At 58.1% G+C, this 57,671-nt stretch carries 52 protein-coding genes and 1 riboswitch (1 of these 53 running past the window's edge); of the genes, 28 read left to right on the forward strand and 24 right to left on the reverse strand.

What is annotated here, in order from left to right; translation table 11 throughout:
* Nucleotides 1-122 precede the first annotated feature (122 nt).
* Nucleotides 123-974 carry a glutamate racemase gene (gene murI, locus ABLX76_RS15265; protein WP_348874775.1) on the reverse strand — a complete coding sequence of 284 codons (852 nt, stop codon included), beginning with the start codon at nt 972-974 and terminating at the stop codon, nt 123-125.
* Entirely contained in the window at nt 919-2,757 is a 1,839-nt protein-coding gene (gene btuB / locus ABLX76_RS15270) for a TonB-dependent vitamin B12 receptor BtuB (protein ID WP_348874777.1), read from the reverse strand. Before btuB ends, murI begins: the two co-directional genes overlap by 56 nt.
* Before the next feature lie 64 nt (nt 2,758-2,821).
* A riboswitch (cobalamin riboswitch) is annotated at nt 2,822-3,009 on the reverse strand.
* A gap of 114 nt (nt 3,010-3,123) precedes the next feature.
* On the opposite strand from btuB, the gene trmA reads away from it, so the two are divergent.
* A complete protein-coding gene (gene trmA / locus ABLX76_RS15275) occupies nt 3,124-4,224 on the forward strand; it encodes a tRNA (uridine(54)-C5)-methyltransferase TrmA (RefSeq protein ID WP_004203692.1) in 1,101 nt (366 codons plus the stop codon).
* Nucleotides 4,225-4,274: 50 nt separating this feature from the next.
* On the opposite strand, the gene ABLX76_RS15280 is transcribed toward trmA, so the two are convergent.
* Together ABLX76_RS15280 and fabR are read right to left on the reverse strand one after the other, a co-directional pair.
* Complete coding sequence (locus tag ABLX76_RS15280; protein WP_004203691.1) at nt 4,275-4,634, reverse strand: YijD family membrane protein; 360 nt, start codon at nt 4,632-4,634, stop codon at nt 4,275-4,277.
* Nucleotides 4,635-4,649: 15 nt separating this feature from the next.
* Nucleotides 4,650-5,285: an HTH-type transcriptional repressor FabR gene (fabR, locus tag ABLX76_RS15285; protein ID WP_004151856.1), complete on the reverse strand. Its 636-nt coding sequence runs from the start codon at nt 5,283-5,285 to the stop codon at nt 4,650-4,652.
* 196 nt (nt 5,286-5,481) lie between these two features.
* Here fabR and sthA point away from each other — a divergent pair, with 196 nt between their 5' ends.
* Complete coding sequence (sthA, locus tag ABLX76_RS15290; protein ID WP_002883016.1) at nt 5,482-6,882, forward strand: Si-specific NAD(P)(+) transhydrogenase; 1,401 nt, start codon at nt 5,482-5,484, stop codon at nt 6,880-6,882.
* Here the strand turns inward: sthA and oxyR are convergent.
* From oxyR to argC, 4 genes are all read right to left on the reverse strand, one after another.
* The gene (oxyR, locus tag ABLX76_RS15295; RefSeq protein ID WP_002883015.1) at nt 6,865-7,782 is read right to left on the reverse strand and encodes a DNA-binding transcriptional regulator OxyR; all 918 of its coding nucleotides are present in this window, start codon (nt 7,780-7,782) and stop codon (nt 6,865-6,867) included. The genes sthA and oxyR overlap by 18 nt on opposite strands.
* A gap of 259 nt (nt 7,783-8,041) precedes the next feature.
* Nucleotides 8,042-9,415, reverse strand: coding sequence for an argininosuccinate lyase (gene argH / locus ABLX76_RS15300; protein ID WP_044520936.1), 1,374 nt, complete (start codon nt 9,413-9,415; stop codon nt 8,042-8,044).
* A 100-nt stretch (nt 9,416-9,515) separates the two neighbouring features.
* Nucleotides 9,516-10,292: an acetylglutamate kinase gene (gene argB, locus ABLX76_RS15305; RefSeq protein WP_348874780.1), complete on the reverse strand. Its 777-nt coding sequence runs from the start codon at nt 10,290-10,292 to the stop codon at nt 9,516-9,518.
* A 6-nt stretch (nt 10,293-10,298) separates the two neighbouring features.
* Nucleotides 10,299-11,303: an N-acetyl-gamma-glutamyl-phosphate reductase gene (argC, locus tag ABLX76_RS15310; protein WP_025710967.1), complete on the reverse strand. Its 1,005-nt coding sequence runs from the start codon at nt 11,301-11,303 to the stop codon at nt 10,299-10,301.
* A gap of 113 nt (nt 11,304-11,416) precedes the next feature.
* Here argC and argE point away from each other — a divergent pair, with 113 nt between their 5' ends.
* A complete protein-coding gene (gene argE, locus ABLX76_RS15315) occupies nt 11,417-12,568 on the forward strand; it encodes an acetylornithine deacetylase (protein WP_023291537.1) in 1,152 nt (383 codons plus the stop codon).
* A gap of 258 nt (nt 12,569-12,826) precedes the next feature.
* Nucleotides 12,827-15,478, forward strand: a complete 2,652-nt coding sequence (gene ppc / locus ABLX76_RS15320) for a phosphoenolpyruvate carboxylase (protein ID WP_023291536.1) — start codon at nt 12,827-12,829, stop codon at nt 15,476-15,478.
* Nucleotides 15,479-15,525: 47 nt separating this feature from the next.
* On the opposite strand, the gene zinT is transcribed toward ppc, so the two are convergent.
* Nucleotides 15,526-16,176, reverse strand: a complete 651-nt coding sequence (gene zinT, locus ABLX76_RS15325) for a metal-binding protein ZinT (protein WP_023291535.1) — start codon at nt 16,174-16,176, stop codon at nt 15,526-15,528.
* Nucleotides 16,177-16,245: 69 nt separating this feature from the next.
* Here zinT and ABLX76_RS15330 point away from each other — a divergent pair, with 69 nt between their 5' ends.
* The 3 genes from ABLX76_RS15330 to ABLX76_RS15340 all read left to right on the forward strand — a co-directional run bounded on the left by ABLX76_RS15330 (nt 16,246) and on the right by ABLX76_RS15340 (nt 19,213).
* Nucleotides 16,246-17,187 carry an AraC family transcriptional regulator gene (locus tag ABLX76_RS15330; protein WP_241515741.1) on the forward strand — a complete coding sequence of 314 codons (942 nt, stop codon included), beginning with the start codon at nt 16,246-16,248 and terminating at the stop codon, nt 17,185-17,187.
* A gap of 205 nt (nt 17,188-17,392) precedes the next feature.
* Nucleotides 17,393-18,055 carry a fructose-6-phosphate aldolase gene (gene fsa / locus ABLX76_RS15335; protein ID WP_032454484.1) on the forward strand — a complete coding sequence of 221 codons (663 nt, stop codon included), beginning with the start codon at nt 17,393-17,395 and terminating at the stop codon, nt 18,053-18,055.
* Between the two features lie 54 nt (nt 18,056-18,109).
* Complete coding sequence (locus ABLX76_RS15340) at nt 18,110-19,213, forward strand: glycerol dehydrogenase (RefSeq protein ID WP_032454483.1); 1,104 nt, start codon at nt 18,110-18,112, stop codon at nt 19,211-19,213.
* Nucleotides 19,214-19,307: 94 nt separating this feature from the next.
* On the opposite strand, the gene metF is transcribed toward ABLX76_RS15340, so the two are convergent.
* Nucleotides 19,308-20,195, reverse strand: coding sequence for a methylenetetrahydrofolate reductase (metF, locus tag ABLX76_RS15345; RefSeq protein WP_348874784.1), 888 nt, complete (start codon nt 20,193-20,195; stop codon nt 19,308-19,310).
* A gap of 194 nt (nt 20,196-20,389) precedes the next feature.
* Complete coding sequence (locus ABLX76_RS15350) at nt 20,390-21,331, reverse strand: LysR family transcriptional regulator (RefSeq protein WP_087849051.1); 942 nt, start codon at nt 21,329-21,331, stop codon at nt 20,390-20,392.
* 91 nt (nt 21,332-21,422) lie between these two features.
* Between ABLX76_RS15350 and ABLX76_RS15355 the strand changes: the two genes are divergently transcribed.
* On the forward strand, nt 21,423-21,794 hold the full coding sequence (locus ABLX76_RS15355) for a carboxymuconolactone decarboxylase family protein (protein WP_023291530.1): 372 nt from the start codon (nt 21,423-21,425) through the stop codon (nt 21,792-21,794).
* Between the two features lie 37 nt (nt 21,795-21,831).
* Here ABLX76_RS15355 and ABLX76_RS15360 read toward each other — a convergent pair whose 3' ends face one another.
* Nucleotides 21,832-24,264, reverse strand: a complete 2,433-nt coding sequence (locus ABLX76_RS15360) for a bifunctional aspartate kinase/homoserine dehydrogenase II (protein WP_023291529.1) — start codon at nt 24,262-24,264, stop codon at nt 21,832-21,834.
* A 2-nt stretch (nt 24,265-24,266) separates the two neighbouring features.
* Nucleotides 24,267-25,427: a cystathionine gamma-synthase gene (gene metB / locus ABLX76_RS15365; protein ID WP_004203678.1), complete on the reverse strand. Its 1,161-nt coding sequence runs from the start codon at nt 25,425-25,427 to the stop codon at nt 24,267-24,269.
* 267 nt (nt 25,428-25,694) lie between these two features.
* Between metB and metJ the strand changes: the two genes are divergently transcribed.
* Entirely contained in the window at nt 25,695-26,012 is a 318-nt protein-coding gene (metJ, locus tag ABLX76_RS15370; protein ID WP_002882924.1) for a met regulon transcriptional regulator MetJ, read from the forward strand.
* Nucleotides 26,013-26,113: 101 nt separating this feature from the next.
* Here the strand turns inward: metJ and rpmE are convergent, their stop codons facing one another.
* Nucleotides 26,114-26,326 (reverse strand): 50S ribosomal protein L31, encoded by a 213-nt coding sequence (gene rpmE, locus ABLX76_RS15375; RefSeq protein ID WP_002882922.1) that lies wholly within the window; start codon nt 26,324-26,326, stop codon nt 26,114-26,116.
* Nucleotides 26,327-26,578: 252 nt separating this feature from the next.
* Between rpmE and priA the strand changes: the two genes are divergently transcribed.
* The 7 genes from priA to rraA all read left to right on the forward strand — a co-directional run bounded on the left by priA (nt 26,579) and on the right by rraA (nt 34,546).
* Nucleotides 26,579-28,774, forward strand: a complete 2,196-nt coding sequence (gene priA / locus ABLX76_RS15380; RefSeq protein WP_348874789.1) for a primosomal protein N' — start codon at nt 26,579-26,581, stop codon at nt 28,772-28,774.
* A gap of 150 nt (nt 28,775-28,924) precedes the next feature.
* Nucleotides 28,925-29,953 (forward strand): DNA-binding transcriptional regulator CytR, encoded by a 1,029-nt coding sequence (gene cytR, locus ABLX76_RS15385; RefSeq protein WP_004203676.1) that lies wholly within the window; start codon nt 28,925-28,927, stop codon nt 29,951-29,953.
* A 93-nt stretch (nt 29,954-30,046) separates the two neighbouring features.
* The gene (ftsN, locus tag ABLX76_RS15390; protein WP_072072771.1) at nt 30,047-31,012 is read left to right on the forward strand and encodes a cell division protein FtsN; all 966 of its coding nucleotides are present in this window, start codon (nt 30,047-30,049) and stop codon (nt 31,010-31,012) included.
* Nucleotides 31,013-31,103: 91 nt separating this feature from the next.
* Entirely contained in the window at nt 31,104-31,634 is a 531-nt protein-coding gene (gene hslV, locus ABLX76_RS15395; protein ID WP_002882918.1) for an ATP-dependent protease subunit HslV, read from the forward strand.
* Between the two features lie 9 nt (nt 31,635-31,643).
* Nucleotides 31,644-32,978, forward strand: a complete 1,335-nt coding sequence (gene hslU, locus ABLX76_RS15400) for an HslU--HslV peptidase ATPase subunit (RefSeq protein WP_002882917.1) — start codon at nt 31,644-31,646, stop codon at nt 32,976-32,978.
* A gap of 69 nt (nt 32,979-33,047) precedes the next feature.
* Nucleotides 33,048-33,968, forward strand: coding sequence for a 1,4-dihydroxy-2-naphthoate polyprenyltransferase (gene menA / locus ABLX76_RS15405; protein WP_004203673.1), 921 nt, complete (start codon nt 33,048-33,050; stop codon nt 33,966-33,968).
* A gap of 92 nt (nt 33,969-34,060) precedes the next feature.
* The gene (gene rraA, locus ABLX76_RS15410; protein WP_002882913.1) at nt 34,061-34,546 is read left to right on the forward strand and encodes a ribonuclease E activity regulator RraA; all 486 of its coding nucleotides are present in this window, start codon (nt 34,061-34,063) and stop codon (nt 34,544-34,546) included.
* Nucleotides 34,547-34,607: 61 nt separating this feature from the next.
* Here the strand turns inward: rraA and pfkA are convergent, their stop codons facing one another.
* The 3 genes from pfkA to cpxP form a co-directional block, all read right to left on the reverse strand.
* The gene (pfkA, locus tag ABLX76_RS15415; protein ID WP_002882911.1) at nt 34,608-35,570 is read right to left on the reverse strand and encodes a 6-phosphofructokinase; all 963 of its coding nucleotides are present in this window, start codon (nt 35,568-35,570) and stop codon (nt 34,608-34,610) included.
* A 196-nt stretch (nt 35,571-35,766) separates the two neighbouring features.
* Nucleotides 35,767-36,669: a CDF family cation-efflux transporter FieF gene (fieF, locus tag ABLX76_RS15420; protein ID WP_008807873.1), complete on the reverse strand. Its 903-nt coding sequence runs from the start codon at nt 36,667-36,669 to the stop codon at nt 35,767-35,769.
* Between the two features lie 157 nt (nt 36,670-36,826).
* Nucleotides 36,827-37,330 carry a cell-envelope stress modulator CpxP gene (gene cpxP / locus ABLX76_RS15425; protein WP_023291526.1) on the reverse strand — a complete coding sequence of 168 codons (504 nt, stop codon included), beginning with the start codon at nt 37,328-37,330 and terminating at the stop codon, nt 36,827-36,829.
* 149 nt (nt 37,331-37,479) lie between these two features.
* On the opposite strand from cpxP, the gene cpxR reads away from it, so the two are divergent.
* Together cpxR and cpxA are read left to right on the forward strand one after the other, a co-directional pair.
* Nucleotides 37,480-38,178, forward strand: a complete 699-nt coding sequence (cpxR, locus tag ABLX76_RS15430) for an envelope stress response regulator transcription factor CpxR (RefSeq protein WP_004203671.1) — start codon at nt 37,480-37,482, stop codon at nt 38,176-38,178.
* On the forward strand, nt 38,175-39,548 hold the full coding sequence (gene cpxA, locus ABLX76_RS15435) for an envelope stress sensor histidine kinase CpxA (protein WP_008807874.1): 1,374 nt from the start codon (nt 38,175-38,177) through the stop codon (nt 39,546-39,548). Before cpxR ends, cpxA begins: the two co-directional genes overlap by 4 nt.
* A 113-nt stretch (nt 39,549-39,661) precedes the next feature.
* On the opposite strand, the gene yiiM is transcribed toward cpxA, so the two are convergent.
* On the reverse strand, nt 39,662-40,336 hold the full coding sequence (gene yiiM, locus ABLX76_RS15440) for a 6-hydroxyaminopurine reductase (protein WP_218810475.1): 675 nt from the start codon (nt 40,334-40,336) through the stop codon (nt 39,662-39,664).
* A 72-nt stretch (nt 40,337-40,408) separates the two neighbouring features.
* Complete coding sequence (sodA, locus tag ABLX76_RS15445) at nt 40,409-41,029, reverse strand: superoxide dismutase [Mn] (RefSeq protein WP_004203668.1); 621 nt, start codon at nt 41,027-41,029, stop codon at nt 40,409-40,411.
* Between the two features lie 289 nt (nt 41,030-41,318).
* Here sodA and rhaT point away from each other — a divergent pair, with 289 nt between their 5' ends.
* Entirely contained in the window at nt 41,319-42,353 is a 1,035-nt protein-coding gene (rhaT, locus tag ABLX76_RS15450) for an L-rhamnose/proton symporter RhaT (protein ID WP_023291524.1), read from the forward strand.
* Between the two features lie 32 nt (nt 42,354-42,385).
* Here the strand turns inward: rhaT and rhaR are convergent, their stop codons facing one another.
* Together rhaR and rhaS (ABLX76_RS15460) are read right to left on the reverse strand one after the other, a co-directional pair.
* Nucleotides 42,386-43,231 (reverse strand): HTH-type transcriptional activator RhaR, encoded by an 846-nt coding sequence (gene rhaR / locus ABLX76_RS15455; protein ID WP_004203666.1) that lies wholly within the window; start codon nt 43,229-43,231, stop codon nt 42,386-42,388.
* 73 nt (nt 43,232-43,304) lie between these two features.
* On the reverse strand, nt 43,305-44,141 hold the full coding sequence (gene rhaS, locus ABLX76_RS15460) for an HTH-type transcriptional activator RhaS (RefSeq protein WP_004203665.1): 837 nt from the start codon (nt 44,139-44,141) through the stop codon (nt 43,305-43,307).
* 310 nt (nt 44,142-44,451) lie between these two features.
* Here rhaS (ABLX76_RS15460) and rhaB point away from each other — a divergent pair, with 310 nt between their 5' ends.
* From rhaB to rhaM, 9 genes are all read left to right on the forward strand, one after another.
* On the forward strand, nt 44,452-45,918 hold the full coding sequence (gene rhaB / locus ABLX76_RS15465; RefSeq protein WP_065883465.1) for a rhamnulokinase: 1,467 nt from the start codon (nt 44,452-44,454) through the stop codon (nt 45,916-45,918).
* A complete protein-coding gene (locus ABLX76_RS15470) occupies nt 45,915-47,174 on the forward strand; it encodes an L-rhamnose isomerase (RefSeq protein ID WP_032454470.1) in 1,260 nt (419 codons plus the stop codon). The genes rhaB and ABLX76_RS15470 overlap by 4 nt, the downstream gene beginning before the upstream one ends.
* Nucleotides 47,175-47,323: 149 nt before the next feature.
* Entirely contained in the window at nt 47,324-48,154 is an 831-nt protein-coding gene (gene rhaD / locus ABLX76_RS15475; RefSeq protein ID WP_023291521.1) for a rhamnulose-1-phosphate aldolase, read from the forward strand.
* Between the two features lie 81 nt (nt 48,155-48,235).
* Nucleotides 48,236-49,222 (forward strand): rhamnose ABC transporter substrate-binding protein, encoded by a 987-nt coding sequence (gene rhaS / locus ABLX76_RS15480; RefSeq protein WP_023291520.1) that lies wholly within the window; start codon nt 48,236-48,238, stop codon nt 49,220-49,222.
* Between the two features lie 113 nt (nt 49,223-49,335).
* Entirely contained in the window at nt 49,336-50,847 is a 1,512-nt protein-coding gene (locus tag ABLX76_RS15485; RefSeq protein WP_048296391.1) for a sugar ABC transporter ATP-binding protein, read from the forward strand.
* Entirely contained in the window at nt 50,844-51,851 is a 1,008-nt protein-coding gene (locus tag ABLX76_RS15490) for an ABC transporter permease (protein ID WP_072096694.1), read from the forward strand. The genes ABLX76_RS15485 and ABLX76_RS15490 overlap by 4 nt, the downstream gene beginning before the upstream one ends.
* Entirely contained in the window at nt 51,848-52,852 is a 1,005-nt protein-coding gene (locus tag ABLX76_RS15495; protein WP_032454468.1) for an ABC transporter permease, read from the forward strand. Before ABLX76_RS15490 ends, ABLX76_RS15495 begins: the two co-directional genes overlap by 4 nt.
* 161 nt (nt 52,853-53,013) lie before the next feature.
* Nucleotides 53,014-54,162: a lactaldehyde reductase gene (gene fucO / locus ABLX76_RS15500; RefSeq protein WP_023291516.1), complete on the forward strand. Its 1,149-nt coding sequence runs from the start codon at nt 53,014-53,016 to the stop codon at nt 54,160-54,162.
* Nucleotides 54,159-54,473 carry an L-rhamnose mutarotase gene (gene rhaM, locus ABLX76_RS15505; protein WP_023291515.1) on the forward strand — a complete coding sequence of 105 codons (315 nt, stop codon included), beginning with the start codon at nt 54,159-54,161 and terminating at the stop codon, nt 54,471-54,473. Before fucO ends, rhaM begins: the two co-directional genes overlap by 4 nt.
* Nucleotides 54,474-54,520: 47 nt before the next feature.
* Here the strand turns inward: rhaM and ABLX76_RS15510 are convergent, their stop codons facing one another.
* The 3 genes from ABLX76_RS15510 to ABLX76_RS15520 all read right to left on the reverse strand — a co-directional run.
* The gene (locus tag ABLX76_RS15510; protein ID WP_032429039.1) at nt 54,521-55,900 is read right to left on the reverse strand and encodes a carbohydrate porin; all 1,380 of its coding nucleotides are present in this window, start codon (nt 55,898-55,900) and stop codon (nt 54,521-54,523) included.
* 157 nt (nt 55,901-56,057) lie between these two features.
* A complete protein-coding gene (locus ABLX76_RS15515) occupies nt 56,058-57,419 on the reverse strand; it encodes a NosD domain-containing protein (RefSeq protein WP_348874797.1) in 1,362 nt (453 codons plus the stop codon).
* Nucleotides 57,420-57,524: 105 nt separating this feature from the next.
* Nucleotides 57,525-57,671, reverse strand: the final stretch of a protein-coding gene (locus ABLX76_RS15520; RefSeq protein WP_050442669.1) for a glycoside-pentoside-hexuronide (GPH):cation symporter. Its footprint extends 1,242 nt past the window's final position; the window shows 147 of its 1,389 coding nt (coding positions 1,243-1,389); its start codon lies off the right edge, out of view; the stop codon is at nt 57,525-57,527.

The raw sequence follows: 57,671 nt of genomic DNA on the forward strand, positions 1-57,671 counted from the left end.
ACCCGGCGGCTTGCTTGCCGTTGTTCCGTGTCAGTGGAGGCGCATTATAGGGAGTTCTGAGACGTTGACAAGCCCTGTTTTCAAAAAATTATTCAACCGTCTCTTTTTTGTGCAAAACGCCGTTAAAGCGGTAATTTTTCCAGCGTCGAGAAGCCATAGCGATGCAAAACGGGTAAAAGTTGTTCCGTTTCTGCCGTCAACGCCATGCAGAATGCTTTATTCTCGTCGCTGGACTTCGCGTCCGGCGCTTCATGCTCTAACAGCCAGGCGGTGCGACGGGCAATCGCCGCGCCGGAATCGATCAGCCGCGTGCCCTCGGGCAGAACGCGCTGCAGCTCCTCCTGTAAAAGAGGAAAGTGGGTACAGCCCAGCACCACCGTATCCGGCGGCTCCTGCATCCGCAGCCACGGGCGCAGGATACGGCGCAGTTCTTCTAACGGCACAGGCTCGCCGTGCAGCTTCGCTTCCGCCAGCTCCACCAGCTCCGCCGACCCCAGCATTTCAATCCGACATTCATTGGCAAAGCGGTCGATCAGCTCACGGGTATAAGGACGCTTTACGGTGCCGCGCGTCGCCAGCAGGCCGACAATGCCGTTCGCCGTTAAGCGGGCGGCGGGCTTGATCGCCGGCACCACGCCGACAACGGGGAAGGCGAACTTTTCACGCAGAGCAGGCAGGGAGACGGTACTGGCGGTATTGCAGGCGATCACCGCCAGCGCCAGGGGATAACGCTGCTGGACAGCGGTGACGATTTCCACAACGCGCTCAACGATAAACGCCCCGCTCTTCTCGCCATAGGGGAAGGCAACGTTATCGAAAGCATAGATGTAATGCAGATTCGGCAGCAGCTGCCGAATCTCATTATAAACCGACAACCCACCGACGCCGGAATCAAACACCAGCACGGTGGGACGTGGATCAGAAGGTGTAGCTGCCAGACAAGGTGTATTCCCGTCCTGCAGATTGGTAGCCATAAACTGTCTCGTAATCTTTATCGAACAGGTTGGCTATTTTACCACGAACTGTCAGGTGTGAGGTGACGGGATACGATAAACCGACATCCCAGAGGCTCAACCCACCCATATTGACGGTACGCGAGTTGTCGTAATCATAATCGTAGCGCTTGCCGATGTAGTGATACGTCACATCCCACCCCAGATCGTAGACCTGGCCGTTCAGCTCGTATTTCACCTGCTGCTTCGCCCGGCGATAGAGGATCTTGTTAGTTTCATCATCGCGAGGGTCAACATACTGCAGCGTCAGATGGTGCTCCACCGGCCCTGTGGTGACATTCCCCGTCCACTCCAGCCCCTTGATTGTCGCAGACTTGACGTTGTAATAGGCGTTGTTGTCGTAATCGATGAGGTTTTGAATCTCATAGCGATACGCGGAGAGACGCCAGTCGACCGGCCCCGTCAACCCTTCGAGGCCCGCTTCCCACTGCTTCGACTCCTCTGGCTTCAGGTTCGGGTTAGAGGCGATGCCAAAACGTTCTGCGCCGTACTGCTGTCCGAGGGAGGGGGCGAGGAATCCTGTACCGTACGAGAGCGTTGTCCGATAACCCTCGATAAATTCCCAGCCTGCCGCCGTCTGCCAGGTACCGTGCCAGCCAAACTGCTCGTCATGATCCTCACGGCCGGAAGCTTCCAGCGTCACGCTGTCAATCTGCTGCTGGCCCGTCAGATAAAGACCGGTGGTATCGCGCTTATACACGTCGGTACTGGTCGTTCCGCTGGATTTCAGCTTCTCCTGTTTCCAGTCTACGCCACCGCTCACTGCGCCATGGCCCACCACAACATTATTTCCCCATTGGATATAGCGTTGTTCCATATCATCCAGGGTGGTGCCCGCGGCATAGCGGCCAGCGTCGCTGCTGTAGTTGTAATCTTTAATACGCTGATAGTTCGCAATCAGCTGGGAGGAGTAAATTCCGGAATGGTAGTGCAGACCGGTGTCCCAGGATTGGGTATAGGACTGATCTTCATCGTTTCCACCTGCGTAGCCCCAGTTACCCTGGTCATAGTCAGCATTGGCGGAATAACCATAGCCGCGGAAGAACCCCGAGAAGTTGTCATCGAACTGATGCTGTACCCCGCCCCATAGCATTTTATTGCGGTAGCCGTCGCGATCGCTGTCGCCGCTATAAGAGGAGTTCGGCTGGACGTTAAACCCTTTGGTGGTCTGATAGGCGCCGGCAGCGGTAACCAGCGTATCGCCAAACCGCTTGTTAAAGGCGCCATCGTAGGACTGATAGCCGTTCGTTCCCGCGCCGGCGTTGATCTGCGAACGCTCAGCATCGGTCATGGTGATGATGTTCACCACCCCGCCGATCGCCCCGGAGCCGTACATCGCGGAGCGCGGGCCGCGGATGTATTCCACCCGCTGGACCAGAGAGATAGGGATCTGACTGATATCCACGCCGTTGGAGATCCCCGGACGCGCCATCGGCACGCCGTCGATCAGCACCAGCACGTGGCGAGCCTCCGTCCCCCGAACATACAGCGAAGCGCTCTGCCCCATGCCGCCGTTGCGGGCAATATCGACCCCGGGAAGACGACGCATGACATCGTTTAATTCTTTGGACTGCCAGCGGTCGATGTCATCGCGCGTCACTATATCGGTCGGCGCCAGCACGGTATTGACCGGCTGTTGAAAACGGTTTGCTGTCACCACCAACGTGTCTGAATTGCTGTCCTGCGCCCAGCCGGAAAATGCCGTGACGGATAAGGCCGTCATCAGCGAAGCTTTTTTAATCATTGTAAAAGCATCCGAAACAGAAAAAGGATGCCGCAGGTTTTATCAGTTGCTCGCGACGATAAAACCCAGTGCGACGTATTCCGGCAGGTCTTCGGGCTTGGAGGCTGTTTCAAGAAATAATGACTTCCCACGGCTAACCGCAGTGTCTGCACCGAGTGCGCTCATTTCTCACCTTCCTTACCGCTGCGCGTCAGCCCCAGATTTCCACTGGGTTCCCTTTTAACTCACAGGACCGGTAGGCGAATGCTACAATCAGAAACATATAGATGTCCAGACTGCTAATTATATTTCCCGCGGCATTCGAGGCTGGACATCCCCGGCGCTTTCCCTACAATCCCCGCGTACTTATTTTATTCAGGATACATCATGACCCCCGAACACCTTCCTACCGAACAATACGAAGCGCAGCTGGCAGAAAAAGTCGTCCGTTTGCAAACCATGATGGCGCCTTTCGCCGCGCCGGTTCCGGAAGTGTTTCGTTCGCCGGTCAGCCACTACCGTATGCGCGCCGAGTTCCGTCTGTGGCACGATGGCGACGACCTGTACCATATTATTTTCGATCAGCAGACCCGGTCGCGGATTCGCGTTGACAGCTTCCCGGCCGCCAGCGCGCTCATCAATCAGCTGATGACCGCCATGCTGGAGGGCGTGCGCAACAATCCCGTGCTGCGCCATAAGCTGTTTCAGATTGACTATCTGACCACCCTCAGCAACCAGGCGGTCGTCTCGCTGCTGTATCATAAAAAGCTCGATGATGCCTGGCGTGAGCAAGCGGAGGCGCTGCGTGATGCCCTGCGAGCCCAGGGACTCAATGTGCATCTGATTGGTCGGGCGACCAAAACTAAAATCGAGCTCGATCAGGATTATATAGATGAACGCCTGCCGGTTGGCGGTCGGGAGATGATCTACCGTCAGGTGGAAAACAGCTTTACCCAACCGAACGCGGCCATGAACATTCAGATGCTGGAGTGGGCGCTGGATGTCACCAAAGGGGCGACCGGCGACCTGCTGGAATTGTACTGCGGCAACGGTAACTTCTCGCTGGCGCTGGCGCGTAATTTCGATCGCGTACTGGCCACCGAAATCGCCAAACCGTCGGTGGCGGCGGCGCAGTACAACATCGCCGCCAACCATATCGACAACGTGCAGATTATCCGCATGGCGGCTGAAGAGTTTACTCAGGCGATGAACGGCGTGCGTGAGTTCAACCGGCTGCAGGGTATCGATCTGCAAAGCTATCAGTGCGAGACTATTTTCGTCGATCCGCCGCGTAGCGGGCTGGACAGTGAAACGGAGAAAATGGTGCAGGCCTATCCGCGCATACTGTACATTTCGTGCAACCCGGAAACGCTGTGTCGTAATCTGGAAACGCTAAGCCAGACGCACAACGTTACCCGGCTGGCGCTGTTCGACCAGTTCCCGTATACCCATCACATGGAGTGCGGCGTTCTGCTGACCCGGAAATAGGCCAAAAAAAACCGGCAACGTCATATTGCCGGTTTTTTATCACTGGCGGATTATTCGGCGGCGGTATTTTTGCGGTTACGCATCTTGTAGCCGATCCAGAAGACCATCGCGACGGACAGAACGGCCGGGAAGAAGTTAGAGCCGATATCCGGGTACTCCGCACGCACGACGGTGCTGTACAACAGCACCCCGAGAATAAAAAAGGCGGCGGCCAGGCCCGGTAGCCCGACGGGCATACTGCGATTCTGATAGCGCTGATGCAGACAGTAGACCGTCAGCAGCAGGGATAAGATGGGGAAGACGGAAAACGGAACTATCGAACTGAACAGCGCCGCAAAGGCGCCATTAATAGATAACCCGGCAATCAGCGCCAGCAGCAGCGTACCTTTATCTTGAACTGAGTGTTTCATTGCTCGTCCTTCACGTTATTCGGAATGATGTGACATTTTTTCTTGTTCACGGCGATACCAGTAATACGCGCCTTTAGAGATCATTCTGAGCTGCAGTACCAACCGTTCTTCCAGCTGTCGGCGCTGTTCAGGGCCGACATCCAGCGCTTCCGCGCCAGCGCTAAAAACGATGGTGACCATAGCTTCAGCCTGCGCTTCGGTAAAGGCGCGCGGCATATGGTTTTCGAGTTCTAAATAGTCGGCGAGTTCCGCAATAAAATGCTGGATTTCGCGTGCGACGGCGGCGCGAAACGCCGCAGACGTTCCCGAGCGTTCGCGCAGCAGCAGGCGGAAAGCGTTCGGGTTATTACCGATAAACTCCATAAAGGTCGAGACCGAGGTGCGGATCACGCTGCCGCCTTTGGCAATCCGCTGGCGCGCCTGGCGCATCAGCTGGCGCAGCATCAGTCCGCTCTCATCGACCATCGTCAGGCCTAACTCATCGACATCGCGAAAATGACGATAAAAGGACGTCGGCGCGATCCCTGCTTCCCGCGCCACTTCACGCAAGCTCAGGCTGGCGAAACTCCGCTCAGCGCTAAGTTGGCTGAATGCCGCTTCCACCAGCGAACGGCGGGTTTTTTCTTTTTGTTGTGCTCTTACGCCCATCACGATGTATGAATCCTTCCAATAGCCCTGCTGGCACTATACCAGAGATTAAAACTAATCGGTTTGCCCTGGATTGTGAATGATTGTTTACGAGCCGTTTCTGCTTTTATGCCGCAAAAAAGCACAACGATAATTGGGTTAAAGCGCAGCGAATGTTATCATCGTGTTTATTTTATGTATAAAACAGGTGAGTAATGCCATGTCACACTCTTGGGATTATGATGCAATAGTGATTGGTTCCGGTCCTGGCGGCGAAGGCGCCGCCATGGGACTGGTGAAACAGGGAGCACGCGTTGCCGTCATCGAGCGCTACCATAATGTCGGCGGCGGTTGCACCCACTGGGGCACCATCCCGTCGAAAGCCCTCCGCCATGCCGTCAGCCGTATTATCGAGTTTAACCAAAACCCCCTCTACAGCGACCACTCCCGCCTTCTTCGCTCTTCTTTCGCCGACATCCTTAACCATGCCGACAGCGTCATCAACCAGCAGACTCATATGCGCCAGGGATTCTATGAGCGCAACCACTGTGAAATTCTGCAGGGCAATGCCCACTTCGTTGATGAGCATACTCTGGCGCTGGAGTGCCATGACGGCACGGTCGAGACGGTGACCGCGGAGAAATTCGTTATCGCCTGCGGATCTCGCCCCTATCATCCGGCGGATGTCGATTTCCACCACCCGCGCATCTATGACAGCGATTCGATTCTCAGCCTGCAGCATGAGCCGCGCCATGTGATCATTTACGGCGCCGGGGTAATCGGTTGTGAATATGCGTCGATCTTCCGCGGCATGGAGGTGAAGGTCGATCTGATCAACACCCGCGATCGTCTGCTGGCCTTCCTCGATCAGGAGATGTCAGATTCGCTCTCCTATCACTTCTGGAACAGCGGCGTGGTCATTCGCCACAACGAGGAGTACGAAAAGATTGAAGGCGTTGATGACGGCGTCATCATGCATCTGAAATCCGGGAAAAAGCTCAAAGCGGACTGCCTGCTCTACGCCAACGGCCGCACCGGCAATACCGACACTCTGGCGCTGGAAAACATCGGTCTGCAGACCGACAGTCGCGGCCAGCTGAAGGTCAACAGCATGTACCAGACCGCCCTTCCGCACATCTATGCGGTTGGGGATGTCATCGGCTATCCGAGCCTCGCCTCCGCGGCGTACGATCAAGGACGCATTGCCGCCCAGGCGCTGGTGAAAGGCGAAGCCTCAGCGCATCTGATTGAAGATATCCCGACCGGGATCTACACCATTCCGGAAATCAGCTCCGTCGGGAAAACCGAGCAGCAGCTGACGGCGATGAAAGTGCCGTATGAGGTGGGTCGCGCTCAGTTTAAACACCTGGCGCGGGCGCAAATCGTTGGCATGAGCGTGGGAACCCTGAAGATCCTGTTCCACCGGGAAACCAAGGAGATCCTCGGCATTCACTGCTTTGGCGAACGCGCAGCCGAAATCATTCACATCGGCCAGGCGATCATGGAGCAGAAAGGTGGTGGTAACACCATTGAATACTTCGTCAACACCACCTTTAACTACCCGACCATGGCAGAAGCGTACCGGGTTGCCGCGCTGAACGGCTTAAACCGCCTGTTTTAACGCCTTGTCGAAATGGCCATCCATCGTGCCGCGGATGGCCTCAGCCAGATGTTCATAGCGGCTGCGCAGCGGTGAGCCCGGACGGTAAACCAGACCGATGGTGCGTCTTGGCTCTGGCTTAATGCACGGCAGGTAGACCACGCCATCGCGTTTTCTTTCCTGCGGCACTGCCAGCGCAGGCAGCAGGGTAATACCGCTGCCTGCCGCCACCATATTGCGCAGCGTTTCCAGGCTGGTCGCGCGGAAGTGGGTATCCTCATCCGCCCCCGCTTCAAAGCAGAAGCCCATCGCCTGATCGCGCAGGCAGTGGCCATCCTCCAGCATCAGCAGCTTTTCACCGGCCAGATCCGACATCGGCACCCGGTCGCGGTTTGCCCACGGATGATCTTCATAGATAGCCAGCATCATCGGCTCATCGAACAGCGGCACCTCGATAAAGGCCTCGCTCTCTTTGACCAGCGCCAGGATGGCGCAGTCGAGCTTACCGCTGTCGAGCTGAGCCAGCAGCTGATGGGTCTGCGCTTCGTGCAGATACATTTCCAGCTTCGGGAAGGTCTGATGCAGCATCGGAATGATGTGCGGTAGCAGGTACGGGCCAATTGTCGGGATCAAGCCGATATGCAGCGGCCCGGACATGGTTTCCCCTTGTTGGCTTGCCATCTCCTTGAGCACTTTTACTTCGCGTAACACGGTACGCGCCTGATCCACCAGCAACAGCCCCGCCTGGGTAAACAGAACCTTACGGCTGGTGCGCTCCAGCAGCATGACGCCAAGCTCATCCTCCAGCTTGCGGATCTGTCCGCTGAGCGTCGGTTGGCTCACATGGCATGAGTCAGCCGCCCGCCGGAAGTGGCGGTGTTCGGCGAGCGCTACCAGGTATTCAAGATCGCGAATATTCATTATTCATCCTCCATCGCCACGATAGTCCATGGCGATAGATAGCATAGCAACGAACGATTATCCCTATCAAGTTTTCTGTTCAATAATACGCCCATAAAGACGGTGAACCTGTGAAAACCACTGACCCGTCACACTGTTTCTCTACCCGAACAACTAAAGCCAACGTGAACTTTTGCGGACCTTGCGTCCGCTTTTTTTTTGCATAAAAAACCCGGCGTCGCTGGGCTCGGCCGGGTCAGGGAAGACAGATTTCTGTGGATTAACTCAGACGGGCCTTCGCCTCGTCGATAGCCTGCGCCACCTGCTGCGGCGAGACGCCGCCTTTTGCCGCGCGTTTATCAAGGCAGGACTGCAGCGACAGGATCGGATAAACATCGTCCGCAATCACCGGGCTGAATTTCTGCAGGTCGGCCAGGGCCAGCGCTTCCAGCGGTTTCCCTTGCGCAATGGCTTCCACCACCGCTTCACCGACAATATGGTGCGCCTCGCGGAACGGTACGCCTTTCGCCACCAGATAATCCGCCAGCTCAGTGGCGTTGGCATAGCCCTGCTGCGCCGCTTCCGCACAGCGCGGACGTTTCACCTGGATGCCATCCAGCACCAGGGTCGCCATATGCAGGCAGTCGAGCCAGGTATCCAGAGCGTCGAAAAGTCCCTCTTTATCTTCCTGCATATCTTTGTTGTAGGCCAGCGGCAGCCCTTTCAGGGTCATCATCATGCCGGTCAGCGCGCCCTGCACGCGGCCGCATTTGCCACGGATAAGCTCCAGGGCGTCCGGGTTTTTCTTCTGCGGCATCAGCGAGGAGCCTGAGGTTACGCGGTCGGAAAGCTCGACGAAATTCGCTTCGCCGGAGTTAAAGAAAATCAGATCTTCCGCAAAGCGCGACAGATGGACCATGCCGATAGAGGCATCGGAAAGCAGCTCCAGAACATGGTCGCGGTCGGACACGCTGTCGAGGCTGTTGCGGGTGGCGGAGGCAAAGCCCAGCCAGCCGGCCAGCTGCTCGCGGTCGATTTCATACGCCGTCCCCGCCAGCGCGCCGCAGCCCAGCGGGCTAACGTCGAGGCGCTTCAGCGCGTCCTGCAGGCGGCTTTCATCGCGCGCCAGCATTTCGACATAGGCCAGACACCAGTGCGCGAACGTCACCGGTTGGGCGCGCTGCAGGTGGGTGTACCCCGGCATCACCGCGTCCTGGTTCTGCTGGGCCGTCTCCACCAGCGCGCTCTGCAGCTGGCGGTTCGCCGACAGCAGTTCGACAACGGTATCTTTGCACCACAGTTTAAGATCGGTAGCGACCTGGTCGTTACGGCTGCGGCCGGTATGCAGTTTCTTGCCCAACTGACCCACTTTGTCGATCAGTTTGCCTTCCACCCAGCTGTGAATATCTTCAGCATCGCTGGCGAGGATTTGCTGCGGATTGGCGCGCACCTCTTCCAGTAGCACGTTCAGCGCTTCTTCCAGCTGCTGTTGTTCATCGGCACTCAGTACGCCGACCGTTACCAGCGCTTTCGACCAGGCGACAGAGCCAACGATATCCTGCTCCGCCAGACGATAGTCGAAGCGCAACGAGTCGTTGAACTGTTTGAACCGTTGATCTGCTGCCTGTGTAAAACGCCCGCCCCAAAGTGCCATAACATGCTTCCTTTATTCGTTAGTTCCGCCGGTGGCGTTGTGCCTCCCCGGCCTACGGTCTTGTAAGCCCGGCAGACAACCCGCCGCCGGGCATGAAATCTTAAGCCAGAATACGTGTGCCGATAGGCGTGCCGTTAAACAACGCCGGCAGCTGCTCGGCGTGACGCCAGGAGGCGATATCCACCGGACGGCCCAGAGCACGCGCCGCGTCGAGGGCCGCATTCACTTTGACAATCATGCCGTCAGTGATAATCCCCTGCTCGATCAGCTGCTCCGCTTTCTCGGCGGTCATCTCGGCAATACGCTGTCCTTTACCGTCGAGGATACCGCTGACGTCAGACAGCAGGATCAGATCCGCCCCCATGGTAGCCGCCAGCGCCGTCGCCGCCTGGTCAGCATTGACGTTCATCAGCTGGCCCTCGTCGGTCACGCCGATAGAGCTCACCACCGGCAGGTAACCGCCCGCCAGCAGGGTGTTGATCAGCGTCGGAGAGCCCGGCTGCGCCAGCCCGACATGGCCCAGCTCAGCATCCAGTTGCGTCACCTTCACGCTATCGCCATCGCCGAGGAACAGGCCGACAGAGGCCAGACCGTGCTTTTTCGCCCACGCCAGCAACGTCTTGTTGGCGGTTCCCGCCAGCGCGCCGGTGATGATGTCGATTTGCTCAGCCGGCGTCACCCGCAGACCATTTTTCTTCTGCACCGGCAGGTTGAGCTGCTTCAACAACTCATCCACCACGCAGCCGCCGCCATGGACGATAATCAGCGGACGCTGATGCGCTTCACGGTAATTGACCAGCGCGGTAAACAGACGCTCCAGCGCTTCTTCGCTATCGAGTAATACGCCGCCGAGTTTGATAATTAATGGGTTCATCATCACACCTTAAATAAGAGACTGCGTCTCAGCGAAGCCGAAACGAATATTCGCGCACTGCACCGCCTGCGCTGCGGCGCCTTTCAGCAAGTTATCTTCTGCCGCGACGACGATGAGATGGTCGTCCTGCACGGCAAAACCGATATCACAGAATGGCAGACCTTCGACGCTTTTCAACGCGGGCACGCCTTTATCATATAAACGTACCAGCGGTTTATCGGCGTAAGCCTGCTGGTAAACCGCCGCGATCTGCGCATGGCCAACGCCCGGCTTCAGGCGGCAGGTAATGGTTTCCAGAATGCCGCGCTTAAAATTACCCAGATGCGGGGTAAAAATCACCTTCGCTCCGAGGTGGCTGGCAATCTCCGGCTGATGACGATGGTTAAAGATGCCGTATGGCTGCAGGCTGACTTCACAGAAGCTGTTGCCGATCGCGGCTTTGCGTCCCGCGCCGCTCACCCCGCTGGTGGCGTTGATCACTGGCCACTGGTTGAGATCCAGCAGACTGGCATCAATCAGCGGCTTCAGCGACAGCTGCGCCGCCGTCGGGTAGCAGCCAGGCACCGCGATTAACTGCGCTTCTTTAAGCGCATCCGCGCTCCACTCCGCCAGCCCATACACCGCCTGTTTGAGCAGGTCGGGATGCTGATGAGTGAAACCATAATATTTTTCGTAGAACGCCCCATCGTTAACGCGGAAGGCACCGGAGAGATCGAACACCACGCAGCCGGCGGCAAGGAACTGCGGCGCCAGATCGTGACTCACTTCGTGCGCGGTGGCGAGAAACACCACGTCCACGCCAGCGCTGAATTCGCTGATATCGGACATCGGCTGCAGCGGCATATCGACAATGCCTTTGAGCTGCGGATGCAGGTCGGAAATTAATTTTCCCGCATCATTGCTTTGCGCGGAGACCGTCAAAGCGGTTATGTTCATATGCGGATGACGATTGATATAGGTCACCAGCTCTGCGCCGGCATAACCACTGGCACCCACAATCAGCGTATTTAACATTGGAAGCGCATCTCCTTACATTCGATGGGTTTTCTTACGCTCAACGATATTGTATTTTTATTCACAATAAATGCATGAATATTGATACTATCACGACCCAAGGTGTGTCAACAATGAAAAACAATTTACCGCCCTTTATCGAGATTTACCGCGCGTTGATCGCCACACCGTCCATCAGCGCGACCGAAGAGGCTCTCGATCAGAGCAATGAGTCTTTAATCAATTTGCTGGCCGGCTGGTTCCGCGATCTCGGCTTTAATGTCGAGGTACAGCCGGTGCCGGATACGCGCCATAAATTCAACCTGCTGGCCAGCACCGGACACGGCGCCGGCGGCCTGCTGCTCGCCGGGCATACCGATACCGTGCCGTTCGATGATGGCCGCTGGACGCGCGATCCGTTCACCCTTACCGAACACGATAACAAGCTCTACGGCCTCGGTACGGCCGATATGAAAGGCTTCTTCGCCTTTATTCTCGACGCCCTGCGCGATGTCGACGTCACCACGCTGAAAAAACCGCTGTATATTCTGGCCACCGCCGACGAAGAGACCAGCATGGCCGGCGCGCGCTATTTTGCCGAAACCACCCGGCTGCGCCCCGACTGCGCCATCATCGGCGAGCCCACCTCCCTGCAGCCGATCCGCGCCCATAAAGGACATATGTCCAACGCGATCCGTATTCAGGGCCAGTCCGGCCACTCCAGCGATCCGGCGCGCGGGGTCAACGCGATCGAGCTGATGCACGACGCCATCGGTCGGATTATGCAGCTGCGCGATTTGCTAAAAGAGCGCTACCACTTCGAGGCGTTCACGGTCCCTTACCCGACCCTCAACCTCGGCGCCATCCATGGCGGCGATGCCTCAAACCGTATCTGCGCCTGCTGTGAACTGCATATGGACATCCGCCCGTTGCCGGGGATGACCCTCAACGACCTCAATGGTCTGCTGGACGAGGCGCTGGCCCCGGTCAGCGAACGCTGGCCGGGCCGCCTGACGGTCTCGGAGCTGCATCCGCCGATCCCCGGCTACGAGTGCCCGCCGGACCATAAGCTGGTGCAGGTGGTTGAGAAACTGCTTGGCGCCCAGACCGACGTGGTGAACTACTGTACCGAAGCGCCGTTTATCCAGACGCTGTGCCCAACGCTGGTTCTCGGCCCGGGCTCAATCAATCAGGCCCATCAGCCTGACGAGTTTCTGGAGACACGCTTTATCAAGCCGACGCGGGAGCTGATTAGCCAGGTGGTTCACCACTTCTGCTGGCACTAAAATCGCCCTCTTTTTCCGCCCCGCTCTCCCGGGGCGGAACGGTGACGATCGTCACATTTCCATAAGCGATGCTTATCCAGCGCCCCCTGAGTTAAATTTCGCAAATTACGGGTATTTACTCGTTTGCTGAAGCGATTTCGCAGTAATTGACGTGGGGGTATTTACGTGGCTTTATAAAAGACGGGTTGCTTATCCGTTGCTCACGTTCCAGCGCAGCGGATATAACAAAATAAAATGAGATGGGGTGTCTGGGGTAACATGAACGAACAATATTCCGCATTGCGTAGTAATGTCAGTATGCTCGGCAAGGTGCTGGGCGATACCATCAAGGATGCATTGGGAGAAAATATTCTTGATCGTGTCGAAACTATCCGTAAGTTGTCCAAATCTTCACGCGCCGGCAACGAAGCTAACCGCCAGGAGCTGCTGACCACGCTGCAGAATTTGTCTAACGACGAACTGCTGCCGGTGGCCCGTGCCTTCAGCCAGTTCCTGAATCTGGCCAACACCGCTGAGCAGTACCACAGCATTTCGCCGAATGGCGAAGCGGCCAGCAATCCGGAAGTCATTGCGCGCACCCTGAGAAAGCTCAAAGACCAACCCAATCTCAACGAAGACACCATCAAAAAAGCGGTGGAATCTCTGTCCCTGGAGCTGGTGTTAACCGCCCACCCGACCGAGATCACCCGCCGGACGCTGATCCATAAAATGGTGGAAGTGAACAACTGCCTCAAGCAGCTGGATAACAAAGATATCGCGGACTACGAGCACCACCAGCTGATGCGCCGTCTGCGCCAGCTGATCGCCCAGTCCTGGCATACCGATGAAATTCGTAAGCACCGCCCTTCCCCGGTCGATGAAGCCAAATGGGGCTTCGCGGTGGTGGAAAACAGCCTGTGGGAAGGGGTCCCTAACTACCTGCGCGAGCTGAACGAACAGCTGGAAGCCAACCTCGGCTATCAGCTGCCGGTGGACTTTGTCCCGGTGCGTTTCACTTCGTGGATGGGCGGCGACCGCGACGGCAACCCGAACGTGACCGCCGATATCACCCGCCACGTGCTGCTGCTCAGCCGCTGGAAAGCGACCGATCTGTTCCTCAAAGATGTGCAGGTGCTGATCTCCGAGCTGTCGATGGTGGAGTGTACTGACGAATTGCGCGCCCTGGCCGGCGCCGAGGGCGCTCAGGAACCGTACCGTTACCTGATGAAAAAACTGCGCACTCAGCTGATGGAAACTCAGGCCTGGCTGGAAGCGCGTCTGAAAGGTCAGAAGCTGCCGAAACCGGCGGGACTGATCACTCAGAACGAGCAGCTGTGGGAGCCGCTATACGCCTGTTATAAATCGCTGCAGGCCTGCGGCATGGGCATTATCGCCAACGGCGAGCTGCTCGACACCCTGCGCCGCGTGAAGTCTTTCGGCGTACCGCTGGTGCGTATTGATATCCGTCAGGAAAGCACCCGCCACACCGAAGCGCTGGGCGAAATGACCCGTTACCTCGGGATCGGCGATTACGAAAGCTGGTCAGAAGCCGACAAACAGGCTTTCCTGATCCGCGAACTGAATTCCAAACGTCCGCTGCTGCCGCGCCAGTGGGAGCCAAGCGAAGAGACCCGCGAAGTTCTCGACACCTGTAGAGTGATCGCCGAGGCGCCGCGCGGATCGATCGCCGCCTACGTGATCTCGATGGCCAAAACGCCGTCCGACGTGCTGGCGGTTCATCTGCTGCTGAAGGAGGCCGGGATTGGCTTTGCCCTGCCGGTGGCCCCGCTGTTCGAAACGCTGGATGACCTGAACAACGCCAACGACGTCATGACCCAGCTGCTGAATATCGACTGGTACCGCGGCTTTATCCAGGGTAAACAGATGGTCATGATCGGCTACTCTGATTCCGCGAAAGACGCAGGCGTGATGGCCGCCTCCTGGGCGCAGTACCAGGCGCAGGACGCGTTGATCAAAACCTGTGAGAAAGCCGGGATCGAACTGACGCTGTTCCACGGTCGCGGCGGCTCCATTGGCCGCGGCGGCGCGCCGGCCCACGCCGCGCTCCTCTCACAGCCGCCGGGAAGCCTGAAGGGCGGCCTGCGCGTTACCGAGCAGGGTGAGATGATCCGCTTTAAGTACGGCCTGCCGGAAGTCACCATCAGCAGCCTGTCGCTCTATACCAGCGCGATCCTCGAAGCCAACCTGCTGCCGCCGCCGGAACCAAAACCGCAGTGGCGCGACATCATGGCCGAGCTGTCCGACGTGTCGTGCAAGATGTATCGCGGCTACGTGCGTGAAAACAAAGATTTCGTGCCTTATTTCCGCTCCGCCACTCCGGAGCAGGAGCTGGGCAAACTGCCGCTGGGTTCGCGTCCGGCAAAACGTCGTCCGACCGGCGGCGTCGAGTCGCTACGCGCCATTCCGTGGATCTTCGCCTGGACCCAGAACCGCCTGATGCTTCCAGCCTGGCTGGGCGCTGGCGCTGCGCTGCAGAAGGTGGTTGAAGGCGGAAAACAGAGTGAACTGGAAGCGATGTGTCGCGACTGGCCGTTCTTCTCCACCCGTCTCGGCATGCTGGAGATGGTTTACTCGAAGGCCGACCTGTGGTTGGCGGAGTACTACGATCAGCGCCTTGTGAAACCAGAGCTGTGGGCGTTGGGTACCGAGCTGCGCAAGCTGCTGGCTGCCGATATCAACGTCGTGCTGGCCATCGCCAACGACTCTCATCTGATGGCTGACCTGCCGTGGATCGCCGAGTCTATCCAGCTGCGTAATATCTATACCGACCCGCTGAACGTCCTGCAGGCGGAACTGCTGCACCGTTCGCGCCAGGCTGAAGAAGAGGGCAAAGACCCGGATCCGCGCGTTGAACAAGCGCTGATGGTCACCATCGCCGGCGTCGCCGCCGGTATGCGTAACACCGGCTAATCGCTGTCTTTCCCCCGGCCGCCCGGCCGGGGGATTTTTCACCCGTTCTAGTGGTGCAGCATCTCATCAACGATCTGCTCTTTATGCAGCGCATACGGATAATAGGTCGGCCAGTTATCCATCTCTTTCAGCAACGCTTCCTGTGATTCATTGCCCATGAAAATATGGAAATGCTGCGATTTACGCGGGCCAATGATGTGGTCGCTGAACTGGACATATTTTGGCGCGCTGGCATCGCCCTGCTGGCACTCGAACAGATAACGTACGCCCTTCTTACCGGAGGCGTAATGCAGGATTTTGTAGCCTGAATAGCGGTATTTGCAGCTGTTGACGGTCTCGCCAATGTGGAACTCAATCACGTCATCTTCAATGCCAATCTGTTCCACATCGGTGGCGTAGCCCTTCTTATAATAGGCCCGATACTCCTCCACGCTCTTGCCGCCGGGCTTTTTCGCCTTCTGCTCCAGCACCGGATCGAGATCGCCGTTGAGCAGATACGGGTTCACCGACTGCCAGACGCCCTCCCAGTCGCTCAGCGCGCGGTCCTGCACATCTTTATCCGCAAAAATGCCTTCGCTGGCCTGACGCTCCACTTCGGTTAGCGCTGGCCCATGGCTATGGTTGCCGTGGGCGAACGCCTGGGCGCTGGCTAGCGCCATGCCGAGTCCCAAGGCCAGCAGGGGGATCTTTCTGGTCATTACTCTCTCCTGAGTTTGCTATCAATGATGACAAATTGTTACGATATAACATATCTTAAATGAGAAGCAATAGCGACAGGCTGGCGCTTTTACCGCTGGAATAATGTCCGGTATGATGAAAAGGGTGATGCGCGGGGCGGAACAATGATGGACAACGATATCAATCAACTTATTGATGCATTGCTAAAAAAGCAGACCAGCCTCGGACGGGTTTATTTCGCCGGCGAGACGCGCTCGCCTGCTGAACCGGTGGTGCAGGTTGATTTTCCCCGTCTGAATATCCTCCTCGATGGGCAGCTGCGCGACCAGGCGCTCGGCGATAACGCCCCGCTCCTGGAGGCCCATGACGTGCTCTATATTCCTGGCGATAGCTGGAACTGCCCACAGTGGCAGGCGCCCTGCCTGCTGTTAAGCATCCTGTTCGCTAAGCAGCAGCTGGAGTGCTCGCTGCAGCGTTGGAATGGCAAGACGATCGCCGTTGTTGAAAAGCTACAGGCGCTGCGTCGCGGGCCGCGCGTCGGTTCCTTCCTGCTGCAGGCCCTCAACGAGATCCGGATGCAGCCGCAGGAGCAGCAAACCGCCCGCAGCATCGTCATCAGCCTGCTCAGCCACTGCCATGATCTTCTCGGCAGCCAGGCGCAAACCTCCTCGCGCAGCCAGGCGTTGTTCGAGGCAATCCGTCAGTACATCGAGGTCCATTACGCGGAGCCGCTGAGCCGGGAATCGGTCGCCCAGGCGTTCTATCTCTCTCCCAACTATCTTTCCCATCTGTTCCAGAAATGTGGGCCAATGGGCTTCAATGAATATCTAAACCACATTCGTCTCGAACAGGCCCGTATGCTGCTGAAGGGCCACGATATGAAAGTGAAAGACATCGCCCACGCCTGCGGCTTCGCCGACAGCAACTACTTCTGCCGCCTGTTCCGCAAAACCACGGAACGCTCGCCGTCTGAATACCGCCGCCAGTACCATAGCCAGCTGATGGAAAAATCGTCGGCGGCAAAGAACTAGATTTTTGTGTGTTAAACCTGACTTTTGTGCGCGCTATAGTTTCCTGCCATCCCAGCCAGCATCGATAAATGTGATCTAAATCATCCTTAATCACGATGCGTACATTTATCCAGTTTTTGGCAAATTTGTCATCTGGCGATCCTTCGAACGAAAGCCGTATGCTTACCTCAACGACAGCACCGAATTAAGCATTGAGGAAAACGCTATGGAACTCTATCTGGATACCGCCAACGTCGCCGAAGTGGAACGCCTGGCCCGCATCTACCCGCTGGCCGGGGTGACCACCAACCCGAGCATTATCGCCGCCGGTAAAACCCCGGTGTGGGATGTACTGCCGCGCCTGCAAAAAGCCGTTGGCCCGGAAGGAATTCTGTTCGCGCAGACCATGAGCCGCGATGCGCAGGGCATGGTGGCAGAAGCCAAACGCCTGAGCAACGCCGTGCCGGGCATCGTGGTCAAAATCCCGGTCACCGCCGAAGGCCTCGCCGCTATCCAGCTGCTGAAGAAAGAAGGCATCCCGACCCTTGGCACCGCCGTCTACAGCGCTTCACAGGGTCTGCTGGCCGCGCTGGCTGGCGCAAAGTACGTCGCGCCTTACGTTAACCGCGTCGACGCTCAGGGCGGAGACGGCATCCGCATGGTGCAGGAACTGCAATCCCTGCTGGAAATGCATGCGCCCGAAAGCAAAGTGCTGGCGGCAAGCTTCAAAACGCCCCGTCAGGCGCTGGATTGCCTGCTGGCTGGCTGCGAAGCAATCACCCTTCCACTAGATGTAGCGCAACAAATGCTCGGCACCCCTGCGGTAGAGTCAGCCATAGAGAAGTTTGAACAGGACTGGAATAACGCCTTTGGCACGCTGAACCTGTAACCGGACCCGCGCGCCGCCTGCGGGCGGCATCACGGTCATCGAGGAGGAATCGAAATGGATCGCATTATTCAATCACCAGGCAAATACATCCAGGGCGCAGGCGCCATCAAGCGCCTTGGCGACTACCTGAAACCGCTGGCCGAACGCTGGCTGGTCGTTGGCGATAAATTCGTGCTGGGATTCGCGGAAGAGATGCTACGCAAAAGCCTGGCTGACGCCGGCCTGGCGGCGGAAATCGCGCCGTTTGGCGGTGAATGTTCGCATAATGAAATCAATCGCCTGCGCGATATCGCCGGCAGTGCGAAATGCACCGCCGTGCTGGGGATCGGCGGTGGTAAAACCCTGGATACCGCGAAAGCGCTGGCCCATTTTATGAAGGTGCCGGTGGCGATCGCCCCCACCATCGCCTCCACCGATGCGCCGTGCAGCGCACTGTCGGTGATTTACACCGACGAAGGCGAGTTCGACAGCTATCTGATGCTGCCGCACAACCCTAACATGGTCATTGTCGATACGCAGATCGTTGCTGGCGCGCCGGCTCGCCTGCTGGCCGCCGGGATTGGCGATGCGCTGGCCACCTGGTTCGAAGCCCGCGCCTGCTCACGCAGCGGCGCCACCACCATGGCGGGCGGGAAATGCACCCAGGCGGCGCTGGCGCTGGCCGAGCTGTGCTACAACACCTTACTCGAAGAGGGTGAAAAAGCGATGCTGGCCGCCGAACAGCACGTGGTCACTCCGGCGCTGGAGCGGGTGGTGGAAGCCAACACCTATCTGAGCGGCGTCGGTTTTGAAAGCGGTGGCCTGGCGGCAGCCCACGCGATTCATAACGGCATGACGGCCATCCCTGACGCTCACCACTATTATCACGGTGAAAAAGTGGCGTTCGGCACCCTGACGCAGTTGGTGCTGGAAAACGCGCCGGTGGAAGAGATCGAGACTGTCGCCGCGCTATGTCACAGCGTTGGGCTGCCGATCACGCTGGCGCAGCTGGATATCAAAGGCGACATCCCGACCAAAATGCGCCTGGTGGCGGAAGCCGCCTGCGCTGAAGGAGAAACCATCCACAATATGCCGGGCGGCGTCGACGCCGACCAGGTCTACGCCGCGCTGCTGGTCGCCGACCAATATGGCCAGCGCTTCCTGCAGGAATGGGAATAATCCAGAGCAAAACAAAACACCCGGCGTCAGCCGGGTGTTTTTTTATGTTTATCAGCCGGACGCGTCGCCCACTGACGGCGGAAACGGCAAACACTCAGGCCGGACGCACGCCCAGCGTATGACAGATGGCGTAGCTCATTTCGGCGCGGTTAAGGGTGTAGAAGTGGAAATCTTTTACCCCTTCCCGACTTAAGATCTTCACCATGTCCATGGCGATATTCGCCCCCACCAGCTGACGGGTTTCGGCGTCATTATCCAGCCCTTCGAACATTTTCGACATCCACACCGGGATACGAACGTTGGTCATATCCGCAAACTTTTTCGCCTGTTTAAAGTTGGAAACCGGCAGGATACCCGGAATAATTTCCACGTCGATGCCCGCCGAGACGCAGCGATCGCGAAAACGCAGGTAGCTTTCCACATCGAAGAAGAACTGGGTGATCGCGCGGTTGGCGCCTGCCTCGACTTTGCGTTTCAGGTTGAGCAAATCCGCCTGCGCGCTTTTCGCTTCCGGATGCACTTCCGGATATGCGGCGACGGAGATATCAAAATCTCCCAACTCTTTCAGCAGAGTGACCAGATCGGCGGCGTACATCTCCGGTTTACCGCTGCCCGGCGGCAGGTCGCCGCGCAGAGCGACGATATGGCGGATGCCGTTGTTCCAGTAATCCTGGGCGATAGTGCGCAGCTCATCGCGAGTAGCATCGATACAGGTCAGGTGCGGCGCCGCTTCCAGACCGGTTCGCTCTTTAATACCTTTGATGATGCTGTGGGTGCGATCGCGCTCGCCGGAGTTCGCGCCATAGGTCACCGAGACAAACTTCGGTTTCAGACTGCTCAGGCGATCGATGGATTTCCACAGGGTTTGCTCCATTTCACTGGTGCGCGGCGGAAAGAATTCAAAGGACACATTAATCTGGCCCTGGACTTCCGCCAGGCTCTGATTCAGGGCTTCCCGCTGATTGGCGTGAAAAAAGCTCATACCTTACCTCATCAATCGCATGTAATGGCTGTTGTGTTGCGAACTTCTATACGTTTAGACGTCCAGATGTAAAAATGACGGAAAAGCGCCCGGGCGTCAATAGAAAAATCTGCGTAAAGAGTGAGGAAAAGGCTGCCAACATGAAAAAACTTCATCTACCGGCGCTTTGCCAGCCGAAAGAGCCCGCTCTGCGGTCAACATGGGGTAGAACGATATTCAGCATGAGACGAGCGAGTCGTCAGGTGATCATCCAGCAGTGAGAGCCATTGCTGCACGGCTCCTGCCTGGTGAGGCGCATAGATCACCCCAAGGCTTAACGGCATGCTGTCGCCTTCAGCGACAGGGCAGAACACTACCCCCTGACGCTGGATCGCGGAAAAGGACGCCGGCAGGAGGATCATGCCTTCCCCACGCGCGATTCGCGCCAGCAGCACATCATGTTCGGCAGGCTCTTCCACATAAGCGGGGGTATAGCCAGCCCGGTCGAAAATGCGCCGCGTGTAGTCAAAGAAATCGGGGTTACGCTCGCGTTTAAACCAGAACAGCGGCCGATGATTGAGCGCGCTTAGCGTTAACGCTGGTATGACGGCTTCCGGCCAGGAGGCTGGCACTGCCGCGATGAGCGGCTCCTGATACGGCAATGGATGCAGGTGCAGCCCTTCAGTATTGAGCGGCAGCGCGACCAGCGCCGCATCGAGTTTGCCTTTGCGCACCTGCTGCGCCAGCGCCGGTGAGGCGTGGCGGGTGATATGCAACCCGCGGGTATGTTCGCTCAGCGCAGATTCAACAGCAGCGAAAATGCCTTGTTCGAAGGCGGTGGTCACGCCCAGACGCAGAGACGGCGGCGAGTGAACGGAGAGTTCACTCAATGCCGCCAGCGTGCGTTCCTGGAGCGCCAGCATGGGCCGAATGATCGCCAGCACCTCTCTGCCCGCGTCGGTAAGGATCAGGCCTTTGCTATGGCGCTGAAACAGCGTCACCCCCAGCTGCGCTTCCAGATAGCGCATATGGCGACTCAGCGGCGGCTGCGAGATAAATAACCGCTGCGCCGCCCGGCTGATGTTATTTTCCTCAGCTACCACGGCAAAGGCACGCAGCAGGCGGATATCGAGAGAATGTAATCGCGAAGTTGTCATACTGAAAAGGTATCACGAAAAGGGTATTACTCAAGTCCGGTAAACTTCCCTACCCTTCCTCTCAACGCATCATCACAGAGAGGAAAAAACGATGTCCAGCGAACGTTATACCACCGGTCAGGAAATGCTTCAGCGCGTGGACGGTAGCGGCGGGGAGGCCGTCGTCAACAGCCTGCGGGATATCGCCCCCGACTTCGCCCGCTATCTGATTGAGTTCCCCTTCGGCGATATTTACGCCCGGCCAGGGCTTGATTTGCGTAGCCGGGAAATCGCCACCATCGCCGCGCTCACCGCGCTGGGTAACGCCGAGCCGCAGCTGAAAGTGCATATTGCCGCGGGATTAAATGTCGGTCTGACGCAAGAGGAAATTACGGAAGTGATCATGCAGATGGCGGTCTACGCCGGATTCCCGGCGGCGCTAAACGGCCTGTTTGCCGCTAAAGCAGTTTTTGCGGCGCACTAACAAAAAAGACCAGGCCGCGCCTGGTCTTTTCCAGGGACTACAGCAGCTGCGCCAGACGGTTAATATCCGACTGGATCGCCCCGGCGGTCACATCGCGCCCGGCGCCGGGCCCGCGGATCACCAGCGGATTATCGCGATACCAGCGGCTTTCGATAGCGAACACGTTATCGCACGGCAGCAGCGCCGCCAGCGGGTGCTCTTCGCGTACCGCCTCCACGCCGACGCGTGCTTTGCCGTTGGCATCAAAACGCGCCACGTAGCGGAGCACCAGCCCCATCTCGCGGGCCGCCTCCAGGCGCTGCAGCATCTGCTCGTTCAGCTCTTCGCCATTCTCAAAGAAGTGATCGACCGAACCCTCTTCACAGTGCGCCGGGACCAGTGATTCCACGCGCACCTGATCCGGCTCGATGTCGTAACCCGCTTCCCGCGCGAGGATCACCAGCTTGCGCATCACATCTTTACCGGACAGATCGACGCGCGGATCCGGCTCGGTCAGACCCTGCTGCCACGCCTGATCCACCAGGTCGGTGAACGGCACGGTGCCATCAAACTGCAGGAACAGCCAGGAGAGCGTTCCCGAGAAGATACCGCTCAGGCCGAGGATGGTATCGCCGCTGTCGATCAGGTCGCGCACCGTATGGTTCACCGGCAAGCCGGCGCCCACGGTGGCGTTATACAGCCAGTGGCGCCCTGTCTTCTCAAACGCGTCGTGGATCTGGCGATACTTATCGCTGCTGCTGGCCCCCGCCAGCTTGTTGGCGCTGATCACGTGGAAGCCATGGCTGGCGAAATCAAGATACTGGTCGGCCAGCTGCTCGCTGGCGGTGACGTCCAGCACTACTAAATCATCATACGGGTGCGCGCGCATCCACAGGAACAGCGACTCTTCGTCCTGCTCCACCGCTTCATCGTTGAAGAAAGCCAGCGCCCGGCTGGCGTCCAGCCCGTCGTAGTTCAGCAGACTGCGTTTACTGTCGACCACGCCGGCGAGAACAAACTCAAAGCCGGTGCGCGCCGAGAGCGTGGTTTGTTCACGGGCGAACAGCTCCAGCCAGCGGGAACCGATGTTCCCTTTGCCGAACAGCATCAGGCCGATACGCTTTTCGGCACGAAACAAGGACTGGTGCAGCCCCTGGATCAGGCTTTCCGTCGGCCCGGCGCGCAGGACGGCCACCAGGCTGATCCCCTCTTCCGACTGCCAGGTGAACTCTACCGGCTGCCCTTTCAGCTGCTGCCAGAAACGGTGGCAGTGCAGTGGGTTGCGGGTGACGCCCGCGCCCACCATCGCCACCAGCGCCAGCTTCTGACGCAGACGCAGCTCGCCCGGCAGACCTGCCTCATCGAGCAGCTTCAGCGCGCTGTCGGCCACCTCGGAGGTATAGCAGAACTGCAGCAGTTTGCGGTCGGCATGGACGCCAACGGCTAACGGGCGCAGCTGGGCGCGTTTGAGCAGGGCGTCCAGCTCTTTATGCGCCAGTTTGAAATCGTGACCGGCCGGCACCTGGAACTCCACCAGGCAGACATCGTCATGGCTGGTGACAATCCGGGCGCCAGTACCGGAGGCCAGCACGCGCTCAATGCGCGTGGAACCCTGTTCCGGCGTATAGCTGCAGCGTAACTGCAGATCGATATCGCTGGCGGAAACCGGCTGTAGCGTGCGGGCATGGAGCACCGGCGCGGCCAGACGCGCCAGCTCGCTGGCTTCGTCCAGACGCAGCAGCGGCAGCAGACAGGCGTCTTTCACCTTGCGCGGATCCGCGCTGTACACCCCGGCGACGTCGCTCCAGATAGTGACGCGGGAAGCGCCCGCCAGCGCGCCGATCTGGGTGGCAGAGTAGTCAGACCCGTTACGGCCCAGCAGGACGGTTTCACCGGCCTGGTTGCGGGAGATAAAGCCGGTCACCACCAGACGCTTGTTAGGATGCTGCGCCATCAGCTGCTGCAGCAGTGGATAGGATAATCCTTCATCCACCTGCGGCTGCGCGGCGCGTTCCGCGCGCAGGAACGCGCGCGCGTCCAGCCAGGCGGCTTCCATTCCCAGCTGGTTGAGAACCGCCGCCATCAGGCGCGCGGACCACACTTCCCCATGGCCGACCACTTCCGCATAGACCGCTTCGGAAACCCCGCCGTCCAGCAGACCAGCCAGACGCTCAAGGTCGTGGATAAAGGCGGCGATCAACGTATCCGCCGCCGCAGGCTCCACCAGACCGCCAATCAGCTCGGTGTGATAGCGGCGAAGCGACTGCTGAACCTGATGCGCAGCAAGGCGATCGCTCTGGCTAAGCTTAAGCCAGCTGATCAGCTGGTTGGTGGTGCTGCCAGCGGCGGAGACGACCATCATGTCCCCCGCCTGCGAATACTCCTTCATGATCCCCGCGACGCGCAGGTAACATTTCGCATCCGCTAAACTACTCCCACCAAATTTGTGCAGCTGACGACCCTTCGCCCCTGCCTGCGCAATCACACTCATCTTTATTCCTCGTTTGCTGCCCGGAAGCCATTTTCCAGGTCGGCAATTAAATCTTCACCATCTTCAATACCGGTCGAAATACGCAGGAGCGTTTCTGAAATTCCGGCGGCGGCACGCGCTTCAGGCGCCATGCCGGCATGCGTCATCGTTGCCGCATGGGAAATCAGGCTTTCAACGCCCCCCAGCGATTCCGCCAGTGTAAACAGCGACAGCCCGCTCAGGAAGCGGCGCAGCGTCTGCTCGTCACCGTCCAGCTCGAAGCTTAACATTGCGCCAAAACCTTTTTGCTGACGCGCCGCAATTTCATGCCCCTGGTTTTCCGGCAGCGACGGATGATACAGCTTTTTCACCAGCGGCTGGGTTTTCAGATACTCGACGATCGCCAGGGCATTACGTTGCGCCACTTCCATGCGGGGAGAAAGCGTCCGCAGCCCGCGCAACAGCAGATAGCTGTCGAAGGCGCTGCCGGTGACGCCAATGTTATTCGCCCACCATGCCAGTTCGGTGACAGTCGCCGGATCGTTGGCAATCACCACCCCGGCCACCACATCAGAGTGACCATTAAGGTATTTAGTACAGGAGTGCAACACCAGATCGGCGCCCAGCGCCAGCGGGTTTTGCAGCGCCGGACTCAGGAAGGTGTTATCGACCACGCTGATCGCCCCGGCTTCGCGCGCCAGACCACAGATTTTCGCAATATCCACCACCCGCAGCAATGGATTACTTGGGCTTTCGACCAGCACCAGCTTCGGTTTTTCCGCCAGCGCCGCCCGCAGCGCCTGCTCATCGTTTTGATCGACGAACTGAACGCGATAGCAGCCGCGCTTCGCCAGGCTATCGAACAGACGGTAGCTGCCGCCGTAGCAGTCGTGCGGCGCCACCAGCAGATCGCCAGGCTTAAGGAACACCGTCGTCACCAGCAGGATCGCCGACATACCGGTATTGGTCAGCACCGCGCCAGCGCCGCCCTCCAGCTCCGCTAAAGCGCGCTGCACCACATCACGCGTCGGGTTGCCGCGGCGGGAATAGTCGTGAGCGCGAGGTTCATTAAAGTCGGTGAAGTTATAGGTACTGGAGAGGTGGATCGGCGGGACAACGCAACCGTACTGCTCGTCGTCATTTAAACCGCTACGCACTGCGATGGTGGCCTGTTTACGCGTCATGTTGGGAAGTTCCTGGGCTGAATCGGTGAAAAGTCAGGCTCCAGAGTAAACATTGTCACAATAGACGTCAATACATCTGGACATCTAAACTTCTTTGCGTATAGATTGAGCAAAGTGCAAATAGCCGTTAAAATTATATGCATTAGCGCACGTCGGCGGCGGCTTATCTCATGTCAGAAAGCCCGCGCATACGGTAAACTACGCGCGATTATAGCCCGGGCGGAATATTCTGGCCCTTCACTAATAAACAGAGGATTAAGGTATCTCATGGCTGAATGGAGCGGCGAATATATCAGCCCATACGCTGAGCACGGTAAGAAGAGTGAGCAAGTAAAGAAAATTACGGTTTCCATTCCTCTGAAGGTGTTAAAAATCCTCACCGATGAACGCACGCGTCGTCAGGTGAATAACCTGCGTCACGCGACCAACAGCGAACTGCTGTGCGAAGCGTTCCTGCATGCCTTTACCGGACAACCGTTGCCTAACGATGAAGACCTGCGTAAAGAGCGCAGCGATGAGATCCCGGAAGCGGCGAAAGCGATTATGCGTGAACTGGGTATCGACCCGGATACGTGGGAATACTGAGACGATAAAAAGGGCGGAAGCACGCTTCCGCCCTTTTTCTTTCCCGCCCAGGCAGGCGAGAGACACAAAAAAGCCGCCCTGAGGCGGCTTCTTCTGGCAACTTACTTGCTGCCCGGGATGCTGAAGCGCTTGTTGAAGCGGTCAACACGGCCACCGGTAGCAACATCACGCTGTTTGCCGGTGAAGAACGGGTGGCATTTGCCGCACACGTCGAGGTTCAGGTCGTGACCTACGGTGGAGCGGATTTTCATGACATTACCGCAAGAACAGGTAGCAGTAATTTCGTCGTAATTTGGGTGAATACCTTTTTTCATGGGAGAACCTCAGTTAAGGCCGCGTCGCTCTTCCAGCCCTAACGCCAGACACCACGCGATATTAGTAATTTCCCGTCGCCCTCTACGCTGTTGACAGCGTGAAGCACGCGGTAATGGTCAATCTTCAATGCGATATAAAGCGCATCAAAGGCGGCGAATCATACAGAATTTGACCAGCATATGCAAACTGATCCGCGCCGCCTTATCGTAATGTGTATACTATCCCGCCAGATTTCAAGTCAGGAAGATGACATGCCCGTCGCCCACGTTGCCCTACCCGTTCCGCTACCGCGCACTTTTGACTATCTGCTGCCTGAAGGCATGGCGGTCAAAGCGGGCTGTCGGGTGCGGGTGCCGTTCGGCAAACAGGAGCGGATCGGTATTGTCGCGGCGGTCAGCGAACGCAGCGAGCTGCCGCTGGACGAGCTAAAACCGGTCGCGGAAGCGCTGGACGACGAACCGGTCTTCTCCGGTACCATCTGGCGGCTGCTGATGTGGGCGGCTGAGTATTACCATCATCCGATTGGCGATGTGCTGTTCCATGCGCTGCCCATTCTGCTGCGCCAGGGCAAACCCGCCAGCGCGACGCCGCTGTGGTACTGGTTCGCCACCGAGCAGGGGCAGGCCGTCGACCTTAACGGTCTGAAACGCTCGCCGAAGCAGCAGCAGGCGCTGGCGGCGCTGCGCCAGGGAAAAATCTGGCGTCATCAGGTTGGCGAACTGGAATTTAATGAAGCGGCGCTGCAGGCGCTGCGCGGCAAAGGGCTGGCGGAGCTGGCCTGCGAAGCGCCCGCCCTCACCGACTGGCGCAGCGCGTATTCGGTTGCCGGCGAACGCCTGCGTCTTAATACCGAGCAAGCCACCGCCGTCGGGGCGATCCACAGCGCCGCCGATCGCTTCTCCGCCTGGCTGCTGGCGGGTATTACCGGCTCAGGGAAAACGGAAGTCTATTTAAGCGTGCTGGAGAATGTGCTGGCGCAGGGGCGCCAGGCGCTGGTGATGGTGCCGGAGATCGGTCTGACGCCGCAGACCATCGCCCGTTTCCGCCAGCGCTTTAACGCGCCGGTGGAAGTGCTGCACTCCGGACTCAATGACAGCGAACGTCTTTCGGCCTGGCTGAAGGCGAAAAACGGCGAAGCGGCCATTGTGATCGGCACCCGCTCCTCGCTGTTTACCCCGTTTAAAGACCTCGGCGTCATCGTTATCGACGAAGAGCATGACAGCTCCTACAAGCAGCAGGAGGGCTGGCGCTACCATGCCCGCGACCTGGCGGTATGGCGCGCCCACAGCGAACAGATCCCGATTATTCTCGGCTCGGCGACGCCGGCGCTGGAGACCCTGCATAACGTCCGCCAGGGCAAATACCGCCAGTTAACCTTAAGCAAACGCGCGGGCAATGCGCGCCCTGCCCAGCAGCACGTGCTCGATCTCAAAGGGCAACCGCTGCAGGCGGGTCTGTCTCCCGCGCTGATTAACCGTATGCGCCAGCATCTGCAGGCGGATAACCAGGTGATCCTGTTTCTTAACCGCCGCGGCTTTGCGCCAGCGCTGCTGTGCCACGACTGCGGTTGGATAGCGGAATGTCCGCGCTGCGACAGCTACTACACGTTGCACCAGGCGCAGCACCATCTGCGCTGCCACCATTGCGACAGTCAGCGCCCTATCCCGCGCCAATGTCCCTCCTGCGGCTCCACGCACCTGGTGCCGGTGGGTATCGGCACCGAACAGCTGGAGCAGGCCCTGGCGCCGCTGTTCCCTGACGTGCCTATCTCGCGTATCGACCGCGATACCACCAGCCGCAAAGGGGCGCTGGAGGAGCATCTCGCCGCCGTCCATCGCGGCGGGGCGCGTATTTTAATTGGCACCCAGATGCTGGCCAAAGGCCACCACTTCCCGGACGTCACCCTCGTCTCCCTGCTGGACGTCGACGGGGCGCTGTTTTCCGCGGATTTCCGCTCCGCCGAGCGTTTCGCTCAGCTCTATACCCAGGTCTCCGGGCGAGCGGGACGGGCAGGAAAACAGGGCGAAGTGATCCTGCAAACTCACCATCCTGAACACCCTCTGCTGCAGACCCTGCTGTATAAAGGCTACGACGCCTTCGCCGAACAGGCGCTGGCAGAGCGGCAGACAATGCAGCTACCGCCGTGGACCAGCCATGTGCTGATTCGTGCGGAAGACCATAACAACCAGCAGGCGCCGCTGTTTTTACAACAGCTGCGCAATCTGCTGCAGGCCAGTCCGCTGGCCGACGACAAGCTATGGGTGCTCGGTCCGGTTCCGGCGCTGGCGCCGAAGCGCGGCGGCCGCTGGCGGTGGCAGATATTGCTGCAGCATCCTTCGCGGGTACGCCTGCAGCATATCGTCAGCGGTACGCTGGCGCTGATCAATACGTTGCCGGAGGCGAAAAAAGTGAAGTGGGTGCTGGATGTCGATCCTATTGAAGGGTAAGCCTTCTCTTGCGAGCCGGATCGAAAAATTTAACAAGCATCACGTTTTTCATGAAAATTCTGTAACTCACTGCCGCGACTATCTGATAAAAATGATGCAGCAGTTAGCGCGCAAGGGAAATGCCAGCGCCATTCAGCGAGGAGAAACCAGGTGAAGCCCAAAAAACAAGTGGTTGCCGCCACCATGAAAGACGTCGCCTTAAAGGCAAACGTTTCCACGGCAACCGTGTCCCGAGCGTTGATGAACCCTGATAAGGTGTCGCAAGCCACCCGTAACCGGGTCGAGCAGGCGGCGCTGGAAGTCGGCTATTTACCGCAGTCGCTCGGACGCAATATGAAGCGCAACGAATCGCGGACGATCCTCGTGATCGTCCCGGATATCTGCGATCCCTTTTTTAGCGAAGTGATCCGCGGTATTGAAGTCACTGCCGCCGAGCACGGATATCTGGTGTTAATCGGCGATTGCGCCCACCAGAATCAGAAAGAAAAAACCTTTATCGACCTTATCATCACCAAGCAGATTGACGGCATGGTGCTGCTCAGCTCGCGCCTGCCGTTTGACGCCAGCGTGGAAGAGCAGCGTAATTTGCCGCCGATGGTCATGTCGAACGAGTTCGCGCCGGAGCTGGAGCTGCCCACCGTCCACATCGATAACCTGACGGCGGCTTTTAACGCGGTAAACTATCTTCACGAGCTGGGACACCAGCGTATCGGCTGCATCGCCGGCCCGGAAGATATGCCGCTGTGCCATTATCGCCTGCAGGGTTACGTGCAGGCGCTGCGCCGCAGCGGTATCACCGTTGATCCGCACTATATCGCTCGCGGCAACTTTACCTTCGAAGCTGGCGCCAATGCGCTGGAGCAGCTGCTGTCGCAGCCGGTACCGCCCACCGCGGTCTTTTGCCATAGCGATGTGATGGCGCTGGGCGCCTTATCGCTGGCGAAACGCCGCGGTCTGAAAGTGCCGGACGACCTGTCGATTGTCGGCTTCGATAACATCGCGTTGTCTGAATTTTGCGATCCGCCATTGACCACCGTGTCACAGCCGCGTTTTGATATCGGCCGTGAAGGAATGCTGCTATTACTTGAGCAAATGCAGGGTCATAACGTGAACAGCGGCTCGCGCCTGCTCGATTGCGAACTGATTGTTCGCGGCAGTACGCAAAAAATCAGACGATAACCATCAGGCTTTCGGGCCTGCTCTTCTGGTCAAAGGCCCGCCGCTTAAGTAACATGGCGGGCTGACGAACGAATATAAGACAGCGAAACGATAGTGGCACAACGAGATTATGTACGCCGCAGCCAACCGGCTTCTTCGCGGCGCAAAAAGAGCACTACCCGAAGCTCAAGGAATAAGCAAAGCAGCCTCCCGGCAATTTCACCGGCTATGGTGGCGATCGCGGCGGCTGTGCTGGTGGCCTTTATCGGTGGACTCTATTTCATTACGCACCATAAGAAAGAAGAAGCGGAAGCGATGCAAAATCGCCAGGCCGCCGGCAACGGCTTGCCGCCAAAACCGGAAGAGCGCTGGCGCTATATTAAAGAGCTGGAAAGCCGCCAGCCGGGCGTTCGCGCGCCGACCGAACCGACCGCCGGCGGCGAAGTAATGAAACCGGAGCAACTGACCGACGAACAGCGTCAGCTGCTGGCCCAGATGCAGGCCGATATGCGTCAACAGCCGACTCAGCTGACCGAAGTGCCGTGGAACGAACAAACGCCGGCCCAGCGCCAGCAGACGCTGCAGCGTCAGCGTTTAGCGCAGCAACAGCAGCAGGCGCAACAGCAACAGTGGGCGCAAACTCAGCCGCAGACCGTGCAGCAGCCGCCGCGCGTTCAGCAGCCGAAGCCGGTCCAGCAGCAACAGCCGAAGCAGACCGCGTCAAACCAGCAGCCGTACCAGGATCTGCTGCAGACGCCGGCGCACACTACGACTACGCAGCCGCGCGCGCAGGCCGCCGCGCCGGTGACTCGAGTGGAGGAAGCGCCGAAAACGACCGCCGAGAAAAAAGACGATCGTAGCTGGATGATCCAGTGCGGCTCCTTTAAAGGCGCCGAGCAGGCCGAAACCGTCCGCGCTCAGCTGGCTTTCGAAGGGTTTGCCTCGCACATCACCACCAACAACGGCTGGAACCGCGTGGTCATTGGCCCGCTGAAAGGCAAAGAAAGCGCCAACGAGATGATCACCCGCCTGAAGATGGCTGGACACGCGAACTGCATTCGTCTCGCCGCCAGGGGTTGAAACCCTCAAAATCCCCCCCATCTATAATTGCATTCGGCCCCGCGGACAGCGCGGGGCCCCTGTTCCGCTTTTGCAACCAAGGGGTCTGCTCGTGACTACAATTGTAAGTGTTCGCCGTAACGGCCATGTTGTTATTGCCGGTGATGGCCAGGCCACGCTGGGCAACACCGTAATGAAGGGCAACGTGAAAAAAGTGCGTCGTCTGTACAACGACAAAGTGATTGCCGGTTTCGCTGGCGGCACCGCCGACGCCTTCACGCTGTTCGAACTGTTTGAACGCAAACTGGAAATGCACCAGGGCCATCTGGTGAAGGCCGCCGTTGAGCTGGCTAAAGACTGGCGAACCGATCGGATGTTGCGCAAGCTGGAAGCGCTGCTGGCCGTCGCGGACGAAAACGCGTCGCTTATCATCACCGGTAACGGTGACGTGGTACAGCCGGAAAACGATTTGATTGCTATCGGCTCCGGCGGTCCTTACGCCCAGGCCGCGGCCCGCGCGCTGCTGGAAAACACCGATATGGGCGCGCGCGATATCGCCGAGAAAGCGTTGGATATTGCAGGTGATATCTGCATCTATACCAACCATTTCCACACCATCGAAGAATTACCTTCTAAAGCGTAAGGATCTCCCATGTCTGAAATGACCCCACGCGAAATTGTCAGCGAACTGGACAAACACATTATCGGCCAGGACGCCGCCAAGCGTTCTGTTGCTATCGCCCTGCGTAACCGCTGGCGCCGGATGCAGCTTAACGAAGAGCTGCGTCATGAAGTCACGCCGAAAAACATTCTGATGATCGGCCCAACCGGCGTCGGTAAAACCGAAATCGCTCGTCGTCTGGCGAAACTGGCCAACGCGCCGTTTATTAAAGTTGAAGCGACGAAGTTCACCGAAGTGGGCTATGTCGGTAAAGAAGTGGACTCTATCATCCGCGATCTGACCGATGCGGCGATCAAAATGGTTCGTATGCAGTCCATCGATAAGAACCGTTACCGCGCGGAAGAGCTGGCGGAAGAGCGCGTGCTTGATGTGCTGATACCGCCGGCGAAGAACAACTGGGGCCAGACTGAGCCGTCGCAGGAACCGTCTGCGGCGCGCCAGGCGTTCCGTAAGAAACTGCGTGAAGGCCAGCTGGACGATAAAGAGATTGAAATCGATCTCGCTGCGGCGCCGATGGGCGTTGAAATCATGTCCCCTCCGGGCATGGAAGAGATGACCAGCCAGCTGCAGTCCATGTTCCAGAACCTCGGCGGCCAGAAGCAGAAACCGCGTAAGCTGAAAATCAAAGACGCGATGAAGCTGCTGATTGAAGAAGAAGCGGCCAAACTGGTCAATCCGGAAGAGCTGAAGCAGGAAGCCATCGACGCTGTTGAGCAGCACGGTATCGTCTTTATCGACGAAATCGACAAAATCTGTAAGCGCGGCGGCAACACCTCCGGCCCGGACGTCTCCCGTGAAGGCGTACAGCGCGACCTGCTGCCGCTGGTGGAAGGCTGCACCGTCTCCACCAAGCACGGGATGGTCAAGACCGACCACATCCTGTTTATCGCCTCCGGCGCGTTCCAGGTGGCCAGCCCGTCCGATCTGATCCCGGAACTGCAGGGGCGTCTGCCGATCCGCGTTGAGCTGAAGGCGCTGACCACCCATGACTTCGAGCGCATCCTGACCGAACCGAACGCCTCCATCACCGTGCAGTACAAGGCGCTGATGGCGACCGAAGGGGTGAATATCGAATTCACCGAAGACGGTATCAAGCGTATCGCTCAGGCCGCATGGCAGGTAAACGAAACCACCGAGAACATCGGCGCGCGCCGTCTGCACACCGTGCTGGAGCGCCTGGTGGAAGATATCTCCTATGATGCCAGCGAGATGAACGGCCAGACCGTCACTATCGATGCCGAATATGTGAGTAAGCACCTGGATGTTCTGGTGGCAGATGAAGATCTGAGCCGTTTTATCCTATAATCCGGTGCAATGCATTTTCATCACTGTTGATGGGGGCTATCGCCCCCATTTTTATTGGCTAAAATAACTATGACTGATATCAGCCGTTCTCAGGCGTGGCTGGAAAGCCTGCGTCCTAAAACGTTACCGCTGGCGTTTGCCGCGATTATTGTTGGCACCGTCCTTGCCTGGGAGCAGGGGCATTTTGATCCCTGGGTCGCCCTGCTGGCGCTGATCACCGCCGGCTTGCTGCAAATTCTTTCCAACCTCGCCAATGACTACGGCGACGCGGTCAAGGGGAGCGATAAACCGGACCGCATCGGGCCGCTGCGCGGGATGCAGAAAGGGGTGATTACCCCCCAGCAGATGAAGCGCGCCTTGATTGTCACCGTCGCGCTGATCTGTCTGTTTGGTCTGGCGCTACTGTGCGTCGCCTGGCAGAGCGTCGGCGATTTCATCGGTTTCCTCGCGCTGGGTGGCCTGTCGATCGTGGCCGCCATCACCTACACAGTGGGCACCCGCCCGTATGGTTATATTGGCCTCGGTGATATTTCGGTACTCGTTTTCTTCGGCTGGCTGAGCGTCCTCGGCAGCTGGTATCTGCAAGCCCACAATGTGGAAGCGGCCATTTTTCTGCCGGCAACGGCCTGCGGTCTGCTGGCGACCGCCGTACTGAACATCAATAACCTGCGTGATATCGACAGCGACCGGCAGAACGGGAAGAACACCCTCGCCGTGCGCCTGGGGCCGGTCAATGCCCGCCGCTATCATGCCTGCCTGCTGCTCGGCGCCCTGCTGTGTCTGGCGCTGTTTAACCTGCTGGCGCTGCATTCTGCGTGGGGCTGGCTGTTTATTCTCGCCACGCCGCTGCTGGTCAAACAGGCGCGTTACGTCCTGCGCGAATCCGATCCGCTGGCGATGCGGCCGATGCTCGAAAAGACGGTCAAAGGGGCTTTACTGACCAACCTGCTGTTTGTTATCGGGATTATTGCCAGTAAGCTGGCGGCTTAACTGACAAATATCAATTAACAATTGATGATTTTGCCAACAATGCGATTCGCGGGATATACTAAAAACTCTCGCAGCAACTGAACGTTAAGCCTATGAAATACGATACTTCCGAGCTTTGTGACATCTACCAGGAAGATGTCAACGTCGTGGAACCGCTGTTCTCTAACTTTGGAGGACGGTCGTCGTTTGGTGGACAGATCATTACGGTAAAATGTTTCGAGGATAACGGGTTGCTCTACGATCTGCTCGAGCAGAATGGCCGTGGTCATATTCTCCTGATCGACGGCGGCGGCTCAGTACGACGCGCGTTAATTGACGCTGACCTGGCTCGTCTGGCCGTACAGAATGAATGGGAAGGGTTGGTGGTCTATGGCGCGGTGCGCCAGGTTGACGACCTTGAGGAACTGGATATCGGCATCCAGGCGCTGGCGGCCATTCCGGTCGGCGCGGCTGGCGAAGGCATCGGCGAAAGCGACGTGCGCGTCAATTTCGGCGGCGTGACCTTCTTCAGCGGCGACCATCTGTATGCCGATAACACCGGGATGATTCTGTCGGAAGACCCGCTGGATATCGAATAAACCTTGCGCCATAAAAAAGGCCTTCTCCATGAGAAGGCCTTTTGTTTATCCGGCGCGTAACTTAGTACAGTTTCTTCGCGCAATCCAGCCAGTCGTTCTTGAACGGACGCTTCATGTTCTCAATGGCATCGATGATGTCGTGGTGCACCAGCTTCTCGTTCTGGATGCCGACGCAACGGCCGCCATGGCCCTGCAGCAGCAGCTCAATCGCATAGGCGCCCATGCGGGAAGCCAGGATACGGTCGTAAGGAACCGGGGAACCGCCGCGCTGAATGTGGCCGAGGACGGTAGCACGGGTTTCACGGCCGGTCTCTTTCTCGATGTAGCTTGCCAGCTCGTCAACGTCGCACATGTGCTCGGTGATCGCCACGATAGCGTGTTTCTTCCCTTTCGCGATGCCGGCTTTGATTTCCGCTACCAGATCGTCACGGGTATATTCCACTTCCGGCACCATGATGAACTCACAGCCGCCGGCAATCGCCGCCGCCAGAGTCAAGTCGCCACAGTAACGGCCCATCACTTCCACCACGGAGATACGCTGGTGCGATGAGGAGGTGTCGCGCAGACGGTCAATCGCTTCCACCACGGTGCTCAGAGCGGTGAAGAAGCCGATGGTGTAGTCAGTGCCTTTGATATCGTTGTCGATAGTGCCCGGCAGGCCGATGCACGGGAAGCCCATCTCGGTCAGGCGCATCGCCCCCATATAGGACCCGTCACCACCGATAACCACCAGCGCGTCCAGGCCACGCTTCTTCATGTTTTCGATAGCCACTGCGCGGATGTGTTCTTCGCGGAATTCCGGGAAGCGAGCGGAGCCCAGGAAGGTGCCGCCGCGGTTGATCATGTCGGAAACGCTGTAACGGTCGAGCTGAACCATACGGTCTTCGTACAAGCCGAGGTAACCGTCATAGATTCCAAAAACTTCCAGACCTTCCGTTAATGCCGCGCGCACAACGCCACGAATTGCTGCGTTCATGCCCGGCGCATCACCGCCACTTGTCAACACACCGATTTTCTTAATCATGACTACCTCTGAACTTAGGAAGCAAAAAATAATTCTGTTGCCTGAAGCGCTCCCTCACCAGGAGTGCACGACGCTAATGACAATAGTATATCAAACGCCTCAAGCTGAATTGATTCAGGTCAGACCAAACGGCGGTAATTTATACAAAAAATGCCGAGCTGACCCACATTTTTACATCGAGTTTACAGACTATAACCTAACGCTCAAAAAAGCCCTGCTGCGCCGCCGGCACCACAGAACTGGGATCCTGATGGATAATGACATCGGAACCCGGGAAACGGCGCAGAATCGCCTGCTCCACCTGGTCTGCAATCACGTGGGCTTGCACCAGCGGGAGGTTATCTTCCATTTCCAAATGAATCTGAATAAAGCGGGTCGGCCCTGACTGCCGCGTTCGTAGATCGTGCGCCCCGCGGATGCCGGGCCATGCGGTCACGATGGTGATAATGTCCTGACGCTCCTCGTCAGGCAAAGCGCGGTCGAGTAACGACTGAACCGCCTCATAGCCCATCCGCAGCGCGCTATATAAAATATAGATGCCAATTCCTAAGGCAAACAACGCATCGGCGCGATGCCAGCCGTACCAGGAGAGGCCCAGCGCCACCAGAATGGCGCCGTTCATCATAACATCAGACTGATAATGAAGCATATCCGCCCGCACCGCCTGGCTTTGGGTTTTTCGCACCACCCAGCGCTGGAAGGTCACCAGCGCTAGCGTGCTGAACAGGGCAATCAACGTGACGACAACCCCGACGCCGGCGGCCTGTAGCGGCTCCGGACGCACCAGGTGCTGAATACCGGTAAGAAACAGAAACAGCGCCGAGCCGGAGATAAACATGCTTTGCGCCAGCGCCGCCAGCGACTCTGCTTTGCCGTGGCCAAAGGTATGTTCTTCATCAGCAGGCTGCAGCGAATAGCGCACCACCAGCAGGTTGGTCAGCGAGGCGGCAATATCCACCAGCGAATCCACCAGCGCGGCCAGAATACTGACTGAACCGGTATACCACCACGCAAAAATTTTGATCAAAAGTAACGCGGAGGCCATCGCCGTCGCAGCGATAGCGGCGCGGCTGACCAACCGGCCATAAGATTGATTCATATAGGCTCCTTCTCCTGCACTGCGCTTAGTATAACCTGAACTGGTGACGCTCAAGGGACAGGCGAAGAAGTTGATTTGCCGAAAAAGGACAAAAAAAACCCCCACATCATGTGGGGGAAGACAGGGATGGTGTCTATGGCAAGGAAAACAGGGTTTGTTACTGGGGTTGCAGGGTGTTGCTACTACTCGAAAGCATCATCGCTGAGCCTTTCTGCGTCCTTGCAACCTCACGCAACTGATCCATACGTTGCTGGTGCTTAGCATTTAAAACCGCTTGCTGCTCTGGCGTAAGCAGGTGGTACATCTGGTTGCGGACCTTAGCCATCTCGACCTGGCGAGCAACCTGTTCCTGCGCCATCTTTTCTGCCTGAGCGCGCACAGCGTTTTCATCAAAATTTTCTGCGGTGACAAGGCGATGCATTGTCTCCATTTCGCTAACATTAACGGGGAGCCTGTCGTGGCGTGCCCGTTGCATAAGATCCCGTAACTGCTGACGTTGCTGCTCGGTTAAACTTATGCCGTCAAACATATGGCTCTGGCTACCGCGCTGTCCCCCTTCGTCTCCGGGGAGCCAGTTAACGCTGGTAACGACTTCAGCGGCCTGGCTATATGCACTTAGCGCCAGCGTTGAGGCCATGACGGCAGCGATAACATTGCGCATCACATACTCCCAAAACGTTTGTGTCGCGATTCAACGAGAGACAGTCTACGATTCAGGCTGCAAACATGCGTCAGGGGGTGTAAAACAACGTAAAGTCATGGATTAGCGGGCCTTGATGACGTAATTTCTGCCTCGGAGGTATTTAAACAATGAATAAAATCCTGTTAGTTGATGATGACCGGGAGCTCACCTCCCTGTTAAAAGAGCTGCTCGATATGGAAGGTTTTAACGTGCTGGTGGCCCATGATGGGGAACAGGCGCTGGCCCTTCTGGACGACAGCATTGATTTATTGCTGCTCGACGTAATGATGCCGAAGAAAAACGGTATCGATACGCTTAAAGAGCTGCGTCAGACACACCAGACTCCGGTTATCATGCTAACAGCGCGCGGGAGCGAGCTGGATCGCGTTCTCGGCCTCGAGCTGGGCGCAGATGACTATTTGCCTAAGCCGTTCAACGATCGCGAACTGGTGGCGCGTATACGCGCGATTCTGCGCCGTTCCCACTGGAGCGAACAGCAGCAGACGACCGAAGCCGGCTCGCCGACCCTGGAAGTGGATGCCTTAAGCCTCAATCCGGGCCGTCAGGAAGCCAATTTCGATGGCCAGACGCTGGAGCTCACGGGCACCGAGTTCACCCTGCTCTATCTGTTAGCGCAGCATCTCGGCCAGGTGGTGTCACGCGAACATTTAAGCCAGGAAGTGTTAGGCAAGCGCCTGACGCCGTTCGACCGCGCCATCGATATGCATATTTCTAACCTGCGGCGTAAGCTGCCGGAGCGCAAAGATGGCCATCCGTGGTTTAAAACGCTGCGTGGCCGCGGGTATCTGATGGTTTCCGCTTCATGATTGGAAGTTTGACTGCACGCATCTTCGCCATCTTCTGGCTCACGCTGGCGCTGGTGTTGATGCTGGTGCTGATGCTGCCCAAACTGGACTCCCGGCAGATGACCGAGCTGCTGGAAAGCGAGCAGCGTCAAGGCATCATGATCGAGCAGCACGTCGAGGCCGAGCTGGCCAACGATCCGCCAAACGACCTGATGTGGTGGCGTCGTCTGTTTCGCGCCATCGATAAATGGGCGCCTCCGGGTCAGCGCCTGCTGCTGGTGACCAGCGAAGGCCGCGTGATCGGCGCAGAACGCAACGAGATGCAGATCATTCGCAACTTTATCGGCCAGGCCGATAACGCCGATCATCCGCAGAAAAAACGCTATGGCCGCCTGGAAATGGTGGGCCCGTTCTCCGTCAGGGATGGGGAGGATAACTATCAGCTGTATCTGATCCGTCCCGCCAGCACCTCACAATCCGACTTTATCAACCTGCTGTTTGACCGGCCGCTGCTGCTGCTGATCGTCACAATGCTGGTTAGCGCCCCGCTGCTGCTGTGGCTGGCGTGGAGCCTGGCGAAACCGGCGCGTAAGCTGAAAAATGCCGCTGACGAGGTCGCCCAGGGCAACCTGCGGCAGCATCCGGAGCTGGAAGCCGGACCGCAGGAGTTTTTAGCCGCCGGCGCCAGCTTTAACCAGATGGTGACGGCCCTGGAGCGGATGATGACCAGCCAGCAACGGCTGCTGTCCGATATCTCGCACGAGCTGCGCACGCCGCTCACGCGCCTGCAGCTGGGCACCGCCCTGCTGCGCCGCCGCAGCGGTGAGAGCAAAGAGCTGGAGCGTATCGAAACTGAAGCGCACCGACTGGACAGCATGATCAACGACCTGCTGGTGATGTCGCGCAATCAGGCGAAAAACGCCCTGGTGAGCGAGACGGTCAAAGCCAATCAGCTGTGGGGCGAAGTGCTGGACAACGCGGCGTTTGAAGCCGAGCAGATGGGTAAATCGTTCACCGTTGAGTATCCGCCGGGTCCGTGGCCGCTGTACGGTAACCCCAATGCGCTGGAAAGCGCGCTGGAGAATATCGTCCGCAACGCCCTGCGCTACTCGCACACCAAGATTTCCGTCAGCTTCTCAGTGGATAAAGACGGGATTACGGTTAACGTCGATGACGACGGCCCGGGAGTCAGCCCGGAGGATCGCGAGCAGATTTTCCGGCCATTCTACCGGACCGACGAGGCGCGCGACCGCGAGTCCGGCGGCACCGGCCTGGGGCTGGCGATTGTCGAAACCGCTATTCAGCAGCACCGTGGCTGGGTGAAGGCCGACGACAGCCCGCTGGGCGGTCTGCGCTTAACCCTCTGGCTACCGCTGTATAAGCGGACCTGACGCTGACCCGGCCTGCGCTGCGCCGGGTTACCGCCAGGAACGGTCAGGTCGCCCGGGTAAGGCGCTTGCGCCGCTACCCGGGAGACGCTGCGGAAAGCGCCAATATGGGGGAATTATTTCCCCCATAATCGCCGTGAATTATCCTCGATCTTGCCGCTTAAACGCCGCTTCTGCATGGTTCGACTCCAGCTTACCGACAGGCCCGCGGCCGACAATAAGCGGTGGTACTGATCGTCATCAAACGGCATCTGCCAGGCAATCGCCCCGGCCTCATGGACGCTGACATCGCTCAGGCGAGAGACCAGTTCGAGCGGCGCATCGCTGGAGACTTTCCCCCCGGCGATCACCCGGTACAACCAGCCGGTCTTCCCGCTGTTTTGCATCAGCTGCGCCATATCACCGATCGCAAAATGAAAGTTGAGCTTGAAGCACGGAGAGCGCGGCTGGGTGACCTGGATCAGCGCCTCGCCCCAGCGAAAGATGTCGCCAATGTAGACGTTTTGTTCGGTGAGGCCGGTGGTGGAGAGGTTTTCGCCGAACGCCGGGGCGCAGAACCGATCGGCCTGCTGGGGGAATTCACGGATCCAGTCGGCATAGTGTTCGCGCGGATAGTGACACAGCGCGCGGTCCGGCCCGCCGTGTATTTTCTTCTCCGCCTGCTCATCCCCTTCGAGACCGAGATCGCCGAGCTGCAACTCGCCGTCAACCTGGATTTTGCCGATCGCGCTGGGACGACTGCCCGTGTAGTCCCTGATTTTGCCGACAAAGACATTCACCGGATAATGCATGTCTGCTCTCCTTGCTACCGATATAAAAAAAGCGAGCCATCAGACTCGCTTCTCTCTTAGCACATTGCAACCTTATTTTTTGGCGGCAAAACGCGCTGCAGCTTCGTCCCAGTTCACCACGTCCCAGAAGGCTTTGATGTAGTCCGGGCGACGGTTCTGGAATTTCAGGTAGTAAGCGTGTTCCCACACGTCCAGACCCAGGATCGGGAAGCCGGAAGCGCCGGAAATGGCTTCGCCCATCAGCGGGGAATCCTGGTTTGCGGTGGAGACAACGGCCAGTTTGTCACCTTTCAGGACCAGCCACGCCCAGCCGGAACCGAAACGGGTCGCAGCGGCTTTTTCGAATTCCGCTTTGAAATTGTCCACAGAGCCGAAATCGCGCTCGATAGCCGCTTTCAGGTCGCCCTGCAGGGTGGTACCGGTTTTCAGGCCTTTCCAGAACAGGCTGTGGTTCGCGTGGCCGCCGGCGTTGTTACGCAGTACGGTTTTTTTGTCAGCCGGCAGCTGATCCAGCTTGGTGATCAGCTCTTCAGCGGACAGGTTAGCGAACTCCGGCAGGCTTTCCAGCGCGGCGTTGGCATTGTTCACGTAGGTCTGGTGGTGTTTGGTGTGATGGATCTCCATCGTCTGCTTGTCGAAGTGCGGTTCCAGAGCATCGTAAGCGTACGGCAGGGATGGCAGGGTATAGCTCATAATCATCTCCATTATTGTCGAGCGGCTCAAGTGTTAACGCCGCGTAAGCAGTTTGTCCATTATAGTTAATTAAATGGTATTGAAAATGCTTATCAATGCCGTATTTTTCATATGGATATAACCAGAAGAAATACCCGTCGTTTTGTGATGTAGAACAACTAATTAAGCCCATGGTTGCCAGAGTTCGCCATCCTGTGGCAACGTCCTGAAGGCGGCCAAAGCGGCTAATTTTTACACTCATCGCATCGGAAGCCGCCGTCTCCGATAAAAAAAGATGAGGATAAAATCAATGAACCACGCGATTACGATGGGTATTTTTTGGCATTTGATAGGGGCCGCCAGTGCCGCCTGTTTCTATGCCCCGTTCAAGAAAGTAAAACACTGGTCGTGGGAAACCATGTGGTCGGTCGGGGGGATCGTCTCCTGGCTGATCCTGCCCTGGGCCATCAGCGCCACCCTGTTACCCGATTTCTGGGCCTACTACCGCTCCTTTAACGCCTCCACGCTGCTGCCGGTCTTTCTGTTCGGCGCCATGTGGGGCATCGGTAATATCAACTATGGCCTGACCATGCGCTATCTCGGCATGTCGATGGGGATTGGCATCGCCATTGGCATCACGCTGATTGTCGGTACGCTGATGACGCCGATTATTAACGGTCAGTTTTCGGTGCTGATGCACACCCAGGGCGGTCAAATGACGCTGCTCGGCGTGCTGGTGGCGGTGGTTGGCGTTGGCATCGTCACCCGCGCGGGCCAGCTGAAAGAGCGCAAAATGGGCATCAAAGCCGAAGAGTTCAATCTGAAGAAAGGGCTTCTGCTGGCGGTGATGTGCGGTATCTTCTCGGCAGGGATGTCGTTCGCGATGAACGCCGCCAAACCGATGCATGATGCCGCCGCGGCGCTCGGCGTCGACCCGTTATATGCGGCGCTGCCAAGCTACGTGGTGATTATGGGCGGCGGGGCGCTGGTCAACCTTGGCTTCTGCTTTATTCGTCTGGCGAAAGTGAAGACTCTGTCAGTCAAAGCCGATTTCTCACTGGCCAAACCGCTCATCATCAGCAACCTACTGCTTTCCGCCCTCGGCGGCCTGATGTGGTATCTCCAGTTCTTCTTCTATGCCTGGGGCCACGCCAGCATTCCGGCGCAGTATGACTATATGAGCTGGATGCTGCACATGAGTTTCTACGTACTGTGCGGCGGTCTGGTGGGTCTGGTGCTGAAAGAGTGGAACAACGCCGGTCGTCGTCCGGTGAGCGTCCTGAGCCTCGGCTGCGTGGTGATCATCATCGCCGCCAACATCGTCGGTCTGGGAATGGCCAGTTAAGCACCGGATCATCTGCCTGACAAAGACGCTCTTCAGGCGGCGGCGCGACTGCGCTGCCGCCACTGCCCCGGCGACATGCCGATTTCCCGGCTGAACACCACCGAAAAGTAGTTACTGTCCTCAAAGCCGCACTGCATGGCGATATCGCCGATTAAGCGCTCGGTATGCTGCAACAGATACTGCGCATGGCAGATCCGTAGCTGGCGTAAATAGTGATTGATGGTCATGCCGGTTTGCTGGCGAAATTGCTGCCGTAGCGCCCGCTCGCTGCCGCCCTCCTGCTCGCAGAAACGCTCCAGGACAAAGGGTCGGCTCAGGCTGGCCGCCAGCGCGGCCAGCAGTTTGTCCAACAGCGCTTCGCGCTGCGTCGCCGCCAGATTATCCGTCGCGTAGCGATGGCGCTGGAGGGTCAGCGCCAGCTGAGCAAACAGCAGCTCGGCCATCGCATTCCCCTGCGCATCGTGCCGGGAACACTCATGCTCAAGCTGGCTAATTACCTGGCGCGCCTGCGCCATACCGGTGCTGCCCATACGCCAGTGGGGCTTCCACGGCGTGCCGAAGAGGCCAGGGATCGCCCCCGCCCAGTCGAAATTGAGCTGCAGCCGCTCCGGGCAATAGATGATGTTCTGCAGAACCAGATCGTTAACGGAAGCATAGGAGTGTTTATCTTCGGCGCGAATATAGAAGAGATCGCCGCGGGTAATGCGCCAGGGACGGTCGTTGAGAACGTGCAGCCCGTTGCCCCGCCACACCAGCACCAGCTCGCAGAACTCATGAGTGTGTTCAGCGAAGACGTTTTGCGGGTAGCGGTCGGCCACCGCCACCGCCTGCGTGGCGGAAGGGAAAAACTCCTCTTTACGTAGAATCAAACCGGCCACGGCTCACACTCCCAACGCGGATAACGGCGCATTATTCGCGTTTTTGGTCCGCAATACGTTGACTCCTCTCGCGTTACTGAAGAATAGCGTCGCGCCCCTGGCGGATATCGCGCGGCGACCAGGAAAACTCGCGGCGAAAAAGCGTCGAAAAGTGGTTACTGTCGCCGAATCCGCAGCGATAGGCGATATCAGTCACGCTTTCATCGCTGTGGCGCAGCAGGTGGCGGGCTTTCATCAGGCGCACCCGATTGAGATAGCGCTGCGGCGTCAGGCCGGTCTGCTGCTTCAGCTGGCGGTGTAGAGTACGCAGCGACAGCGAAAACTGCGCCGCCACCTCCTCCCAGCAGATCTCCTGCGCAAAATGGTCTTCCAGCCAGGCCAGCAGCTGATTCAGCCGCGCATCGTTGTTGGTGGCCTCTTCCGCAAGGCTGCTTTTCCGCAGCAGCACCAGCAGCTGCATAAACAGGATCTCACGGCTGGCGACGGCATGGGTATCCGTTTCGCTCCCCATGGCCTCCATCTGCGCCACGATATGCCGCACCTGCTGCAGGACCGTCTGGTTCACCCGCCAGTGCGACGGGTAGTTGCCCTCCTGCTCCTGAGGCAGCAGCTGGCTGACCCCGGCGAGAAAACGAAACGCATCCGGCGCGCGATAGAGCACGTTGGTCAGACACAGATTGTCCGTGTGCTCGTAAAGATGCCGGTCGTGATCGCGAATAAAGCAGACCGAGCCGCCGCCGATGGTATAGGGCTGGCCATTGAAGACGTGAATGCCCGTGCCCTGCTCCACGATGACAATTTCATGGAAATCATGGTGATGCTCCGGAAAGGCCGACTGAGGGAGGCGGGGTTCAATAGCCACCGTCGAGATCCCGGCCTTAAAGAAATCCGTACTGTGCAATATGGTCATGATGCCACCCTCGTAATGAGAAAAATTATCAGTCACCGGCTGATAGTAATGAAGGGTTGGCTATCCGGCCTTCAATTTTTGACCGCGAAATTCGTAAATCCTGCCGCTTTTTCAAGAATCAGCCGGAAAGATGCGGAACTGCGGACCCCATCACATCCTCCTCACCACCGCCCAAAACCGCAATTTGTGATTTTCCTCACGGTCACCTTTGCTTTCTTGCCAGCGGCCAGTTTCGGCTGTCCGTAGCGAGAAGGTGTTAGTCAGCGCCCTTTTTTAGACTGCGGACAATGATTTTAAGAAGGGTCGTTCCATGAGTATTCGTCATTGTGTCGCCGTCGATTTAGGCGCCTCCAGCGGGCGGGTCATGCTCGCCAGCTATCAGTCCGGGCCGCGCGCCCTGACGCTGCGTGAAATTCATCGCTTCACCAACAGCCTGCAGAAGGTGGATGGCTTCGACTGCTGGGATCTCGATAGCCTCGAAGGCGAGATCCGCCGCGGGCTGGAGAAAGTGTGTGAGCAGGGCATCCTGATCGACAGCATCGGCATCGATACCTGGGGCGTGGATTATGTCCTGCTGGATAAGCAGGGTCAGCGCGTCGGGCTGCCGGTCTCCTATCGTGACGATCGCACCCAGGGCCTGCTACGTCACGCTGAAGAACAGCTGGGCCGGGCGGAGATCTATCGCCGCAGCGGCATTCAGTTTCTGCCGTTTAACACCCTCTATCAGCTGCGCGCCCTGGTGGAGCAGCAGCCGGAGCTGGTCAGTCAGGCCGCCCATGCCGTGCTGATCCCCGACTATTTCAGCTTCCGCCTGACCGGCAATCTGAACTGGGAATATACCAACGCCACCACCACCCAGCTGGTCAACATCCACAGCGATAGCTGGGATGAGACGCTGCTGAACTGGACCGGCGCGCCGCGCGAATGGTTCGGTGCGCCGACGCATCCCGGCAACGTTATCGGCCACTGGATTTGTCCGCAGGGTAATAACATCCCGGTGGTCGCCGTCGCCAGCCACGACACCGCCAGCGCGGTGATCGCCTCCCCGCTGGCCGACCGCCACGCCGCCTATCTCTCCTCCGGGACCTGGTCGCTGATGGGGTTTGAAAGCCTGACCCCGTACACCTGCGACGCGGCGCTGCAGGCCAATATCACCAACGAAGGCGGGGCCGAAGGCCGCTATCGGGTGCTGAAAAATATTATGGGGCTGTGGCTGCTGCAGCGGGTGCTAAAAGAGCAAAACGTCAGCGACCTGCAGGGGCTAATCGCCCGCACCGCCGCGCTGCCGGCATGCCGCTTCATCATTGACTGCAATGACGACCGCTTTATCAACCCGGCCAGTATGAGCGCCGAGATCCAGGCCGCCTGCCGCGGATCCGGTCAGCCGGTTCCGGACAGCGACGCCGAACTGGCGCGCTGCATTTTCGACAGCCTGGCGCTGCTCTACGCCCGGGTGCTTAACGAGCTGGCGGCGCTGCGCCGCCAGCCCTTCAGCCAGCTGCATATCGTCGGCGGCGGCTGCCAGAACGAACTGCTTAACCAGCTGTGCGCCGACGCCTGCGGGATCGTCGTCGTGGCCGGCCCGACAGAGGCCTCCACCCTCGGCAATATCGGCATCCAGCTAATGACCCTCGACGAGCTGGCCAGCGTCGATGAGTTTCGTCAGGTGGTGCGCGGCAACGCGTCCCTCACCACCTTTACCCCCAATCCTGATAGTGAAATTGCCCGTTTCGTGGCGCAGTTTCAGCCACAACAGACCAAGGAGCTTTGCGCATGACCACTCAACTTGAACAAGCCTGGGAAATTGCTAAGCAGCGCTACGCCGCCGTCGGCGTGGATGTCGAGGAGGCCCTGCGCCAGCTGGACCGTCTGCCCGTATCCATGCACTGCTGGCAGGGTGACGACGTCGCCGGGTTCGAAAATCCGGCGGGAAGCCTGACCGGCGGCATCCAGGCCACCGGCAACTACCCGGGCAAAGCGCGCAATGCTCAGGAGCTACGCGCCGACCTTGAGCAGGCGCTGAGCCTGATCCCGGGGCCAAAGCGTCTCAACCTGCACGCTATTTATCTGGAATCCGACGCGCCGGTGGCGCGCAATGAGATTAAGCCGGAGCACTTTAAAAACTGGGTTGAGTGGGCGAAAGCCAACAAACTGGGGCTGGATTTCAACCCCTCCTGCTTCTCGCATCCGCTGAGCGCCGACGGCTTTACCCTATCGCATGCCAACGATGAGATCCGCCAGTTCTGGATCGACCATTGCAAAGCCAGCCGCCGCGTATCCGCTTATTTTGGCGAACAGCTGGGCACCCCGTCGGTGATGAATATCTGGGTGCCGGACGGCATGAAGGATATTACCGTTGACCGCTTCGCGCCGCGCCAGCGGCTGCTGAACGCGCTGGATGAAGTCATCAGCGAAAAATTCGACCCGGCGCATCACATTGACGCTGTGGAGAGCAAGCTGTTCGGTATCGGCGCCGAAAGCTATACCGTCGGCTCCAACGAGTTCTATATGGGCTACGCCACCAGCCGCCAGACGGCGCTGTGCCTGGATGCCGGCCACTTCCACCCGACGGAGGTCATCTCCGACAAGATCTCCGCCGCCATGCTCTACATCCCGCGTCTGCTACTGCACGTCAGCCGCCCGGTGCGCTGGGACAGCGACCACGTGGTGCTGCTGGATGATGAGACCCAGGCCATCGCCAGCGAAATCATTCGCCATAACCTGTTTGACCGCGTGCACATCGGCCTCGACTTCTTCGATGCCTCCATCAACCGCATCGCGGCCTGGGTGATTGGTACCCGCAATATGAAAAAAGCGCTGCTGCGCGCCCTGCTGGAACCGACCGATCAGCTGCGCCAGCTGGAGAACGACGGCGATTACACCGCCCGCCTGGCGCTGCTCGAAGAGCAAAAATCCCTGCCGTGGCAGGCCATCTGGGAGATGTACTGCCAGCGTCACGACACGCCGGCGGGCAGCCAGTGGCTGGACAACGTGCGGGCTTATGAGAATGCGGTTCTGAGCCAGCGCGGGTAATGCACGGGCTTCCCCGGGTCGCGGCTGACGCCTTACCCGGGCTACGAACCGGTAGCCCGGATAAGCCGTTTACGGCGCAATCCGGGGGCACGCACATATTTAGGGTGAGGGGGTCAACCCCTCACCGAATCAACAGGAAAGACAAGACTATGCAGAACATTATCGACGCCTGGTTCGTCCAGGGCATGATCAAAGCCACCTCCGACGCCTGGCTGAAGGGCTGGGACGAGCGCAACGGCGGCAACCTGACGCTGCGTCTGGATGAGGCGGATATCGAACCTTACGTGGCGGATTTCCACGCTAAACCGCGCTATATCGCCCTCAGCCAGCCGATGCCAACCCTGGCTAACCAGCCGTTTATCGTCACCGGCTCCGGCAAATTCTTCCGTAATGTCCAGCTCGACCCGGCCGCTAACCTTGGCGTGGTGAAAGTCGACAGCGACGGCGCGGGATACCATATCCTGTGGGGCCTGACGGAGGATGCGGTGCCGACCTCCGAGCTGCCGGCACACTTCCTGTCGCACAGCGAGCGCATCAAACTGACCGACGGCAAGGACCGGGTGATCATGCACTGTCATGCCACCAACCTGATCGCCCTGACCTACGTCCTGGAGAACCACAGCGATCTGTTCACCCGCAAGCTGTGGGAAGGCAGCACCGAATGTCTGGTGGTCTTCCCGGACGGCGTCGGCATTCTGCCATGGATGGTGCCAGGCACCGATGAAATCGGCCAGGCCACTGCGGAAACCATGCAAAAACACTCGCTGGTGCTGTGGCCGTTCCACGGCGTCTTCGGCAGCGGCCCAACCCTGGATGAGACCTTCGGCCTGATCGACACCGCCGAGAAGTCCGCCGAAGTGCTGGTGAAAGTCTTGTCCATGGGCGGTATGAAGCAGACCATCACTCGCGAAGAGCTTATCGCCCTTGGCAAACGCTTCAACGTGCAGCCGCTGCAGTCCGCGTTAGATCTTTATCCATAACAACATCGCGCCCCGCTCACCGAGACGGGGCGAAGCCTCACCTGCAAACCCTACAAAACTGACTCATGTGGAGTAAAAGCAATGAAAACAAAGACAAGCTTGATCCTCACCGTTGCCGCCCTGGCGTTGTCCGGTTCCGCCTTAGCAGAAGTCAAAATCGCCCTCGTGGCGAAATCGCTGGGAAATGGCTTCTTCGAAGCCGCCAACGTTGGCGCCCAACAGGCAGCCAAAGAGTTAGGTGATGTCAAAGTGATCTACACCGGCCCGACCACCACTACCGCCGAAGCGCAGATCGACGTGCTGAACGGGTTGATCGCCCAGGGGGTGGATGCGATCGCCATTTCCGCTAACGATCCGGACGCGGTGGTGCCGGTGCTGAAAAAAGCGATGCAGCGCGGCATCAAGGTGGTCTCGTGGGACTCCGGCGTGGCGCCGGCAGGCCGCCAGATCCATCTTAACCCCTCAAATAACGCCTTAATTGGCGAAACCAACGTCAAGCTCGCCGCCGATGCGCTGAAGGCGCTGAACGTGGAGAAGGGGGATGTGGCAGTGTTAAGCGCCACTCCGACCTCCACTAACCAGAATATCTGGATTGAGGAGATGAAAAAGGTGCTGCCGCAGTATCCGTCCGTACACCTTGTCACGGTCGCCTACGGTGACGATCTGTCGGATAAAAGCTACCGCGAAGCGGTGGGCCTGCTGAAATCATATCCGGACCTGAAAGTCATTGTTTCGCCGTCATCGGTGGGGATCGTTGCCGCCGCGCAGGCGGTGAAGGACCAGGGCAAAATCGGCAAAGTGTATGTCACCGGGCTGGGGCTGCCGTCGGAAATGGCCGGCGCGATCAAGTCTGGCGCCAGCAAAAGTTTCGCCATCTGGAACCCGATTGACCTGGGCTACGCCGCCACCTATCTGGCCGACGATTTAGTCAAAGGCACCGCGACCAAAACCGAAGCCAGTATGGGCAAGCTGGGCAAAGTGAAGCTGGATGCCGAGGGGAACGGCGCGATGGCCGAGCCGTTTGTCTACGATGCAAGCAACATCGATAAGTTCTCGAAGATTTTCTAACCCTTGTTCCCTCACCCCGGCCCTCTCCGCGATGCGGCCAGCGGGCGCCGGACCGTTCCCTCTCCCCTTTGGGAAGAGAGTTAGGGTAAGGGGCGATTTTACGGAGAACTATCATGTCAGCATCAACGCCACTGCTGTCGCTGAAGGGCATCACCAAGATTTTTCCCGGTGTGCGTGCCCTTGAGAACGTACAGCTTGATCTCTGGCCCGGCAAAGTGACCGCCCTCATCGGCGAAAACGGCGCGGGGAAATCCACGCTGGTCAAAGTCATGACCGGTATTTATCAGCCCGAAGAGGGGGAGATCCTCTATAAAGCGATCCCCATTCATCTGCCGACGCCGGAATCGGCGCACAAGGTGGGGATCACCGCCATTCACCAGGAAACCGTGCTGTTTGACGAACTCTCGGTCAGCGAAAACATTTTCGTCGGTCAGTATCTGTATAAGGGGCTGTTCAAAACGCTCGACTGGCCCGCGATGCATCGCCGGGCTGGCGAGATCCTCGCCCGGCTTGAAGTTCTGATCGACCCGCGCGCCACGCTAAAAACGCTCAGCATCGCCCAACGGCACATGGTGGCGATTGCCCGGGCGCTGGCTTTCGACGCCCAGGTGGTGATCCTGGATGAGCCGACCGCCGCGCTCTCGCAACATGAAATTCTGGAGTTTTATCAGATCGTTGAGCGTCTGAAGCAGGACGGCAAAGCGATCCTGTTTATCTCGCATAAGTTTGATGAGATTTTCGAGCTGGCGGACTACTACACCATTCTGCGCGACGGCGTTTACGTCAGCTCCGGAGCGATAAACGACATCACCGAAGAGCGGATGGTGGCGATGATGGTGGGCCGCGCGATTACCCAAACCTACCCGAAAGTTGACTGTACCCCAGGGGAAACGGTGCTGGAGGTGCAAGACCTCTGTCACCCCACCGAGTTTGCCCATATCAGCTTCAGCCTGCGCAAGGGAGAAATTCTCGGCTTTTACGGCCTGGTGGGCGCCGGACGCACCGAGCTGATGCAGGCGCTCTCCGGCGTAACGCATCCCTCCTCCGGCGAGATCCGGCTGAACGGCAGCCCCATGCGCTTTCGCCAGCCCGCCGACGCCATCCGCGCCGGCATCGTCTGCGTACCGGAAGAGCGGCAGAAACAGGGGGCGATCATCGCCCTGCCCATCGCCCAAAACATCAGTCTGCCGCAGCTCAGTAAGCTCAACCCTAACGGCGTCCTGAACGACGCCCGGGAATGGCGGCTGGCGGACGAGTACGCCTCGCGCCTGCAGGTTAAAGCCTTCAGCTGGCGGCAGCCGGTGGAGACCCTCTCCGGCGGCAACCAGCAGAAAGTGGTGATCGGCAAATGGCTGGCGACCCATCCCGAGGTGATTATCCTCGACGAGCCGACCAAAGGCATCGATATCGGCTCAAAAGCCGCCGTGCATCAGTTTATGTCCGAGCTGGTCAGCCAGGGGCTGGCGGTGATTATGGTCTCGTCAGAGTTGCCCGAAGTGATGGGCATGGCCGACCGGATTATCGTGATGCACGAAGGGCTGATGGTCGCCGAGTACCGGGCCGGGGAAGCGACGGCGGAAACCATCGTTAGCGCCGCCAGCGGCATTGGCCAGGAGGCAGCATGATGGGACACGCATGGCTGAAGCATCGCGAAGCGCTGCTGGCGGTGGTCATCATTTTGATGATCGGCGCCATTGGCAGCCGGGCGCCATCGTTCGTTTCACCGGGCAATCTGGTGGAGATGTTTAACGATACCGCCATCCTTATCATCCTCGCCCTCGGGCAGATGATGGTGCTGCTCACCAAAGGCATCGATCTGTCGATGGCCGCCAACCTGGCGCTGACCGGGATGATCGTCGCCCTGCTTAACGCCCACTATCCGGGTATTCCGGTGGTGGCGCTGCTGGCGCTGGCAACCCTGCTGGGCCTGCTGATGGGGGTGATTAACGGCCTGCTGGTCTGGCGCCTCGGCATTCCCGCCATCGTGGTGACCCTGGGCACCATGAGCATTTATCGCGGCATTATCTTTCTGCTGACCGACGGCGGCTGGGTTAACTCACATCAGATGAGCGCTGATTTCCTCAGTCTGCCGCGCAGCGCCCTCCTGGGATTGCCGCTGCTGAGCTGGTGCGCCATCGCCGCGCTGCTGCTGGTGGGTTATTTCCTGCGCTACAGCCGCACCGGCCGGGCCTTATACACCGCAGGCGGCAACGCGACGGCGGCGTACTACACCGGTATTAACGCCGGGAAAATGCAGTTCGTCAGCTTCTGTCTCTCCGGCGCGCTGGCCGGCTTCTGCGGCTATCTGTGGATCTCGCGCTTCGCCGTCGCCTATGTCGACGTAGCGAACGGCTTTGAACTGCAGGTGGTCGCCGCCTGCGTGATCGGCGGTATCAGCACCATGGGCGGAAGCGGACGGGTGCTGGGCTGCCTGTGCGGCGCGCTGTTCCTCGGCGTCATCAATAATGCCCTGCCGGTGATCGGCATCTCGCCGTTCTGGCAAATGGCGATTTCCGGGGCGGTGATCGTCATGGCGGTGCTGCTTAACGAGCGCGGCAATCGCGGTCACGGGCGGTTAATCCTGCGTAACGCGGCGCTAGCCCGGCAGAAACAGGGGGTGAAATCATGAGCAAGATGATGGTATCTGAAGAGATGAAAAACGCCCCGGCCGCGCCGTCGCCGCTGCGCCGCCTGCTGTGCTGGGAAGGGTTTTTACTGGCGGTCACCCTGGCGGTATTTATCGGCAACGCCCTGGCTTCCCCTTATTTCCTTAATATCTGGAACCTGTCGGACGCCACCTTCACCTTTACCGAGAAAGCGATCGTCGTCCTGCCGATGGCGATGCTGATTATCGCCCGGGAAATCGATCTTTCGGTAGCCTCGACGATGGCGCTCAGCTCAACGGTGATGGGCTTCTGCGCGGCGGCGGGGATGGATACGCCGCTGCTGGTATTGGTCGGGTTGGGCGTGGGTCTGCTGTGCGGCCTGTTCAACGGTATCCTGGTGACGCGTTTTAACCTGTCGTCGATCGTGATCACCATCGGCACCATGAGCCTGTATCGCGGCATCACCTATATCCTGCTGGGCGATCAGGCGCTCAACCACTACCCGGAGAGCTTTGCCTGGTTCGGCCAGGGGTACGTGTGGGGCGCGCTCTCTTTTGAGTTTGCGCTGTTTATCCTCCTCGCGGCCGCCTTCACCTTCCTGCTGCATAAAACCAACTTTGGTCGCCGGACCTACGCCATCGGCAATAATCCGACCGGCGCCTGGTACTCCGGGATCAACGTGAAGCGCCATAACCTGGCGCTGTTCGCGCTGGTCGGGCTGATGGCCGGACTGGCGGCGGTCCTGCTGACCTCACGGCTCGGCAGTACCCGCCCTACCCTGGCGATGGGTTGGGAGCTGGCGGTTGTCACCATGGCGGTGCTCGGCGGCGTCAATATTCTCGGCGGCTCCGGCAGCATGCCCGGGGTGATCATCGCCGCCTTTCTGATGGGGCTGGTGACCTTCGGCCTGAGCCTGCTCAACGTCCCCGGCATCGTGATGTCGGTGATTATCGGCGCGATGCTGATCGTGGTTATCTCCCTGCCGATTATGACCCGGCGGATGCTACAGCGAAGACGATGTTAATTTCCCCCCTCGCCCTACATCCCGGAGGCGGTGCTACGCACCTGTCCTGGCTACCGGCCTGCAGACGCCAGTGAACCTGTAGCCCGGGTAAGGCGCCAGCCGCGACCCGGGAGTGGGTGAAGGGAAACGGATTACCCAAATCAACATTAAGGAGAATTATCATGAGTTTTATGTTGGCACTACCTAAAATCAGCCTCCACGGCGCAGGCGCTATCGGCGATATGGTCAAGCTGGTAGCGGGTAAACAGTGGGGCAAGGCGCTGATCGTCACCGACGGGCAGCTGGTGACGCTGGGCCTGCTGGACAGTCTGTTTTCCGCGCTGGATGAACAGCAGATGGCATATCAGCTGTTTGACGACGTGTTTCCCAACCCTACCGAAGCGTTGGTGCAGCAAGGCTATGCGGCGTACCAGGCGGCCCGCTGCGATTACCTGATCGCCTTCGGCGGCGGCAGCCCGATTGATACCGCCAAGGCGATAAAAATCCTCACCGCCAACCCTGGCCCCTCCACAGCCTATTCCGGCGTCGGCAAAGTGAAAAACGCTGGTGTGCCGCTGGTGGCCATCAACACCACTGCCGGCACGGCGGCGGAGATGACCAGCAACGCAGTGATTATCGATAGCGAGCGTCAGGTAAAAGAGGTGATTATCGACCCGAACCTGATCCCGGATATCGCCGTCGACGACGCCAGCGTGATGCTCGACATCCCGCCAGCCGTTACCGCCGCCACCGGCATGGACGCCCTGACCCACGCCATTGAGGCCTTTGTCTCCGTTGGCGCCCATCCCCTGACCGACGCCAACGCCCTCGAGGCCATCCGCCTGATCAACCTGTGGCTGCCGAAAGCGGTAGACGATGGACACGATCTGCAGGCCCGCGAGCAGATGGCGTTTGGCCAGTATCTGGCGGGCATGGCGTTCAACAGCGCCGGCCTCGGGCTGGTACACGCCCTGGCCCATCAGCCTGGCGCCACCCACAACCTGCCGCACGGGGTGTGCAACGCCATCCTGCTGCCGATCATCGAAAACTTTAACCGCCCGAACGCCGTGGCGCGCTTCGCCCGCGTGGCGCAAGCGATGGGTGTCGATACCCGCGGCATGAGCGATGAAGCCGCCAGCATGGAGGCCATCAACGCCATTCGCGCGCTGAGCAAACGCGTGGGGATCCCCCAGGGCTTCAGCCAGCTTGGCGTCAGCAAAGCCGATATCGAAGGCTGGCTGGACAAAGCGCTGGCCGACCCGTGCGCGCCATGTAACCCGCGCCCCGCCAGCCGCGATGAGGTCCGCGAGCTCTATCTGGAGGCATTATGATCCGTAAAGCCTTTGTCATGCAGGTAAACCCGGACGCGCACGAGGAGTACCAGCGCCGTCATAACCCCATCTGGCCGGAGCTGGAGGCTACGCTGAAAGCCCACGGCGCGCACCACTACGCCATCTATCTCGATAAAGAACGCCACCTGCTGTTCGCCACGGTGGAGATTGAGTCTGAAGCGCGCTGGAACGCCGTCGCCGGGACCGAGGTATGCCAGCGCTGGTGGCAGCATATGCGTGATGTGATGCCTGCCAATCCGGACAACAGTCCGGTGAGCGCGGAGCTTAAAGAGGTGTTTTATCTGGAGTAAAACTACGGCTGCCCCGTAGTGCTGAGCGGGGCAGCCGTTTCAAGCTCTTAGAAGAAGTACTTAAAGCGCACGCGCGCGCCGTAGCGATCGTCGTCATCGCTCTGGCTCAGCTTATTGTCGCTATCCAGAATGGAGTAATAGGCGCCGAGATAGATATTAAAGTTCTGCATATTCATCACGTTCGGAATTTGATACGACGCGTGGAAGGTATGAATATTGTAGGTGCCTTCATCCTTAATCCAGCAATCGTTATCGCAAATCACCCCGGCATAATCGCTGATTTTGTTATGCGCGTAGATATATCCCAGCTCGAAGCGCCGCCACAGCGCGTTCACCCCGGCGGTCAAATCCTGTTCGTTGCTGGCGTCCATATAAGCGGTGTTCAGATTCACCACCACCCCGTCCTCCGGGTCGCGCTTCAGGCCGTTCCAGGTCATGGTCAGGCCATAGCCGGTGCGCCCCGACTGATCGATAAAGTTGCCCTGGGCATCTTTATAGCCGTAGGCGTTCTGCACCACGTTCGCTTCCATGGCCGCGGCAACGGAAAATTCGTCTTTCGCCCATGACACCACCGGACGCAAATAGGCGACGTTCTTTTTCTGCTCCATATCTCGACCATGGTAGCCATCGTTGTCGTACAGCGACGTACCGTCTTCCAGCAGGGTGTTGAGCTCAAAATACCAGTTATCAAGCTGCTTGCTCAGCAGAAAGTTGCCGCCTGCGTCAGAGCGGCCGCGCCCCTCTTTCATCATATAGATATAGCCATGGCCGTCGCTGTAGAGGTCGTTGGCGGTATTACCGGAGTGCTCGACGAAGGTGTCCTGGTTCAGCGGGAACATATCGTACGCTTCAAAGCGCCCCACTTTCACCTTCCAGTCGTTCTCCTGACCAAAGAAGAAAACCGCGTCGTCGAGGTTCATCGAGCCGGTCATATCCGCCAGCGGCTGGACAGAGAAACCGGCAAAATAGCCGTTATCCGTTTTGCGGATACCGTCGAAGCCGAGCAGGATACGGCCGTTTAAATCCCACTTATCGTAGGTGGGATCGCTGCCGACATCGGCGTTGGTCATCGCCAGCAGACCGTGTTTGCTTTCCGCGTCCATGTTGAACTCCACGTCGCCGTAGATTTTCAGATCGCCATAGCCGGATAATTTCAGCTCCGGGACGCTAAGATTCTTTTTACTCTCCGCGGTTGCTGCCGCGCTGTTTACCGGCACACGAGTTTGCGCCGCCTGAATCGCGGCATTCTGCTTCGCCTGCAAATCCCGCACCTGGCCTTCCGCTACCGTCGCCCGGCTTTCCGCGGCGGCTAGCCGCGCTTCAAGCTGTTCCATTCGTTGTTCCAGCGTCAGTTGATTATTTTTTCCGACCGCCGATCCCGTCATTAAACACAAGCCTAGCGCTATTGATAATGTTGTTTTATTCATTTTTATTTTCCCAGAGGTAAAAGGTGGGATAAGGTGAATAAAAATATTCACCTTTTATATTTTGATTTTTATTTAGCAGAAGAATGAATGAAATAACGTGTAATCTGCCTCCTTAAATAACGTCATTCGCTATACGGATTAACAAACAGAGTGAATATTAATTTCCAGCAACCGGTGTCGCCCTGAAGGCATTACGCGCTCTGTCTATGACCACCTGTGCGTCACTGCCGCTATCAAGTATCGTGTTTTGCGCGGATTCTTTTTCTACCTGTACGGCGACCGCATCGAGTTCTTTTAACCTGGCCGTCGTCAGCAAAGCGCTGACCTGCGCCGCAAAGCAGGCATCCTCTTCAGAGGGCTGCGCCTGCGCCGCTGACGTCTCCGTGGTCGCCACGATATGGTTATTCACAATATAATTCCCTTTGCCGGAAACAAGGCGGATGATGACCGGTTTTATTCCCAGCGGCTTGAGATACTGGACATCAATCGTTTCGGAAATATGATTGGCAATAACCGAATTATTACTGCCGTTTATATGCAGCAAGCCATAGGCGTCATCCAGGCCGTTGTCATAGGCCTGCATCGGCGGCCAGGGTTCACGATCGCGCAAGAAATGGTTTGCCGAGATCAGATTCTCCGCGCAGTTGTTCTCGAGAACGAGCATTCCCGGATAAAATGAATGGAATCGATTGCTGGTGATGCTAGAGCGGACCACGCCCGATAAGTGCACGCTGCTCGCACCACGGGGAAAAATATTGTTGGTAGAAATCAATAACCCCCCGAAGTTTTGCGCGTAAATAGAATAGCCTTTATAGCCCGCGCCAATCAGGTTATCGGTTATTTTTGAAGCCTGCCCGGCGCCACGCAGCTCGATACAGTTACCGCATTCGGCGATAAAGTTATTATGGATCGCCATTGCATCGCTATTGTACGTGGTGAGGCCATGCTCCAGATAGATAAATCCCATCCCGGTAATGCGGAAAGCGTCCTGCGCGCTGGCGATATAAATGCCGGTTTTACCGTTCGTATAGGTATTTTCCGGGTCGTTGTTTCCCAGCCCATCATCAACAAAGTGCAAACCATCAATACAGAAGTTTTCAAACGCTACAGAACTAATTCGCGGCGCTCCGCTGCGTTTCACGTAAAATGCAGCACCAGCGTGTTCTTCATCACGGGGGTGCGCACAAATATCGACCAGAATACGGCTGCCACCCGGCCAAATATCATGCAAATTCGCCCAGTCATCAGCTGGCGTATTGAAACGAATACTTGAGGAGACAAAACCGTGTCCGGCACCCATTATTTTTAAATAACTGATATCGATCAAAACCTGCGTCTTCAGATGATAGTCGCCTGGTGGGATATAGATGATGGCACCGGGTTTTCCGCCATTATTAATATCGGTTGCAGTTTGCCGTTTTTTAATATCGAGGATAATACTGTTGATAACTTCGCCGATATCCTTGTTAGGATTACCGATATGCCACTGCGTCACGTCATAATAATTATCATGCGTCATGAAGAACCTCCTCTGCTATGAACAGAAAATCAATTAAAAAAATTCTGATTTGATTAATACTGATATTTAATGATAAATAGTACGGATAGCCTGATCCGCTGGCGATTAATCGCGACCTTTTTCCAGCTCACGTTTTGCAAGATCCGTTTTGATTTTCTCAAGGAACGCGTTATTCAGCTTGAAGTAGCGCACCAGATACGCGCTGATGAAATAACTCACCATCGGCAACAGTGAGAACATCATAATAATTCC

The organism is Klebsiella sp. JB_Kp004, from assembly GCF_040065795.1.
GTDB lineage: Bacteria > Pseudomonadota > Gammaproteobacteria > Enterobacterales > Enterobacteriaceae > Klebsiella > Klebsiella quasipneumoniae.

Coding starts and splice junctions, on each gene's coding strand:
- fucO (WP_023291516.1), top strand. CDS start 53,014: ATGAGTTTTATGTTGGCACTACCTAAAATCAGCCTCCACGGCGCAGGC.
- rraA (WP_002882913.1), top strand. CDS start 34,061: ATGAAATACGATACTTCCGAGCTTTGTGACATCTACCAGGAAGATGTC.
- rhaM (WP_023291515.1), top strand. CDS start 54,159: ATGATCCGTAAAGCCTTTGTCATGCAGGTAAACCCGGACGCGCACGAG.
- ABLX76_RS15280 (WP_004203691.1), bottom strand. CDS start 4,634: ATGAAACACTCAGTTCAAGATAAAGGTACGCTGCTGCTGGCGCTGATT.
- fieF (WP_008807873.1), bottom strand. CDS start 36,669: ATGAATCAATCTTATGGCCGGTTGGTCAGCCGCGCCGCTATCGCTGCG.
- rhaB (WP_065883465.1), top strand. CDS start 44,452: ATGAGTATTCGTCATTGTGTCGCCGTCGATTTAGGCGCCTCCAGCGGG.
- ABLX76_RS15350 (WP_087849051.1), bottom strand. CDS start 21,331: ATGACAACTTCGCGATTACATTCTCTCGATATCCGCCTGCTGCGTGCC.
- ABLX76_RS15510 (WP_032429039.1), bottom strand. CDS start 55,900: ATGAATAAAACAACATTATCAATAGCGCTAGGCTTGTGTTTAATGACG.
- oxyR (WP_002883015.1), bottom strand. CDS start 7,782: ATGAATATTCGCGATCTTGAATACCTGGTAGCGCTCGCCGAACACCGC.
- argB (WP_348874780.1), bottom strand. CDS start 10,292: ATGATGAACCCATTAATTATCAAACTCGGCGGCGTATTACTCGATAGC.
- rhaT (WP_023291524.1), top strand. CDS start 41,319: ATGAACCACGCGATTACGATGGGTATTTTTTGGCATTTGATAGGGGCC.
- ABLX76_RS15470 (WP_032454470.1), top strand. CDS start 45,915: ATGACCACTCAACTTGAACAAGCCTGGGAAATTGCTAAGCAGCGCTAC.
- metB (WP_004203678.1), bottom strand. CDS start 25,427: ATGACGCGTAAACAGGCCACCATCGCAGTGCGTAGCGGTTTAAATGAC.
- zinT (WP_023291535.1), bottom strand. CDS start 16,176: ATGACCAGAAAGATCCCCCTGCTGGCCTTGGGACTCGGCATGGCGCTA.
- cpxP (WP_023291526.1), bottom strand. CDS start 37,330: ATGCGCAATGTTATCGCTGCCGTCATGGCCTCAACGCTGGCGCTAAGT.
- ABLX76_RS15495 (WP_032454468.1), top strand. CDS start 51,848: ATGAGCAAGATGATGGTATCTGAAGAGATGAAAAACGCCCCGGCCGCG.
- cpxA (WP_008807874.1), top strand. CDS start 38,175: ATGATTGGAAGTTTGACTGCACGCATCTTCGCCATCTTCTGGCTCACG.
- ABLX76_RS15360 (WP_023291529.1), bottom strand. CDS start 24,264: ATGAGTGTGATTGCGCAGGCAGGGGCGAAGGGTCGTCAGCTGCACAAA.
- rhaS (WP_023291520.1), top strand. CDS start 48,236: ATGAAAACAAAGACAAGCTTGATCCTCACCGTTGCCGCCCTGGCGTTG.
- rhaS (WP_004203665.1), bottom strand. CDS start 44,141: ATGACCATATTGCACAGTACGGATTTCTTTAAGGCCGGGATCTCGACG.
- murI (WP_348874775.1), bottom strand. CDS start 974: ATGGCTACCAATCTGCAGGACGGGAATACACCTTGTCTGGCAGCTACA.
- fsa (WP_032454484.1), top strand. CDS start 17,393: ATGGAACTCTATCTGGATACCGCCAACGTCGCCGAAGTGGAACGCCTG.
- ABLX76_RS15490 (WP_072096694.1), top strand. CDS start 50,844: ATGATGGGACACGCATGGCTGAAGCATCGCGAAGCGCTGCTGGCGGTG.
- ABLX76_RS15515 (WP_348874797.1), bottom strand. CDS start 57,419: ATGACGCATGATAATTATTATGACGTGACGCAGTGGCATATCGGTAAT.
- ABLX76_RS15485 (WP_048296391.1), top strand. CDS start 49,336: ATGTCAGCATCAACGCCACTGCTGTCGCTGAAGGGCATCACCAAGATT.
- btuB (WP_348874777.1), bottom strand. CDS start 2,757: ATGATTAAAAAAGCTTCGCTGATGACGGCCTTATCCGTCACGGCATTT.
- pfkA (WP_002882911.1), bottom strand. CDS start 35,570: ATGATTAAGAAAATCGGTGTGTTGACAAGTGGCGGTGATGCGCCGGGC.
- menA (WP_004203673.1), top strand. CDS start 33,048: ATGACTGATATCAGCCGTTCTCAGGCGTGGCTGGAAAGCCTGCGTCCT.
- rpmE (WP_002882922.1), bottom strand. CDS start 26,326: ATGAAAAAAGGTATTCACCCAAATTACGACGAAATTACTGCTACCTGT.
- argE (WP_023291537.1), top strand. CDS start 11,417: ATGAAAAACAATTTACCGCCCTTTATCGAGATTTACCGCGCGTTGATC.
- priA (WP_348874789.1), top strand. CDS start 26,579: ATGCCCGTCGCCCACGTTGCCCTACCCGTTCCGCTACCGCGCACTTTT.
- argH (WP_044520936.1), bottom strand. CDS start 9,415: ATGGCACTTTGGGGCGGGCGTTTTACACAGGCAGCAGATCAACGGTTC.
- trmA (WP_004203692.1), top strand. CDS start 3,124: ATGACCCCCGAACACCTTCCTACCGAACAATACGAAGCGCAGCTGGCA.
- yiiM (WP_218810475.1), bottom strand. CDS start 40,336: ATGCATTATCCGGTGAATGTCTTTGTCGGCAAAATCAGGGACTACACG.
- metF (WP_348874784.1), bottom strand. CDS start 20,195: ATGAGCTTTTTTCACGCCAATCAGCGGGAAGCCCTGAATCAGAGCCTG.
- ppc (WP_023291536.1), top strand. CDS start 12,827: ATGAACGAACAATATTCCGCATTGCGTAGTAATGTCAGTATGCTCGGC.
- cpxR (WP_004203671.1), top strand. CDS start 37,480: ATGAATAAAATCCTGTTAGTTGATGATGACCGGGAGCTCACCTCCCTG.
- rhaD (WP_023291521.1), top strand. CDS start 47,324: ATGCAGAACATTATCGACGCCTGGTTCGTCCAGGGCATGATCAAAGCC.
- argC (WP_025710967.1), bottom strand. CDS start 11,303: ATGTTAAATACGCTGATTGTGGGTGCCAGTGGTTATGCCGGCGCAGAG.
- hslU (WP_002882917.1), top strand. CDS start 31,644: ATGTCTGAAATGACCCCACGCGAAATTGTCAGCGAACTGGACAAACAC.
- ABLX76_RS15340 (WP_032454483.1), top strand. CDS start 18,110: ATGGATCGCATTATTCAATCACCAGGCAAATACATCCAGGGCGCAGGC.
- sodA (WP_004203668.1), bottom strand. CDS start 41,029: ATGAGCTATACCCTGCCATCCCTGCCGTACGCTTACGATGCTCTGGAA.
- sthA (WP_002883016.1), top strand. CDS start 5,482: ATGTCACACTCTTGGGATTATGATGCAATAGTGATTGGTTCCGGTCCT.
- ABLX76_RS15355 (WP_023291530.1), top strand. CDS start 21,423: ATGTCCAGCGAACGTTATACCACCGGTCAGGAAATGCTTCAGCGCGTG.
- metJ (WP_002882924.1), top strand. CDS start 25,695: ATGGCTGAATGGAGCGGCGAATATATCAGCCCATACGCTGAGCACGGT.